Annotated in this window: 53 protein-coding genes (2 of these 53 cut by a window edge); 23 read left to right on the forward strand and 30 right to left on the reverse strand. The window is 59.0% G+C overall.

The window, feature by feature from the left end; genetic code table 11:
* The 5 genes from I6G90_RS10525 to I6G90_RS10545 form a co-directional block, all read left to right on the forward strand.
* Positions 1–490 carry the 3' portion of a nucleoside phosphorylase gene (locus I6G90_RS10525; RefSeq protein ID WP_197927395.1) on the forward strand. 236 nt of this gene lie to the left of the window's left edge, so only the last 490 of its 726 coding nucleotides appear in the window; its start codon lies beyond the left edge, outside the window; the stop codon is at positions 488–490.
* 105 nt (positions 491–595) lie between these two features.
* Entirely contained in the window at positions 596–1,267 is a 672-nt protein-coding gene (locus I6G90_RS10530) for a Crp/Fnr family transcriptional regulator (RefSeq protein ID WP_197927396.1), read from the forward strand.
* A 42-nt stretch (positions 1,268–1,309) separates the two neighbouring features.
* Complete coding sequence (gene yqfB / locus I6G90_RS10535; RefSeq protein ID WP_197927397.1) at positions 1,310–1,633, forward strand: N(4)-acetylcytidine aminohydrolase; 324 nt, start codon at positions 1,310–1,312, stop codon at positions 1,631–1,633.
* 67 nt (positions 1,634–1,700) lie between these two features.
* Positions 1,701–2,102: a DUF1622 domain-containing protein gene (locus tag I6G90_RS10540; RefSeq protein WP_042063867.1), complete on the forward strand. Its 402-nt coding sequence runs from the start codon at positions 1,701–1,703 to the stop codon at positions 2,100–2,102.
* A 195-nt stretch (positions 2,103–2,297) separates the two neighbouring features.
* Positions 2,298–3,929, forward strand: coding sequence for an alpha-glucosidase (locus I6G90_RS10545; protein WP_197927399.1), 1,632 nt, complete (start codon positions 2,298–2,300; stop codon positions 3,927–3,929).
* Here the strand turns inward: I6G90_RS10545 and I6G90_RS10550 are convergent, their stop codons facing one another.
* Positions 3,930–5,306, reverse strand: a complete 1,377-nt coding sequence (locus tag I6G90_RS10550) for an MDR family MFS transporter (RefSeq protein ID WP_197927400.1) — start codon at positions 5,304–5,306, stop codon at positions 3,930–3,932. It abuts the gene before it with no gap.
* Positions 5,307–5,490: 184 nt separating this feature from the next.
* Between I6G90_RS10550 and I6G90_RS10555 the strand changes: the two genes are divergently transcribed.
* On the forward strand, positions 5,491–6,087 hold the full coding sequence (locus tag I6G90_RS10555; RefSeq protein WP_197927401.1) for an HAD family hydrolase: 597 nt from the start codon (positions 5,491–5,493) through the stop codon (positions 6,085–6,087).
* A gap of 89 nt (positions 6,088–6,176) precedes the next feature.
* On the opposite strand, the gene I6G90_RS10560 is transcribed toward I6G90_RS10555, so the two are convergent.
* From I6G90_RS10560 to tapM, 19 genes are all read right to left on the reverse strand, one after another.
* Positions 6,177–6,404, reverse strand: a complete 228-nt coding sequence (locus I6G90_RS10560) for a hypothetical protein (protein WP_232254353.1) — start codon at positions 6,402–6,404, stop codon at positions 6,177–6,179.
* Positions 6,405–6,671: 267 nt separating this feature from the next.
* Positions 6,672–7,469: a DUF1338 domain-containing protein gene (locus I6G90_RS10565; RefSeq protein WP_197927403.1), complete on the reverse strand. Its 798-nt coding sequence runs from the start codon at positions 7,467–7,469 to the stop codon at positions 6,672–6,674.
* 191 nt (positions 7,470–7,660) lie between these two features.
* Entirely contained in the window at positions 7,661–9,130 is a 1,470-nt protein-coding gene (astD, locus tag I6G90_RS10570) for a succinylglutamate-semialdehyde dehydrogenase (protein ID WP_197927404.1), read from the reverse strand.
* 72 nt (positions 9,131–9,202) lie between these two features.
* The gene (gene astA, locus I6G90_RS10575) at positions 9,203–10,222 is read right to left on the reverse strand and encodes an arginine N-succinyltransferase (protein ID WP_042658626.1); all 1,020 of its coding nucleotides are present in this window, start codon (positions 10,220–10,222) and stop codon (positions 9,203–9,205) included.
* Positions 10,223–10,298: 76 nt separating this feature from the next.
* On the reverse strand, positions 10,299–11,516 hold the full coding sequence (locus I6G90_RS10580; protein WP_042063877.1) for an aspartate aminotransferase family protein: 1,218 nt from the start codon (positions 11,514–11,516) through the stop codon (positions 10,299–10,301).
* Positions 11,517–11,792: 276 nt separating this feature from the next.
* A complete protein-coding gene (locus I6G90_RS10585) occupies positions 11,793–12,374 on the reverse strand; it encodes an aminodeoxychorismate synthase component II (protein ID WP_042063878.1) in 582 nt (193 codons plus the stop codon).
* 21 nt (positions 12,375–12,395) lie between these two features.
* Positions 12,396–12,611 (reverse strand): hypothetical protein, encoded by a 216-nt coding sequence (locus tag I6G90_RS10590; protein WP_033137571.1) that lies wholly within the window; start codon positions 12,609–12,611, stop codon positions 12,396–12,398.
* 117 nt (positions 12,612–12,728) lie between these two features.
* Positions 12,729–13,733 (reverse strand): tryptophan--tRNA ligase, encoded by a 1,005-nt coding sequence (gene trpS, locus I6G90_RS10595; protein ID WP_042063880.1) that lies wholly within the window; start codon positions 13,731–13,733, stop codon positions 12,729–12,731.
* Positions 13,734–13,775: 42 nt separating this feature from the next.
* On the reverse strand, positions 13,776–14,444 hold the full coding sequence (locus I6G90_RS10600; RefSeq protein ID WP_042658622.1) for a phosphoglycolate phosphatase: 669 nt from the start codon (positions 14,442–14,444) through the stop codon (positions 13,776–13,778).
* The gene (gene rpe / locus I6G90_RS10605) at positions 14,431–15,105 is read right to left on the reverse strand and encodes a ribulose-phosphate 3-epimerase (protein ID WP_197927405.1); all 675 of its coding nucleotides are present in this window, start codon (positions 15,103–15,105) and stop codon (positions 14,431–14,433) included. Before rpe ends, I6G90_RS10600 begins: the two co-directional genes overlap by 14 nt.
* A gap of 190 nt (positions 15,106–15,295) precedes the next feature.
* Positions 15,296–16,168 (reverse strand): Dam family site-specific DNA-(adenine-N6)-methyltransferase, encoded by an 873-nt coding sequence (locus I6G90_RS10610; protein ID WP_033137567.1) that lies wholly within the window; start codon positions 16,166–16,168, stop codon positions 15,296–15,298.
* Between the two features lie 70 nt (positions 16,169–16,238).
* Positions 16,239–17,819, reverse strand: a complete 1,581-nt coding sequence (locus tag I6G90_RS10615; protein ID WP_197927406.1) for an SPOR domain-containing protein — start codon at positions 17,817–17,819, stop codon at positions 16,239–16,241.
* Positions 17,809–18,891 carry a 3-dehydroquinate synthase gene (aroB, locus tag I6G90_RS10620; protein ID WP_197927407.1) on the reverse strand — a complete coding sequence of 361 codons (1,083 nt, stop codon included), beginning with the start codon at positions 18,889–18,891 and terminating at the stop codon, positions 17,809–17,811. Before aroB ends, I6G90_RS10615 begins: the two co-directional genes overlap by 11 nt.
* A 14-nt stretch (positions 18,892–18,905) precedes the next feature.
* Complete coding sequence (gene aroK / locus I6G90_RS10625) at positions 18,906–19,424, reverse strand: shikimate kinase AroK (RefSeq protein WP_005335014.1); 519 nt, start codon at positions 19,422–19,424, stop codon at positions 18,906–18,908.
* Positions 19,425–19,615: 191 nt separating this feature from the next.
* Positions 19,616–21,841, reverse strand: coding sequence for a type IV pilus secretin PilQ family protein (gene pilQ / locus I6G90_RS10630; RefSeq protein WP_197927408.1), 2,226 nt, complete (start codon positions 21,839–21,841; stop codon positions 19,616–19,618).
* Between the two features lie 16 nt (positions 21,842–21,857).
* Positions 21,858–22,391, reverse strand: coding sequence for a pilus assembly protein PilP (locus tag I6G90_RS10635; RefSeq protein ID WP_042063889.1), 534 nt, complete (start codon positions 22,389–22,391; stop codon positions 21,858–21,860).
* Positions 22,388–22,987, reverse strand: coding sequence for a PilO family type IV pilus biogenesis protein TapO (tapO, locus tag I6G90_RS10640; protein ID WP_111805363.1), 600 nt, complete (start codon positions 22,985–22,987; stop codon positions 22,388–22,390). Before tapO ends, I6G90_RS10635 begins: the two co-directional genes overlap by 4 nt.
* Positions 22,984–23,562 carry a PilN family type IV pilus biogenesis protein TapN gene (tapN, locus tag I6G90_RS10645; RefSeq protein WP_197927410.1) on the reverse strand — a complete coding sequence of 193 codons (579 nt, stop codon included), beginning with the start codon at positions 23,560–23,562 and terminating at the stop codon, positions 22,984–22,986. Before tapN ends, tapO begins: the two co-directional genes overlap by 4 nt.
* The gene (tapM, locus tag I6G90_RS10650) at positions 23,550–24,611 is read right to left on the reverse strand and encodes a PilM family type IVa pilus assembly protein TapM (RefSeq protein ID WP_042063893.1); all 1,062 of its coding nucleotides are present in this window, start codon (positions 24,609–24,611) and stop codon (positions 23,550–23,552) included. The genes tapN and tapM overlap by 13 nt, the downstream gene beginning before the upstream one ends.
* 299 nt (positions 24,612–24,910) lie before the next feature.
* On the opposite strand from tapM, the gene I6G90_RS10655 reads away from it, so the two are divergent.
* Positions 24,911–27,382 carry a penicillin-binding protein 1A gene (locus I6G90_RS10655; protein WP_197927412.1) on the forward strand — a complete coding sequence of 824 codons (2,472 nt, stop codon included), beginning with the start codon at positions 24,911–24,913 and terminating at the stop codon, positions 27,380–27,382.
* 49 nt (positions 27,383–27,431) lie between these two features.
* On the opposite strand, the gene oxyR is transcribed toward I6G90_RS10655, so the two are convergent.
* The 4 genes from oxyR to I6G90_RS10675 form a co-directional block, all read right to left on the reverse strand.
* The gene (gene oxyR / locus I6G90_RS10660; RefSeq protein ID WP_043822299.1) at positions 27,432–28,331 is read right to left on the reverse strand and encodes a DNA-binding transcriptional regulator OxyR; all 900 of its coding nucleotides are present in this window, start codon (positions 28,329–28,331) and stop codon (positions 27,432–27,434) included.
* A gap of 155 nt (positions 28,332–28,486) precedes the next feature.
* Entirely contained in the window at positions 28,487–30,127 is a 1,641-nt protein-coding gene (locus I6G90_RS10665) for a methyl-accepting chemotaxis protein (protein WP_197927414.1), read from the reverse strand.
* 172 nt (positions 30,128–30,299) lie between these two features.
* Positions 30,300–30,944 carry a DsbA family protein gene (locus I6G90_RS10670; protein WP_197927416.1) on the reverse strand — a complete coding sequence of 215 codons (645 nt, stop codon included), beginning with the start codon at positions 30,942–30,944 and terminating at the stop codon, positions 30,300–30,302.
* 75 nt (positions 30,945–31,019) lie between these two features.
* The gene (locus I6G90_RS10675; RefSeq protein ID WP_197927418.1) at positions 31,020–31,880 is read right to left on the reverse strand and encodes a Vmh family MBL fold metallo-hydrolase; all 861 of its coding nucleotides are present in this window, start codon (positions 31,878–31,880) and stop codon (positions 31,020–31,022) included.
* Between the two features lie 126 nt (positions 31,881–32,006).
* On the opposite strand from I6G90_RS10675, the gene I6G90_RS10680 reads away from it, so the two are divergent.
* A complete protein-coding gene (locus I6G90_RS10680; protein WP_197927420.1) occupies positions 32,007–32,930 on the forward strand; it encodes a LysR family transcriptional regulator in 924 nt (307 codons plus the stop codon).
* A gap of 43 nt (positions 32,931–32,973) precedes the next feature.
* Here the strand turns inward: I6G90_RS10680 and I6G90_RS10685 are convergent, their stop codons facing one another.
* Positions 32,974–33,753 (reverse strand): BPSS1780 family membrane protein, encoded by a 780-nt coding sequence (locus tag I6G90_RS10685; protein ID WP_197927422.1) that lies wholly within the window; start codon positions 33,751–33,753, stop codon positions 32,974–32,976.
* 294 nt (positions 33,754–34,047) lie between these two features.
* On the opposite strand from I6G90_RS10685, the gene I6G90_RS10690 reads away from it, so the two are divergent.
* Positions 34,048–34,869, forward strand: a complete 822-nt coding sequence (locus I6G90_RS10690; protein ID WP_197927424.1) for a peptidoglycan DD-metalloendopeptidase family protein — start codon at positions 34,048–34,050, stop codon at positions 34,867–34,869.
* 73 nt (positions 34,870–34,942) lie between these two features.
* Here I6G90_RS10690 and I6G90_RS10695 read toward each other — a convergent pair whose 3' ends face one another.
* Positions 34,943–36,280 (reverse strand): MATE family efflux transporter, encoded by a 1,338-nt coding sequence (locus tag I6G90_RS10695; RefSeq protein ID WP_197927426.1) that lies wholly within the window; start codon positions 36,278–36,280, stop codon positions 34,943–34,945.
* A 154-nt stretch (positions 36,281–36,434) separates the two neighbouring features.
* Here I6G90_RS10695 and mscM point away from each other — a divergent pair, with 154 nt between their 5' ends.
* From mscM to frdD, 7 genes are all read left to right on the forward strand, one after another.
* Positions 36,435–39,716: a miniconductance mechanosensitive channel MscM gene (mscM, locus tag I6G90_RS10700; RefSeq protein WP_197927428.1), complete on the forward strand. Its 3,282-nt coding sequence runs from the start codon at positions 36,435–36,437 to the stop codon at positions 39,714–39,716.
* A gap of 24 nt (positions 39,717–39,740) precedes the next feature.
* A complete protein-coding gene (locus I6G90_RS10705) occupies positions 39,741–40,424 on the forward strand; it encodes a glycerophosphodiester phosphodiesterase (protein ID WP_197927430.1) in 684 nt (227 codons plus the stop codon).
* A gap of 151 nt (positions 40,425–40,575) precedes the next feature.
* Positions 40,576–42,453 carry a methyl-accepting chemotaxis protein gene (locus tag I6G90_RS10710; RefSeq protein ID WP_111805342.1) on the forward strand — a complete coding sequence of 626 codons (1,878 nt, stop codon included), beginning with the start codon at positions 40,576–40,578 and terminating at the stop codon, positions 42,451–42,453.
* A gap of 509 nt (positions 42,454–42,962) precedes the next feature.
* A complete protein-coding gene (gene frdA / locus I6G90_RS10715) occupies positions 42,963–44,747 on the forward strand; it encodes a fumarate reductase (quinol) flavoprotein subunit (RefSeq protein WP_042063911.1) in 1,785 nt (594 codons plus the stop codon).
* Positions 44,740–45,474 carry a succinate dehydrogenase/fumarate reductase iron-sulfur subunit gene (locus I6G90_RS10720; protein WP_042063912.1) on the forward strand — a complete coding sequence of 245 codons (735 nt, stop codon included), beginning with the start codon at positions 44,740–44,742 and terminating at the stop codon, positions 45,472–45,474. The genes frdA and I6G90_RS10720 overlap by 8 nt, the downstream gene beginning before the upstream one ends.
* A 16-nt stretch (positions 45,475–45,490) precedes the next feature.
* Positions 45,491–45,889, forward strand: a complete 399-nt coding sequence (locus I6G90_RS10725) for a fumarate reductase (RefSeq protein WP_042063913.1) — start codon at positions 45,491–45,493, stop codon at positions 45,887–45,889.
* Positions 45,890–45,899: 10 nt separating this feature from the next.
* On the forward strand, positions 45,900–46,256 hold the full coding sequence (frdD, locus tag I6G90_RS10730) for a fumarate reductase subunit FrdD (protein WP_042063914.1): 357 nt from the start codon (positions 45,900–45,902) through the stop codon (positions 46,254–46,256).
* A 138-nt stretch (positions 46,257–46,394) separates the two neighbouring features.
* On the opposite strand, the gene I6G90_RS10735 is transcribed toward frdD, so the two are convergent.
* From I6G90_RS10735 to I6G90_RS10745, 3 genes are all read right to left on the reverse strand, one after another.
* Positions 46,395–47,144 carry a substrate-binding periplasmic protein gene (locus I6G90_RS10735; RefSeq protein WP_197931192.1) on the reverse strand — a complete coding sequence of 250 codons (750 nt, stop codon included), beginning with the start codon at positions 47,142–47,144 and terminating at the stop codon, positions 46,395–46,397.
* 91 nt (positions 47,145–47,235) lie between these two features.
* Complete coding sequence (locus tag I6G90_RS10740) at positions 47,236–48,462, reverse strand: winged helix-turn-helix domain-containing protein (RefSeq protein ID WP_197927432.1); 1,227 nt, start codon at positions 48,460–48,462, stop codon at positions 47,236–47,238.
* Between the two features lie 105 nt (positions 48,463–48,567).
* On the reverse strand, positions 48,568–49,161 hold the full coding sequence (locus I6G90_RS10745; protein ID WP_197927434.1) for a TetR/AcrR family transcriptional regulator: 594 nt from the start codon (positions 49,159–49,161) through the stop codon (positions 48,568–48,570).
* A 107-nt stretch (positions 49,162–49,268) separates the two neighbouring features.
* Here I6G90_RS10745 and I6G90_RS10750 point away from each other — a divergent pair, with 107 nt between their 5' ends.
* The 3 genes from I6G90_RS10750 to I6G90_RS10760 all read left to right on the forward strand — a co-directional run bounded on the left by I6G90_RS10750 (position 49,269) and on the right by I6G90_RS10760 (position 53,173).
* Positions 49,269–50,183: an ABC transporter six-transmembrane domain-containing protein gene (locus I6G90_RS10750; protein ID WP_197927436.1), complete on the forward strand. Its 915-nt coding sequence runs from the start codon at positions 49,269–49,271 to the stop codon at positions 50,181–50,183.
* 37 nt (positions 50,184–50,220) lie between these two features.
* Positions 50,221–51,612 (forward strand): NAD(P)/FAD-dependent oxidoreductase, encoded by a 1,392-nt coding sequence (locus I6G90_RS10755; RefSeq protein WP_197927438.1) that lies wholly within the window; start codon positions 50,221–50,223, stop codon positions 51,610–51,612.
* A 205-nt stretch (positions 51,613–51,817) separates the two neighbouring features.
* On the forward strand, positions 51,818–53,173 hold the full coding sequence (locus I6G90_RS10760; RefSeq protein ID WP_197927440.1) for an NAD(P)/FAD-dependent oxidoreductase: 1,356 nt from the start codon (positions 51,818–51,820) through the stop codon (positions 53,171–53,173).
* Between the two features lie 62 nt (positions 53,174–53,235).
* On the opposite strand, the gene I6G90_RS10765 is transcribed toward I6G90_RS10760, so the two are convergent.
* On the reverse strand, positions 53,236–53,883 hold the full coding sequence (locus I6G90_RS10765) for a class I SAM-dependent methyltransferase (protein WP_197927442.1): 648 nt from the start codon (positions 53,881–53,883) through the stop codon (positions 53,236–53,238).
* Positions 53,884–54,027: 144 nt separating this feature from the next.
* On the opposite strand from I6G90_RS10765, the gene I6G90_RS10770 reads away from it, so the two are divergent.
* The 4 genes in view from I6G90_RS10770 to I6G90_RS10785 are tightly spaced (at most 42 nt apart) and all read left to right on the forward strand, a layout consistent with a single transcriptional unit that may run on beyond the window.
* The gene (locus tag I6G90_RS10770) at positions 54,028–54,687 is read left to right on the forward strand and encodes a thermostable hemolysin (protein WP_197927444.1); all 660 of its coding nucleotides are present in this window, start codon (positions 54,028–54,030) and stop codon (positions 54,685–54,687) included.
* Positions 54,684–56,180 carry an AMP-dependent synthetase/ligase gene (locus I6G90_RS10775; RefSeq protein ID WP_197927445.1) on the forward strand — a complete coding sequence of 499 codons (1,497 nt, stop codon included), beginning with the start codon at positions 54,684–54,686 and terminating at the stop codon, positions 56,178–56,180. The genes I6G90_RS10770 and I6G90_RS10775 overlap by 4 nt, the downstream gene beginning before the upstream one ends.
* Positions 56,177–56,830 (forward strand): TenA family transcriptional regulator, encoded by a 654-nt coding sequence (locus I6G90_RS10780; protein ID WP_139409896.1) that lies wholly within the window; start codon positions 56,177–56,179, stop codon positions 56,828–56,830. Before I6G90_RS10775 ends, I6G90_RS10780 begins: the two co-directional genes overlap by 4 nt.
* A gap of 42 nt (positions 56,831–56,872) precedes the next feature.
* Positions 56,873–57,671, forward strand: the 5' portion of a protein-coding gene (locus I6G90_RS10785) for an SDR family oxidoreductase (RefSeq protein ID WP_058054247.1). The gene runs 71 nt beyond the window's last position; the window shows 799 of its 870 coding nt (coding positions 1–799); the start codon lies at positions 56,873–56,875; the stop codon falls past the right edge of the window.

The following is a 57,671-nucleotide window of genomic DNA, read 5'->3' on the forward strand; positions in this document are numbered from 1 at the left end:
AGCAGGCGCCCGCTCGCTGGTACGGGTCGGCTCCGCCGGTGCCCTGCAACACGACATCGGGCTGGGCGATCTCATCGTGGTGGAAGGGGCGGTGCGCAATGAGGGGGCCTCACAGGCCTATCTGCCCGCCGAGTACCCCGCCTGCGCCGATATCTGGCTGCAAGCGGCTCTGCTCAACCATGTGGCCACAGGCAGCCAGCCTTACTGGCACGGGCTGGTGCGCTCCCACGACAGCTTCTATCGGGATGACGAGCAGGAGGTGTGCCGCTACTGGCATGCCCGTGGCGTGCTCGGCGCCGATATGGAGACCGCCTCCCTGCTGACCGTGGGTCGCCTGCGCAAGGTGCGGGTCGCCGCCGTGCTCTGCAACGTGGTGCTGTTCGAGCAGGATGTGCAGCAAGGGGTGGCGGATTACACCAGCGCCGAGCAGGTGATGATGGCTGGTGAGCAACACGCTATCGCAGCCGCCCTCCACGCGTTGGCACAATAAACCGCAAACCGTTAACTGCGGCACATCCGCTACCGTGCGGGCTGGTATCCAGCCCGCACTCTTGCTAGCCTCATGGCCCCCGTCATCCGGTGCGACAGGCAAGTCATGCAGCAACAGCCCTACCCTCTCGGCCGTTTTCACGCCGAACTCCAGCAGCTTGAACCCCGCTTTGCCGCGGCGCTCGAGGCCTGCACCCTGTTTCTGCGCCGCTACCTGCCGGGCGAATTGATCATGCGCCAGGGGGAGCTGAGCGAGCAGCTCTATCTGGTCGAACGTGGCCGGGTCTCCCTCAACAGCACGGTGCACTCGGGCCGCAGCTTCCAGCTCGGCGAAATAGCCTGCCATAGCCAGATTTTCGGCGAGATGGAGTTCTTCAGCGCCACCCCGGTGCAGTGGAACGTGGTGGCCGAGACCGAGCTCGATGCCCGGGTCATCTGTGCCCACAAGCTGGCCCAGCGACTGCTGGCCGAACCCGAGCTGACCCTGTTCTTTGCCGCCGCGCTTGCCAGCGACTATCTCGATACCCTGGAGATCACCACCAGCCGCCTGCTCCACCCCATCGCCTACAACATTGCCTATGAGCTGTGGCGCGAGCGCCAGCGCACCCCGATGCTGGGGTCACGCAAGCGGGCCCACGAGGCGGCACGCTTTGGCACCACCGAGCGGGTCTACCGCCGTGCCCTCAAGGAGCTGATCGAACAGGGCATTGTCTGCGAAGGGGCCGAGGGGCCCACCATCGCCGATCTCGCCAGGCTGCGCGCCTATCTCGACCTTTGATTTCTATTCACCTAATTTCGATTCCCCCTGTCAGGAGTCACCATGTCTGCCCATCCCTATCCCGAGTTCACCTTCTTCAGCCGCTTCGTCGCCGACATTCAGGCTGGCCGCAAGACCATCACCATCCGTGACGAGAGCGAGGCCAACTGGCAACCCGGCCAGCGGCTGGCCCTGTTCACCAATCCGGAGCACCAACCCTTTGGCACCATAGAGGTACTCTCGGTCAAGGTGGTCGCCTTTGATGAACTGAGCGATGAGCACGCCCGTCAGGAGAACATGAGCCTCCCCGAGCTCAAGCAGGTGATCCGCGATATCTACCCCGATCTGCCGCCGCTCTATGTGATTGAATTCAAACTGATTGCCTGAACCGGATTTGGCCTTTGCCGAGCAATATGTTAATAGTGTGCTCTTTTGAATCAGGGAGGTGACCCGAGTGTTTGAGATAGCGAGCCTGCGAGAGGGCATGATGCACGGGGTCGAGCTGTTCCAGCTGCTGCTGGAGATCATCTCCATCGCCTGTGTGGTGATAGGGCTTGGCAAGACCCTCTGGCTGGCGGCGCGGGTACGGGATCACCAGCCCGGCTTTCCGCGCATTCGCCTCTGCTTTGGCAGCTGGCTCATTCTGGCGCTGGAGTTCCAGCTCGCCGCCGACATCCTGGCCACCACGGTCGCACCGAGCAAGGAGGAGCTGATCCGCCTTGCCATCATCGCGGTGATCCGCACCTTCCTGAACTACTTCCTCGGCAAGGAGCTGGAGGCGCAGGCGGAACGCCAACAAGAGAAGGTTGAGCACCAGCAAGAGCCAAACGTCGAGCAGGCCGGGGCCACCCGATAACGGCTCATGCCTCAGGGCATATGAGTAAACCGCCATCCCGACCACGTCCGTGACTCGGGATGGCACCATTGTGACCCTCCCCTCACTTTTGGCAATCAGCCAATACTGGAACCCTTTTCAAGGTTTCCCCTGCCCTGTTGACTGCCCGCTCATCTGCGTAAGATAGAAAATCTCTTCCCCCTACCGGCCACGCTGATGAATACGCACCCCTGCCACACGCCCGCCATCAACCTCGATAGCTGCGTCATCTACCAGATCTACCCCATGAGTTTTCAGGACAGCGATGGCGACGGCATCGGGGATATCAACGGCATCCGTCAGCGCCTCGACTATCTGGCACAGCTTGGTGTCGATATGCTGTGGCTCACCCCCATCTATCGCTCCCCCAAGCGGGACAACGGCTACGATGTGGCGGACTACCGCGCCATCGACCCCGCCTTTGGCACTCTGGCCGAGATAGAACAGCTGATCAGCGAGGCCGCCGCCCGTGGTATCGGCCTTATGATGGATATCGTCGCCAACCATACCTCCACCGAGCATGAGTGGTTTGTGCAGGCGCTGGCGGGGGATCCTCACTATCAGGACTATTACGTGTTTCGCGACCAGGCCTTCGTTGACGCTCACCCTATCACCTCGATTTTTGGCGGTAGCGGCTGGGAATATGTGCCAGCGCTTGATCGCTACTACCTGCACAACTTCGATGCGAGTCAGGCCGATCTGGACTGGGACAACCCGGCTGTGCGGGCCGAGATGGCGGCGGTGATCAACTTCTGGCTGGGCAAAGGGATCAAGGGGTTTCGCTTCGATGTGATCGATATGGTGAGCAAGGAGTGGGGCCGACTTGCCATGAGCAATGGTCCACGCCTGCACGACTATATCCGCGAGCTCAATGCCGCAAGCTTTGGCGGCAAGGGGATCATCACGGTGGGGGAAACCTGGGGAGCCGATCTCGCCCATATGCAGCGCTATTCCCACCCCGATGGCAGCGAGTTCAGCATGGTGTTCAACTTCGAGCATCTGGGGCTGGGCAGTGACAAGTGGTCATCCCGCTTCGATCCCCTCGCCTTCAAACGGGCCATGGCCCACCACCAGCAGGGGCTGCATGGCCGGGGCTGGAACAGCCTGTTTCTGAATAACCACGACCTGCCCCGCGCCGTCTCCCGCTTTGGCGATGACAGACCCGAGTGGCGCGAAACCAGCGCCAAGCTGTGGGCCATGGTGCTGCACATGATGCAGGGCACCCCTTTTATCTATCAGGGGGAGGAGCTGGCCATGACCAACCGCCACTGGCAGGCCGACGAGCTGCGCGACGTGGAGGCGATCAACTACCGCGCCAGCCAGTCGGAGCTGGGTCCTGCCGAGCTGAGTCGGCGGCTCGATGCCATCGGCCGCGACAACGCCCGCACCCCGATGCAGTGGGACGCAGGTCCTCACGCAGGTTTCAGCACCACCGCGCCCTGGATTGCCCTCAACGCCAACCACTCTGATATCAGCGCCGCCGAGCAGCTGACCCGCCCCGACTCGCCGTTTCACTGCTATCGCCAGCTTATCGCCCTGCGCAAGGCTCACCCCGTCATTCGCCACGGCGACTTCGAGCTGCTGGATGGGGATGACCCCGAGCGCATCAGCTACCGCCGCCACTGGCAGGATCCGGCGAGCGGAGAGCGGCATACCCTGCTGCTGCTCGCCAATCTCACCGCCAACCCCTTGCCGATGCCGCACGTTGAACAGGTGGAACAAGGCGCCACCCTGCTGATAAGTAACTACCCCACTCAGCCTGAACCGCTGTTTGCCCCTTACCAATGCGCGGTATGGCTACAAGGCTGATCAGGCGCTGATAGTGGCCAGCTCGTGGCGCTTCAACGCCAGCAGGGTGAGCAGCAGTGCAAAGGTGGCGATGATCGCCATTCCGATATAGGTGGCACTGAAGCCGGGGGCCAGCAGTTGCGGGCTCAAGGCGCTGAGCTGACCGGCACTGCCAGCAGGCAGCTGGGCATTGAACAGCATGGAGCAGATGGCCACGCCGACGGCACCGCCAAGCTCCCGGCCGAAGTTGAACAGCGACATGCCGATGCCGCGATCTTCCCGTGGCAGGGCATTTTGCACCACCACCGAGAGGGCTGGCAGCACCAGACCAAGACCGATACCGGCAAACCCGAGGGCCAGCTTGACCCATGCATCAAAGTGGATCTGCCAGAGCGCCACCGCGGCCAGCGCAAACCCCACCGCCACAAAGCTCTTGTAGTGACCGGTACGACCAATCAGCTTGCCGCCGACAAAGGCCCCGGCGGTGATGCAGATCATGAAGATCACCATGCTCATCCCGCTCTCACTGGCGCTCAGCCCCTTCTGCCACTGCATCTGCAGCGGCAGATAGACCAGCACCGCAAACATCAGCAACTGGGAGAGCATTACCAGCAGTACGCTCACCAGATAGCCGGGCAGCCGCGCCAAATGGGCGGGCAGGATGGGATCATGAGCCCGTCGCTCAATCAGGATCAACAGCAGCAGCGAGACCGCCAGCGCACTCGCCAGCCAGACGGCGGGCAGGGCGGTCTCCGGCGAGAGCAGCAACAGGGTCAGGGTGGTGACGGTAATCAGCAGCGCCGCCCCCTTCCAGTCGAAGCGGCTGTGGCGACGAACGTTGAGCTGCTTGAGGTTGCGGTTGATGAGGAAGACAGCCAGCGCCCCGAGCGGCAGATTGATCCAGAAGATCCAGCGCCAGCTGAGCTGCTCGGTAAAATAGCCGCCAAGCAAGGGGCCGGCGATGCTGGAGACCGCATAGACCGCCGAGATGTAGCCCTGATACTTGCCCACCTCCCGCGGCGGAATGGTGTCGGCAATCACGGTAAACGCGAGGGCAATCAGGCCGCCGCCCCCCAGTCCTTGCAACACGCGGGCCGCCAGCAGGGTCGGCAGATCCTGGGAGAGAGCACAGGCCACCGAGCCCGCCAGAAACAGGCCGATGCCGATATTGAGCATCCGCACCCGGCCAAACAGATCGCTCAGTTTGCCGTAGAGGGGCAGCACGGCGGTGGCCGCCAGCAGGTAGGCGGTGACCACCCAGGTGAGGGCGGCACCGGCGTGCAGCTCGGCGCCAATCATGGGCAGCGGGGTGGTGACGATGCTCTTTTCCAGTGAACCGAGCGCGATCACCAGCGCCACACTGGAGAAAATGGTTTTGGGGGATATTTTCGAGGTCATAAGCGGACTCGCTGATCTGATATGCCAAAGTATCCGGCAATGAACGGATTATTGTCTCACAAATCAGCAAGAGATAGAAAAAACGGCGGCCACAATCAGCCCAACCATGAGGCAGATCCCACAAACTGCCGACTGGTTCTGTTAGCCTGCGCTATTTAGTCCGAATTCAGTCAGAGGAGTCCCCATGAACGAGCAGTACCGGTTTGATCACTACGATGCCCTGATTTTCGATATGGATGGCACTCTGGTGGATTCCATGCCCCTTCATCTGGATGCCTGGGAGCTTACCTGCGCCGAGTTCGGCATCCCCTTCGAGCGGGAGCAGCTCTATCAGTACGGCGGCATTCCCACCCGCAAGATCATCGCCATGCTGGCCAAGCAGCAGGGGCTGACGGTGGATGTCGAGGCTTTTACCCGCCGCAAGATTGCCCTCTATATGGCACATATCGACAAGGTCAGCGTCTTTCCCAAGATGTGGGAGCTGGTCAGGCACTATGACGGCAAGGTGAAGATGGGGATTGGCACCGGCTCACCGCGCAGTCAGGCGGACTCCATCCTGAAGAGCACCGGACTCGATGCCTATATCTCGGTGGTGGTCAGTGCCGATGATGTCACCAATCACAAGCCTCACCCGGATACATTTCTGAAAGTGGCCGAACAGCTGGGGGCCAATCCAGCTAACTGTCTAGTCTTTGAAGATACCCGTATCGGGCTTGAGGCAGGCAAGGCGGCAGGGATGGATACCGTGCTGGTCATCGAAGGTGATCTGCACCAGCGGTAAACGGCTCAGGGCAAGCAGGTAGACCGATCAGTTGGTGCCATGACCATGGCACCATTTTTTTACCTACGCGGGCATGGCGCTGGCAAGGTTCAGTGCCCGGTCAGCGCGGCGATCGCCGCCGGAATAGCAGCCACCGTCAGGCAAAGGGCGTTGGCCTGCGCCTCGTCATGTAGTGCCTGATGAGTGCGCAGCAGCTCAAGAGCTTGGGCAGGGGTATCTGCAAAGGTGGGGGCGGCGATGGCGGCAAATCCCTGTTCAACCAGTTGACGACGCTCATCGCTATAGCTGGGCGCATTGGCATCTAGATAGGTAAGCACCTGACCCTGCTTGAAAAAGTGATAGTTAGGCATCGATTGGCCCCGCAAAAATAAAGCGTCATTCTACTCCTTTTTGCTCCGCCACCAGCGTCAATCTGTGTCGTCTCAAGTGATCTCGTTCACATTTTTATCAACAAACCTTTACCGGCTGGGCGCCGTCCAAATCCCCTCCCCACGCAGCCTCAGACAACACTAGCCACCGTCAGTCGGCGCCAAACAAAACGCCTCCACAGAGGAGGCGTTGCGACTGAAACAGGGTGGTTCCCGTTACATGGCATTCGTCGATTCGAAGATCTTGTCGGCCGAGGCCTCGACAAAGCCCGGATAGAGCACGCCATCTGGCTGCGGGTAGCGCAGGGCAAACTCGTAGAAGCAGCTCGGGATGCTACGCACCCCATCGCTGAACGGCACCTCGGCTTTGTCGGCCATGGTGGAGGATTGCTCCAGCATCACCTGCGGGTCTCCCTTCACCTCGCCACCCACGCTGTTGAGGACAAAACCCGCCGCCTTCAGCGCCGCATTGACCTGATGGATGGTGTCGAAATCCTTCAGCTTGTTGATATTGACCGTGAAGTGGTTGGCACGATAGCCCCATGCCGCCATCCAGGCCGCGTACTCGCTCTCCGCCAGCAGGGTCTGGTAATCAGCATAAGAGACCTGCCAGGGGGCACCGGTGTAGAGAAATGCCGGGGTATCGGTCAGATGATCGGGCACCTGATCCGCCAGCTTGTGGATGATGGCCTGCGCGCCTGCGGAGAGCTCTTCGACCTTCAGCTCGCTGATAAACACCTTGGGGGCGTCCGGATCCTGATGCTCGAAGTGCTTGGCGTAGAGTTTCTTGGCCTTGAAGACGTACTCGCCCTTCTGCTCGTAACCGAGCGCCAGGAAGTGGGCGGCCAGCTTCTCCAGCCCCAGCTTGGGCAGGTTGTAGGTACGAAACGCCACGTGATCATTGACGATGGGCTCGCCGCCACCCAGCAGGGTGTGCACCTTGAGGGCGCTCGGGGTCACCTTGATGTAGTTGTCCCACAGATGGCTGAACAGGGTGTCGATATCCTTTTGCATCTCTCTTTCCTTTGATTGCGGGTACAGATCGGGGCACCGCTGGATGCCCCGTGTCGTTATTAGAAGCGCAGGCCGGGCGACAGCTGATCCGGCATGGCGGCTTTGCTGTCTTCGACGGAGGCAACCGGGGATATGACACAGTCGTCGGCGGCGTTGAGCCATCTCTGCTGCATAGGCATCCCCATTTTCTCTTAAAACGTCAAGCCGGGAGACAACTGTTCCGGCATGGCGGCTTTGCTGTCTTCGACGGAGGCAACCGGATACGCACAGTAATCAGCGGCGTAGTAGGCGCTCGCTCTGTGGTTGCCGGAGGCACCCACGCCACCAAAGGGCGCGGCACTGGAGGCACCGGTGATGGGCTTGTTCCAGTTGACGATGCCGGCGCGGATCCGCTTGAAGAAGTGCTGCCAATCCGCCTCGTTATCACCCAGCAGACCGGCCGAGAGACCGTAACGGGTGGCGTTACCCTGATCGATGGCGGCATCGAAATCGTCGTAACGAATGAGCTGCAACAGCGGGCCGAAGTACTCTTCATCCGGCAGCGAGCTGACTGCCGTCACGTCGATGATGCCCGGAGAGACAAAGCCAGTGCCAGCCTCCAGGTGCTTGAGAGTGAGCAGGCTTTCGCCGCCCAGCTGTTGCAGATTGGCTTGTGCCTCGACCATACCGAGCGCGGCCCGTTCGCTTATCATCGAGCCCATGAAAGGCTGCTCGGCGGCGTCATAGAGGCCGACCTTGATCTGGCTGACCACCTCGACCAGTCGCTTGACCAGGGCATCGCCGCGCTCGCCGCGTTCGACAAACAGACGGCGGGAGCAGGTGCAGCGCTGACCGGAGGTGATGAAGGCGGACTGGACGATGGCATGCCCCGCGCCGTCGATGTCGCTCACGTCTTTCACGATCAGCGGGTTGTTGCCGCCCATCTCCAGCGCCAGAATTTTGCCCGGCTGACCGGCAAACTGCTGATGAAGGAAATGGCCGGTGCGGGACGAACCGGTGAAGAAGAGGCCGTCTATATCTGGGTTTCCTGCCAGCGCCTTGCCGGTCTCGACCTCCCCTTGCACCAGATTGAGCACGCCCTTGGGCAGCCCGGCCTCCTGCCACACCTTGACCATGGCTTCGGCCACCATGGGGGTCAGCTCGGAGGGTTTGAACACCACGGCGTTACCCGCAATCAGCGCAGGTACGATATGGCCGTTGGGCAGATGGCCCGGGAAGTTGTAAGGGCCGAACACCGCCACCACGCCGTGAGGCTTGTGACGGACAAACGCCTTGGCACCCGGCATGGCATTTTCAACGGTGCCGGTACGCTCGTCATGCGCCCGGATGGAGATGGCAATCTTGCCCTGCATGGCCGCCACTTCGGTGCGGGTCTCCCACAGCGGCTTGCCGGTTTCACGGGCGATAGTCAGCGCCAGCGCCTCCTTCTGCTCGCCGAGCAGATCGGCATAACGGCGCACTATGGCCAGGCGATCCTCAAGGCTCATGTCCGCCCAATGGTAGAAGGCAACACGGGCGGCCTTGACGGCAGCATCCACCTGCGCCGCGCTGGCGGCAGCCCCCTGCCAGATCACCTCGTTCTTGGCCGGATCGGTTGACTCGAACGGCTTGCCTTCACCGGCAAGCCACTGACCGTCGATAAATTGCACTGACTGGCTCATCCATTCACTCCCTGTCGCTGGCAGGCAGCCTCGGCTGCCTGTCTGATAATCGGTTTGCTTGTCCTGTTTGCCTCAGTCGAGGTCAACCACCCGTACCATGTCGCCATCCTGCACCTTGAGTGCCGCCGCCATCTTGGGCGGAATGATGGCTTCGTGCTTGTCGAGATCGACCCGGATATTGCCGTAGCAGGCGCGGTAATGTTCGAAACGGCTGTTGCAGAGCAGGTGGGTCTTGCCACCGATGGGCTCGCCCACCAGCACCCGCAGCTTCTTGCTGCGGCGCACGCTGCGGATATTCTTCACGTCACACTCGACGGTGGGGCCCGCATCGAAGATATCGACATAGCCACGGTTCACGAAGCCCTCGTCCTGCAACATCTTGATGGCGGGACGGGTCTTCTCGTGGGTCTGGCCGATAACGGCCCGCGCCTCTTTGCTCAGCAAATTGACGTAGATGGGGTACTTGGGCATCAGCTCGGCGATAAAGCGCTTCTTGCCGATACCGGTCAGATAGTCGACGGTAGGGAAATCCATCGAGAAGAAGTGGGTTTGCAGCCACTCGTAGAAGGGGCTGTGACCATCGGCATCGGAGACGCCACGCATCTCGGCGAAGACGGTCTCGTCAAACAGCTCGGGGTGCTCGGCCATAAACAGAAAGCGGTGCTTGGAGAGCAGGCGGCCGTTGAGCCCCTCGCGGGCACATTCGCGCAAGAACAGGGTGCAGAGCTCGGAGTTGCCGGTGTAGTCGTTAGAGAGGGTGAGGGTTTCAACGACGTTGTAGATGCCGAGCTTGGGTGAAGAGTGCACCACCTTGCCGATGTGGTAGTTGTAAAACGGCTGGGAGAGGCCAACCGCGGCATCGATGGCACAGGTGCCCACCATCTCGCCGGTCTCCAGATCCTCGGCCACGAAGAAGTAGAGGCAGTCCCCCTTGCCAGCGGGCTTGTCGGAAAAAGTCTGGGTAGAGGCGTCAATCTTGCGCTGCAGCAGCTCATCGTTGACGGGCAACGAGGTCATGCCGGTGCCGGACTCGATGGCGCAGGTCTTGAGCCCGGCAAAATCTTTTTGCTCGATGGGACGGATAACCAACATAAATGACAACTCCCTTTCATTGACGACAGGTGGGGTCCCGGCTCCTGCCGGGAGAGCTCCCCACCTCAATTTGGAATCAGGCGTTAACCACCTGGGCAACCGCCTTCTCGAAGCGAGCCAACCCTTCCTTGATGTCCGCTTCCGGGATCACCAGTGAAGGGGCAAAACGAACCACGTTGGTACCGGCCACCAGTGCCATCAATCCCTGATCGATAGAGGCCAGCAGGAAGTCGCGCGAGCGCCCCTTGTAGTCGTCGTTCAGCACAGCCCCCAGCAGCAGACCCTTGCCACGCACTTCGCTGAAGCAGTGGTATTTGGCGTTGATCGCCTCGAGTCCGTCGCGGAACAGCTGTTCGCGCTGCTTGATGCCGCTCAGCACTTCGGGGGTATTGATCACGTCGATCACCGCCTCGGCGACCGCACAGGCCAGCGGGTTGCCGCCGTAGGTAGAGCCGTGAGTGCCCACTTTCAGGTAAGCCGCGATCTCGTCGGTGGTCAGCATGGCGCCGATGGGGAAACCGCCCCCCAGTGCCTTGGCGCTGGTGAGGATGTCCGGCGTAACGCCGAGCCCCATATAGGCGTAGAGATCACCGGTACGGCCGACCCCGGACTGCACTTCGTCATACACCAGCAGGGCATTGTGTTTGTCGCACAGCTCGCGCACCCCTTTGGCAAACTCGTCGGTAGGACGAATGATGCCGCCCTCGCCCTGCAGCGGCTCCATCACCACGGCACAAGTGTTGTCGGAAATCACAGCGGCCAGTGCCGCCAGATCGTTGTAGGGCACATGGGTGATATCACCGGGCTTGGGACCGAAGCCATCGGAGTAGGCAGCCTGGCCACCCACGCTGACGGTAAAGAAGGTGCGACCGTGGAAGCCCTGATTGAAAGCGATGATCTGGGTCTTCTGCTCGCCAAACTTCTCGATGGCGTAGCGGCGGGCCAGCTTGAGGGCCGCTTCGTTCGCTTCGGCGCCGGAGTTGCAGAAGTAGACCTTGTCGGCGAAGGTGGCGGCGACCAGTTTCCTGGCCAGGCGCAGGGCCGGCTCGTTAGTCATCACGTTGGAGAGGTGCCACAGCTTTTCGCCTTGGGTTTTCAGCGCCTCGACCAGCTTGGGATGACAGTGGCCCAGGCCGTTAACGGCGATGCCACCGGCGAAGTCGATATACTCGCGCCCTTCCTGATCCCAGACACGTGACCCTTCACCACGCACCGGGATGATCTTGGCGGGCGCATAGTTGGGAACCATCACTTCATCAAACACTTCACGTGTCACTGCCAACAACTCTGACATATAGCTCTCCTTCGATTCGGCGACAGAATAATCCACCACCCAAAAGTTAAATCCGTGTAAACGTGACGGGATTATCACAGAAATAAAGTAAAAAGTCTGTAACAATACGGCCTATGAGGAACAATGTTCGATTGACCTTGAGATTTTAGGCAACCGCATTGCATAACGACTCAGGGGGGCTTGGCAAGAGATAATTTGGGCAGGAGAGGGGGTGAATAAAGTGTCAGGGAAATTTTTTTTGCCTTCTCTCGAACTTGAGAAGGCGATCACAACTTTTTATGTACGCGCCAGAAAATTGGCCAGCAACTGATGGCCCTGCTCGCTCAAAATACTCTCCGGATGGAACTGAACCCCTTCGACAGGAAGTGTCTTGTGGCGCAGCCCCATGATCTCGTCAAACGCGCCATCGGCATGCTCGCTCCAGGCGGTGATCTCGAAGCATTCGGGCAGCGTGTCGCGCTCCACCACCAGCGAGTGGTAACGGGTCACCCGCAGCGGGTTGTTGAGCCCCTTGAATACCCCCTCATCCCGATGGCGGATGAGCGAGGTTTTGCCGTGCATCACCTGACGGGCACGCACTACGCGGGCACCGAAGGCTTGCGCCAGCGACTGATGACCGAGACAGACACCGAGAATGGGCAACTTGCCAGCGAAGTGGCGAATGGCGTCGAGGGAGATCCCCGCCTCATTGGGCGTGCAAGGTCCCGGGGATATAACCAAATAACGAGGAGATAGCTGCGCTATGGTATCCAGCGTCAGTTCATCATTACGCCTGACCACAACCTCTTGTCCTAGGGCACCGAAATATTGCACCAGGTTCCAGGTAAAAGAGTCGTAGTTATCGATCAACAACAGCATGAGATAACCAACAGCGGAGAATTAACGATCGAGATAACGACCCTGTTCCATTTCCCGTTCACGCTGACACTCGGCCAGATAGATGGCAGCAGCAACGGCAGGGGTTTTATGGTGCTTGTCGATGGCATTGGAGACCATCAACTGCAGGGTATTGAGGTTTTTCGCCTTGCGAAATTTACGTAGCCAGTGACCTTTGTCACTCAGCTCTTCAGCAGAAATAGTTGGTTGAACAGACATGCTTTCTCTTGGGGATATTACCCACGGTGAAATAAATAAATTAAACAAATAGCCGGTCAGAAAATAAAGAAAGCCAGGCAAATACCCAGCTCTCTTCTACTACACCTTCCCAGTATGTCAGGCTCGAGGAACGAAGCCGACTACATCATATACGCTGGTCAGGGTTTTTTCAGCTCTTTCGCGCGCCTTTTGTGCCCCTTCGGCCAGAATCGCGATCAGATGGGCCTCATCCTGACGCAACTCATGGAAACGCGCCTGGATCGGTTCCAGCAGCGCGACCACGGCTTCGGCGGTCTCGGTCTTGAGGTGACCATACATCTTGCCTTCGAAGTGCTGCTCCAGCTCGGGGATGGAGCGGCCGGTCACGCCGGACATCAGGGTCAGCAGGTTGGAAACACCCGGTTTGTTTTCCGGATCGAACCGCACCACTGCCGGCTCGTCGGAGTCGGTCACCGCACGCTTGATCTTCTTGACGATCTGCTTGGGATCTTCCAGCAGGCCGATGAAGTTGGCCTCGTTGTCATCCGATTTGGACATCTTCTTGGTCGGATCCTGCAGGCTCATTACCCGCGCCCCTTCGGTCGGAATGAAGGGCTCCGGCAGGGTGAACACCTCACCATAGAGGTTGTTGAAACGGGTGCAGATGTCGCGGGTCAGCTCCAGATGCTGCTTCTGGTCGTTACCAACCGGCACCTGATTGGCCTGATAGAGCAGGATATCAGCGGCCATCAGCACCGGATAACCGAACAGGCCAACGTTGACGTTGTTCTCGAAACGGGCGGACTTGTCCTTGAACTGGGTCATGCGCGACAGCTCACCCATCTGGGTGTAGCAGTTGAGGATCCAGCCCAGCTCGGCGTGCTGCGGCACGTGAGACTGGATGAAGACGGTACTCTTCTTGGGATCGATACCGACCGCCAGATAGAGGGCAGCGGCATCCAGACAAGCCTTGCGCAGGGCAACCGGATCCTGACGGGTGGTGATGGCGTGCAGGTCGACGATGCAGTAGAGGCAGTCGAACTCATCCTGCATGTTGACCCACTGACGCAGGGCCCCCATGTAGTTGCCGATGGTCAGTTGGCCGGAGGGTTGAGCCCCGCTCAATACGATTGGTTTGGTCATGAGAGTGTTAATCCTTGTTATTCAGCCAGTCCCGCGGCGCGATTAGCTCAGCAGCGCATCGAGCTGGGAAAAATGTTCGAACACCCAGTCAGGCCGGGAGTCGGCGATGGGGCGGCCATAGTTGTAACCGTAGGTGAGCCCCACCACCTTCATGCCAGCCGCCTTGGCCGCCAGCACGTCATTTTCGGAGTCGCCCACCATCAGGGTGCGAGCCGGGCTCACCCCCAACTCCTGGCAGGCGTGTAGCAGCGGCTCCGGGCTCGGCTTCTTGACCGGCACGCAGTTGCCACCGAGCCAGAGCGCGAAACAATCGCTGATGCCAAGGGCATCGAGGATGGGTGCCACGAAATCGCTCGGCTTGTTGGTAACGATCGCCTGCTTGTAACCCAGGGTTTGCAGGCGACGCAGACTCTGCGCCACCCCGTCATACATCGCCAGCCCTTGCAGCAGGCAGGCGTTGTAGTGCTGGAAAAAGATCGGTCGGGCCTTGGCAAACAGCTCGGGGTCGGCCTCGCGATAGGCGAGCGCCCGCTGGATCAGCTTGTCGGCCCCGTTGCCGACCCAGGTACGGATCACGGCTTCATCGGCCTGTGCCAGACCCAAATCGGTCAGCGTCAGATTGACCGCCAGCGCCAGCTGGGCGGCGCTGTCGATCAGGGTGCCGTCCAGATCGAACAGCACCAAATCAAATGCGCGCTCAGCGTGCGACATGAGCCAGCTCCGCACGCATTTTGTCGATCACCGCCTTGTAGTCAGGCTGGCTGAAAATGGCAGAGCCGGCGACAAACATGTCGGCGCCCGCTTCGGCGATTTCACGGATGTTGTCGACCTTGACCCCACCATCGATCTCGAGACGGATATCGCGGCCGCTCTCGTTGATCAGACGACGCACCTGACGCAGCTTGTCGAGGGTGCCGGGGATGAAGCTCTGGCCACCGAAGCCCGGGTTGACCGACATCAGCAGGATCACGTCCAGCTTGTCCATCACATACTCGAGGCAGGAGAGCGAGGTGGCCGGATTGAGCACCAGACCCGCCTGGCAGCCCATCTCCTTGATCAGGCCCAAAGAGCGGTCAACATGGTCGGACGCTTCCGGATGGAAGGTGATGAGGGAAGCACCGGCCTTGGCAAAATCGGGAATGATGCGATCCACCGGCTTGACCATCAGGTGCACGTCGATGGGGGCCTCGATACCGTAGTCGCGCAGCGCCTGACAGACCATGGGGCCAATAGTCAGGTTGGGGACATAGTGGTTGTCCATCACGTCGAAGTGAACCACGTCGGCACCGGCAGCCAGCACCTTGGCGACATCGTCACCCAGACGGGCAAAATCGGCAGAGAGGATCGAGGGGGCAATCAGAAAGTCTTTCATCAGCATCATCCATTGGCAGCCAGGGAGAAAAAGCGGCGCAATTTTAACGTAAAAGGCGGGCGAAAACGACTCGAATGCGGAGTAAATGGGGCAATCGCCTCCCCTCCCCCAGCCACCCGGGTTATGGAACATCGGCACGGGCGCGGGCTCGACCATAAAAAAATGGCGCCCCTGGGCGCCGTTTTGTCTGTTACGCCAGTGGCAGCAGCTCGCTGTCACTGGGGTAGTAGCCCTGCTCCGGCTCGATGCCGGGGGGATAGAGCGCCAGCAACTCGGCCACCTTGTTGCGGGTGCCGCCGTTGCGGCTGATGGTGCGCTTGACCAAAATCTCGTCGAGACGGGCGCCGCGATAGAGCTCGCGAGTCAGCTCGATATCGTGGTTGCTGATCAACACCGGCACCCCTTTGTGAGCGGCAGTGTGACGAGCCAATCGAGCCAGGATCGCCTGATCATCCAGGGTAAAACCACCGGAGGCATAGCTGGTAAAGCTGGCGGTCGTGGAGAGCGGCGCATAGGGAGGATCACAGTAGATGACCCAATCCTCTTCGGCCCGCTTGATGGCATCGGCGTAGCTCTCGCAGATAAAGGTCGCCTTCTGCGCCTTTTCGGCAAAGGCCCACAGCTCTTTTTCCGGGAAATAGGGCTTCTTGTAGGAACCGAACGGCACGTTGAAGCCGCCCTTCTTGTTGTAGCGGCACAGTCCGTTGAAACCATGACGGTTGAGAAACAGGAACAAGAGTGCCCGCTCGAAGGTGGTCTCGGTCTGATTGAACTGGGTGCGCAGCCGGTAATAGGCCGCCTTGTGGTTGTGCTCTGCCACAAACAGCTTGCGCGCCTCGGCAATGAAACTGTCCGGCGTCAGCTTGAGGTGGTTGTACAGGCAGATCAGATCCGGATTGATGTCGTTGAGCACATACGCGTCGTAGTCGGTGTTGAGAAACACTGACCCGGCCCCGACGAAGGGCTCCAGCAACACACGCCCGGCCGGCAGGCGCTCGGCAATCTCTTCAACCAGGGAGTATTTTCCCCCGGCCCATTTTAAAAAAGCGCGTGTTTTTTTCATGGAAATCCGGTGTGTAAGAAGGCAAGACCCAAAAAGGGGGACGATTCTACCCCCTTATCCGGTATCAAGGCTATTGCTTCAGCTCTTTTTGTACCTGTGCAAACGACTTGGGCCAGGGCTGACCTTTCAGCAAGGCTGGCGAGAGCTTGCGAATGGCACTCTTGGCCTGGGTCAGACCGGCATAATCCCCTTGCAGCACCACATACCAGGGGCTGCCACGGAATTTGGTCTGATAGACCCATACCTTGCCCGCCAGACCATGCTCGGCAATAAATTGATCCACCGCCTTGGTGTTGCTCGCCCCCATCAGCTGAACGCTGTAGTGGTTGCGCGGCTTCTTGTTCAAGGTGGCGACCGGTGTTAGGGCCACCTTGGGTGCAGGCGCGGCAACCGGCTCGTTGCTGGCGGTTTTGGTGGTAGCCGCAGGCGTTGGGGTTGTCACCGGGCTCTGTGCCTTGCTGGTGCTGGCTGGCGCTGTAGTTGCGACGGCGCCACTGGGGGCTGTGCCACTCGGGTTCTTGCCGGTCAGCTCGTCCACCACGTCAGTAGGCAGTGCGCCGCTCACCTTGGGTTCGGTCATCAGCTTTTGCACGACCTCGTCAGAGATCACCACCCGACGCCCTTCGTAATTGGTGGATTCGGTGGTCACTGTTTCGCTCTCCACCGATTTGGGCAGCACTTTTGCTTCCGGCTGCCAATCCTTCACCACCCCGTTGGGATTGCTGGCGGCATTGCTGTCTTGTGCGCCTTGTGCAGCGGCATCGGTATTCGAACCGCCTGCGGTGAGGGGATCGCCTCCCACTACCGGGATCGGCAATGCCGTGTTCTGCACCGGATCCTGCAGCGCAGGTTTGCTTTCATTGTCAAACAGCGCAGGCAGCAGGTAGCTCATCGCCAGCAGGCCGCCAGCGACCAGCGCGATAGCGGTGGCAATCTTCTTGACAGGCAACTCCGCCTGACGCTTCTTGGGCCTTCTGTCGGTCATGATATCCTCCAGTAACTGCATGATGGTGGACGGATGTCCGTTCGCCGTTTTCAGGATCTCCTCCACTTGCGGCTTGGGCAAGAGGGTCGCCGGGATCTTGAGCGCTTTGGCTTTCTCATACAAGAAGATGCGCTGCTCGGGCGGGCTCAGGGGCGGCACTTCCAGCTCCAGGGCTGGCATGGCGCGCCCTTTCAGCTGCGGTCGTTGGGTACGACACCAGACGTCACTGCCCGAGACGATAATGGCCAGCTGATGGGGCGCCGCCAAGGTATCGTTATGACGGATGATCGCCCACAACTCTCCCAACAACTCGGCTGGTAACTGGTCCGCCCGCTCGATCATCAGCAGCAGGGTGGCAGGCTTGCTCCCCTCCAGCATGCGAAAGAAGCTCTCCGCCAGCGCATCCTGTGGATTGAACAGCGGCCGCGCCACCACCTGTGGCAGCAACAGCTGGCGCACATCCACCATCTTCATGGCAGGCGTGCCGATGAGGCTCACCACCCGCACTTTTTCCGGCAACACGCCGAGCAGGGATTCGCACAGCGTACCGCGACCACAACCGGGTTTGCCGGAGAGAAAAACGAAAGGGTGATTGAATTCAATCAGATGCAGCAGCCGGTCAACCAGCTGCCGCTGGGAAGGAAGTTTTAGCAGTTTATTTGTCACGACCAGACTCGATCACCGCCAGAAACTCAGCATCGGACACATCCCCCACCACCTGCGCATGGCCGATGCCAACCGGCAACACCAGACGCAACTTGCCTTCCAGCACCTTCTTGTCACGGCGCATATGGCGAATAAAGGCGGAAAAATCCATCTCGGCAGGAGCATGAATGGGCAGATTGGCAGCCAGCAGCAGGGCGCGCACGCGCGCAACGTCCGCTTCGCTCATCTCGCCACGGGCCTGCGCAGTCCAGGCAGCCAGCATGGTGCCGGCGGATACCGCTTCACCGTGCAGCCAGTTACCATAACCCTGCTCGGCCTCGATGGCATGACCAAAGGTGTGGCCCAGATTGAGCAGCGCACGGACGCCGTGCTCGGTCTCATCCTGACCGACCACATCGGCTTTGATCTCGCAGCAGCGTTTGATGGCGTAGGCCAGCTCGGCGGGTTCCAGCTGTTGCAGACGCACCATGTTCTGCTCCAGCCAGCTGAAGAAATCAGCATCCCAAATGATGCCGTACTTGATCACCTCGGCCATCCCTGCGGCAAATTCGCGGGCAGGCAAGGTACTCAGACATTCGGTATCGATAACAACCTGTTTGGGCTGATAAAAAGCCCCAATCATGTTCTTGCCGAGGGGGTGGTTGACAGCGGTTTTACCGCCGACAGAGGAGTCAACCTGGGAGAGCAGGGTGGTCGGGATCTGGATAAAAGGAATGCCACGTTGATAGCTTGCTGCCGCAAAGCCCACCAGATCCCCAATCACGCCGCCCCCCAGAGCGATCAGTGTCGTATCGCGCCCATGGTTGGTCTCAAGCAGAGCAGACATGATCTGCTCAAAGGTCGCCAGGTTCTTGTATGCCTCGCCATCAGGCAGGATCAGGTGTTCAACCTGAAAACCCGACAGCAGGACCGTTACCCGTTCAAGATAGAGCGGAGCAACGACCGTGTTGGTCACGATCATCACCCGCTTGCCCTTGATGGTCGATACCAGCGCCTCGGGGCGCTGCAACAACCCGGCAGCTATCTCGATGGGATAGCTGCGTTCACCCAGTTCGACCTTCAACCGTTCCATGGACGTCCTCTAGATTACATACCGATCAGCTTTACAATTTGATTGGCAACGATTTTTGCGCTCTGGTCATCGGTATGCACAACAAAGTCTGCAACCTCTTCATACAGGGCATTGCGCTCTTGTGCCAGACGTTCCAGCACTTCGCGTGCCGGTTCTTCGGTCTGTAGCAGAGGGCGGCGTTTGTCTCGCTGTGTGCGCGCCAGCTGCTTTTCAATAGTGGTTTCGAGGTAGACCACGATGCCACGAGCAGACAACTTGTTGCGGGTTTCGCGACTCTTGATGGCACCGCCACCCGTCGCCAGCACGATACCCTGCTGCTCTGACAATTCGCCGATCACCTTCTCTTCGCGAATCCGGAAACCTTCTTCGCCTTCAACATCGAACACCCAGCCGATATCAGCACCACTGCGGCGCTCAATCTCATGATCTGAGTCGAAAAACTCCATGTGCAGTTGTTCTGCCAGATGTCTACCTATGGTGCTCTTGCCCGCACCCATGGGACCTATCAGGAAAATATTGCGTTTCTCAGCCATGTCTTTTCGTTAGTAATTACAAACTGTACGACCCCGATGAATACTGGATCGGGGTACCTATGAACCTTATCTTGCGATGGATCAGGAGGGGGATTATCTCAATAGATATCGGGACTGGCAACCGCAGCCCTTACGCCCCAGCCTCATTGGGGCGTAAGGTTATATGTGTTTTACCCTTACATGTAAAGCATTCAGAAGGCGTCGGTGACAATCTTGGGCGTCACAAAAATCAGCAATTCCCGCTTTTTGTTCTCGCTGGTGGTCTTGCGGAACAAGGCCCCCAATCCGGGAATATCACCAAGCAGCGGCACCTTGGTTACATCGCTCTTGATGGTCTGCTGATAGATACCGCCGAGCACCAGCGTCTCGCCATTGTTCACCAACACCTGGGTGGTGATGGACTGGGCGTTGATGGAAACCGCATCCCCAGTACCGGTCGGTACCGTTTCACCCTTGGTATCCTGGGTCACGGTCAGATCGAGAATAACCCGATTATCTGGCGTGATCTGCGGGGTAACCTTCAGACTCAACACCGCCTTCTTGAAGGTGACCGAGGTGGCCCCGCTGGAAGAGGACTCCACATAGGGGATCTCGGTACCCTGCTCGATCAGTGCCGGTTTCTGGTTCGCCGTGGTCACCCGTGGACTGGCGATAATCTCGGCCTTGCTCTCTTTTTCCAGCGCCGACAACTCGAGATCCAGCAGGGTACCATCGGCCAGACGGGCAACCTGGAAGGCCAAAGTACCGGCCGCATTGGTCACCGGCAGATTGACGTTCATCCGGTCATCCACTGTCGGCTTGGTGATTGTTGAACCACCATTGTTGTTACCAGAGCCGTCATTACCCTCGATAGAGCCGGATGTACTGTTGCCATGGCCATCGTTCTTGGTCACCCCCCAACGCACCCCGAGCGCTTCATCAAAACCGTCATCAATGGTCACCATCCGCGCCTCGATAACCACCTGCTTGACCGGAATATCGAGGATATCGAGCATCCGCTTGATGCTGCTGATGACATCGGCGGTATCTTTGACCACCAACACGTTGGTGCGCTCATCCACGCTCACAGCACCACGGGGTGACAGCAACTTGGTACTTTCTGAAGAGAGCAGGGCCGCTACTTCCGACGCCTTGGCATAGTTGATCTGCAGATATTCGGTATAGAGCTGTGCCAAATCAGCAACCTGATTGCGGCTCTCCAGCTGCTGTTTCTCGCGGGCTGCAATTTCCTCGGCCGGTGCCACCAGCAGAATGTTGTTGTCCAGTCGTTTGTCCAGCCCACGCACCTTCAAAATGATGTCGAGCGCCTGCTCCCATGGCACCCCATCCAGACGCAACGTAATATTGCCCGCCACCGAATCTGTGGTCACCAGGTTGAGATTGTTGAAGTCAGCGATCAGCTGCAGCACTGTACGTACAGGAATGTCCTGGAAGTTCAATGAGATGGGTTTACCCTGATACTGCTTGGATGCAGTGGCAGTCGTCCGCTTTTTCACCTCGATAATGAAGAGCTTGTCGGCCTGATCGTAACGGTAATCAAACTGACCATTGATCGACAGCTCAAACAGGGTATCGCTCCCCTGCCGGGAGACTTCAACCTGAGAGACCGGCGTTGCAAAATCCTGCACATTGATCAGATTAAGCAAGCCATCCGGCACCCGAGTACCATGGAACTTGGCCAGAACGGTCTGGCCGCGACTGCTCACATCGACGGCGGCCGAGCTGTTATCCAGCGTGACCAGAAATTCCCCCTGACCATCTTTGCCACGACGAAAATCCACACCGGTAACCGAATTGAAATAGGCGCCGCCCCCACTGCTCTGATAGTTGTTGAGCACCGGCTTGCTGGCTGGCTGTGCTGCTACAGGCGCTGTCACGGGCGCAACAGGCATCGACCGGGCAACGACCTGAGGATTGAGCAACGCCGAGGGGGAGGTGGTAGCCACCATCGCAGAGGGTGCTGACACCGGGGTAGCCGAGGTAGCGGGTGCAATCAGGGCGCTCTCACCATTGATGAGCCCGGAGGACGCCCCCTCACCCAATGACACCAGCAATTTGTTACCCTGTTGCTGTACCTGATAGGGAGCCAGCTGATCGAGCGCGATCTTGATATCCAGACCGGCACCCTTGCCTTCCACCTTGATATTATCCACCCCCTGGCGCTGGATAGGCAGCGGGTTGACCTTGAGCGCCCCCACCGCACCGGGAACATGCAACAGCAGTTGATTGGGTTGATAAGAGAGACGATCAGTAAAGCCGGTGACCGGCTCACTGAAACTGAGCTCCACCAGCAGTTGATCAGCAAGCAGAGGATTAACCTTGATCTCCTGCAGGGTTGCCACTGCCCACGCCTGACTGACGGCGCTGGCGCAAAACAGCAAAGCCACTTTGGTTACACGCTCGATTGTTGTTCTCATTGCTGTTCGTCCCTGATTATTGTTTTTCTTGCACATTGGCCATCGCCAACTGGGTTTCTCTTGTTACCCAGCACCCCTTCCCGTCCGGAATGGTTTCCAGCAAGTCCACTGCAGTGTCGGTAATCTTGATGACCCGCCCCTGATCAAGCCCCATATACTGATTGAGACCAACCCGCATCGATTTGCCATCCGGGGTACTGATCAGTGCCCATAACTGCCCCGCCTTTCCCAAAGAGCCATGCATCGACAGACTGGCCAGCGAATAATTTTCCAGTACCTCTTTCTCCCGGTCCATCAAGGTCTGAGCACAATCCGGCTGAACCTTGGCACTGCTGGTACTTCCGACCGCCGCCTCGGGCTGGGGAATCATAAAGGGGCTGCGCAACTCCCGCTGCTGGTAGTGCATGGGGGCAAAAGGCTTCAGCTCGGGCAAGGGCTCGATAGGTACGGGAGGCCTTGCCTTGGTCTCGGCGACATAGCTATCCATGTCCTCCTGGCCACCACAAGCCGCCAGCAAGAGGGCAGGTAACAACCAGCAGATGCGTCTCATTGTTTCGACTCCACTGTTTTACCGTTGTACTTGTAGGTCTTGGCCAGCATCGACATCGAAATCAGATCTCCTGCATCCTTGCTCTGACCCAAGGTAAAGGAGTCAAGGATGACGATACGGGGCAAGGCAGCCATATCAGCGGTAAACTTGCCAATTTCATGGTAAGTACCCACGACTTCGATACGCATCGGAAGTTCGGTCGAAAACTCGTGCTTGAGCTCGGGTTCCCAGTTTATCCGGTTCAATTTCAGGCCGTTGTCGGTTGCAATAAAGCTGATATCGTCCAGCAGACCGGCGACTTCATGGGTATTGGGCAACTGCTTGAGCTGGGTATCAACCAGTTGCTCAAGCTGGACCATTTGCGCCTTGTATGCCCCCAAGTTGGCTGCCAGCATCGCCTTGCTTTCAAACTGGGCTTTCAGCTCGGTCTCCTTCCCCACTTCCTGGGTCAAATTGGTCAGGGAATTGGCAATCACATAGTAATAGATGGCACCACCGGTCAACACACAGCAGAGAAGGATGAAGATCCCTTTTGCCCATTTTGGCCAGCTAGCTATGTCATTGATATCCAGCTCGTTGAGTTGCTGAAGGTTCATTTTTGCTCCTTGGCCACATTTCCGGTAGCCGCAGCATTATTGGCAATCAGGAACATCATGGAAAACTGGCTCAATGACACGGGCGCAACATCAGCTGCAAAAATAGTGCTTATCTTTGACTGGCCCAACCAACCGGAACCATCAATCCGCCGCATCATACTGGCCACCCGGCCATAGGCTTCGGTCTTGCCGTTTACATCAATAATATTGTTCTGCATCGCGAGGGTATTGAGGTACACCCCGTTGGGCACCAGTGAAGGCAGCTGGTTGAAGAGGCGAACGGGCACATTGCGGCGCATCTGTAATTGTTCGATAAGCTGCATCCGATCGATCAGCTCCTTGCGACGCTCCTTGAGCAGACGGATCTCCCCCAGTTGGGCATCCAGAATGGTCATCTCCTGAACCAGTCGCTGATTGCGTTGCTGCTGGGCGACGATTTGACGATCGACAAGCCAGTTGGCAAAAAATCCCAGTGCAACCGTGACCAGCACAAAAATCCCCAGCAAGGCCCCGAATTGTTTCTTTTGGCGCTGGGTTCGTGCTTCACGCCAGGGCAGAAGGTTTATATTTGACATGGTGTGAAACTCCTCAGAGCCAACCCGAATGCCGTCATATATTTAGCGCCATGTACCAGCTCGGCCTCCCCTTTCGGTTTGCCAAACAAGGCAAACAGATCCGGGTGCAACACCTCGCAATTGACCTCTTCTTTTACCTGTACCAACAGACCCGGCAGCAGACTGCCTCCCCCTGTCAGCACCAGTTTTGCAATGTCTCGATAACCGGATGAACTACAAAATAGCTGGATATTGCGCCGCACCTGCTGCAACAGCGAGTTGATGTGAGGCATCAGCACATCCAGCTCGTGGTCAACAGGCAAGGTACCTTTGGTTTTGGCCTGTTCCGCCTCATCCAGCGTCATGCCGTAAAAAGAGGAGAGCGCCTGGCTGTACTGATCGCCACCGAAGTTCTGCAAACGGGAGTAGACCACCTCCCCCTTGACCAGCGCGGCAAAGGTCATGGCGCTGGCACCGATGTCGATCACCCCGATCGGCCGTTCACTCTCTTGCAGCTCGGGCAGACAAGCCACTACGGCACGCCCCAGCGCATGGGCGCCCACATCAACCACCTTGACGGCAATACCGGCTTCGGCAAGGGCGCTTACCCGACCGTTGACACTCTCGGTACGGGCGGCACTGAGCAGGACATCCTGACGATCTTCGCTATTGCCGGTGCCCAGCACCTCGAAATCGAGGCTCACTTCATCGAGGGGGAAGGGAATGATCTGCTCGGCCTCCAGCTGCACCTGATTCTCCAGCTCCTTGTCGCTGAGGCGGGCATCAATCTGGATCACCTTGGTGATCACGTTGGAACCGGTCACTGCGGTAGCAGCATAGTCACTATGACTTGGAATAAGGCGCTTGAGGGTCTTGAGAGATTGGCTGACGCGCTCGATATCCTGTAATTGATAATCGACCAGCGTCCCTTTCGGGGTAGGGATATCGGCAACAGACTCCAGATGCAGCTTGCCGGGACGGCCACTGAGGGTAACGGCCTTGATGGTCTGGCTGCCGAAATCAATACCCACCAGAGGGAGGAGGGAACCCTTATTAAATAGCCCAAACATATACACATCCATGCGTTATTTGGTGTTATTCCTGAACTGAGTGTAGGACACCCAATCAGAGGAGTGCTTTACTCATCCTAAATGCTCTAACTATCAATGTCATAAAGTTTATACCGAAAAGTGACCCATCTCGCTTTCTTCATGACAAGTGACCCTCCTTGGTTATTGCTCCCCGTAGTGCTAACCTCTCGCATCCTTTGAGGCAGGTGGCTCGCCACAGGAAAACCTCGAATTCCCGATGGCAAAAGGGCTATACTCTGCGCCCGTTGGCTAATTTTAAGACGATTGGTAGTTCTTCCATGCTGAAATGGCTCGTTCGCCTGTTTATTGTCATGATGCTGGGTGCTGTGCTGGGCGTTGCCAGCCTCATCGGTATCTACTTCTATATCAAACCCCAACTGCCCGATGTCACCGCATTGCGTGACGTCAAGCTGGCAACCCCGATGCGGGTTTACAGCCGGGATGGGGAATTGATCGCCCAATATGGCGAAATTCGTCGCATTCCGTTGCGTCTGGACGAAATTCCGCAACCCATGATCGATGCCGTGCTGGCGACCGAAGATGCCCGTTTCTATGAGCACCCGGGCATTGACCCGATTGGTATCATTCGCGCCGCATCGGTGTGGGCTGTCTCCGGCCATGCCCGTCAGGGGGCCAGTACCATCACCCAGCAGGTTGCCCGTAACTTCTTCCTGAGCAATGAGAAGACCATCATCCGCAAGGTCAAGGAGGTCTTCCTGGCCTGGCGGATCGAGCAAAATCTCTCAAAAGACGAGATCCTCGAACTGTACCTCAACAAGATCCCCCTCGGTTATCGCTCCTTCGGGGTCGGTGCTGCGGCGCAGGTCTACTTTGGTAAAGAGGTCAAGGATCTGGGACTGGACGAGATCGCCATCATTGCCGGTCTGCCGAAAGCCCCGTCCATGCTCAACCCCATCCGCTCCCCCGAGCGTGCCTTTGCGCGCCGCAACGTCGTGCTGGGTCGGATGCTGGAAACCGGCAAGATCACCCAGGCCCAGTTTGACGAAGCCTCCAAAATGCCGATCAAGGCCCGTTACCACGGCGCCGAAGTGACCCTGCATGCCCCCTATCTGGGAGAAATGGTGCGCCAGAAGATGGTCGAGCAGTTTGGTGAAGATGCCTACACCATGGGCCTGCATGTCTACACCACCGTCTCTGCCGAACGTCAGCGGGCGGCCAGACAGGCGCTGCTGGATGGCGTCTTTGCCTATGACATGCGCCACGGCTATCGCGGCCCGACGGCGCAGTTGTGGAAAGCGGGTGAAAGCAGCTGGGATTACGAACAGATCGTCGCTCACCTTGGCAAACAGCCCACTTATGATCCGCTGATGGCGGCGGTCGTGACCAAGCTCGGTGACCGCAGCGCAACGCTGGTGCTGAAAAATGGCAAGGAAGCGGAACTGGGCTGGAACGGTATCAAATGGGCTCGCTCATTTATTACCGACGACCGTCAGAGCTACGCCCCGAAATCGGCGCGTGATGTGCTGAAAGTCGGTGCCCAGATCTGGGTACGGGAAGAGGGCGAAGAGCTGCTGCTGGCCCAGATCCCGGATGTGAACGCCGCGCTGGTTGCCATGAACCCGAAAAATGGCGCGCTGGAAGCACTTGTAGGTGGTTTCAGCTTCGAGCTCTCCAAATTCAACCGGGTCGATCAGGCGCGTCGCCAGATTGGTTCCAATATCAAGCCTTTCCTCTATGCCACCGCGCTGGAGCATGGCTATACCCTGGCGTCGCTCATCAACGATGCGCCGATCAACCAGTGGGATCCGTCAAAAGGGCCCATGTGGCAGCCCAAGAACTCCCCGGCTGTCTATGATGGCCCCACCCCGCTGCGTCTGGGTCTGGCCAAGTCCAAGAACGTGATGTCGGTTCGACTGATGCGCGCCATCGGTCTGGATACCTATATCGACGGTCTGACCCGCTTTGGCTTCCCGCGCGACTTTATCTCTCCCCATGAGTCGCTGGCGCTCGGTGCTGCCGAATTCACCCCCCTCGAGGTGGTGCGTGGTTATTCGGTACTGGCCAACGGCGGCTTCCTGGTAACCCCTTACTTCATCGACAAAGTGACCGATAGCCTGGAGAACACCCTCTATCAGGCCAATCCTGCCATCGCTTGCACCAGTTGCGAACAGCCGGCCGCGACCGAGCAGAGCACACTGCCGGAGCCAACTGTTGATGGAGCAGCGCAAGATGGCATGCAGACCCCTCTCGCGCCGACCATAGCCCCACATACTATCAGTGCCCAGAGCGCGTTCCTGATCACCGACACCTTGAGCACCGCAATCTGGGGTGGCAACGGCTGGCGCGGTACTGGCTGGCGTGCAGCACGCGACCTGAAACGTCACGACATCTCCGGTAAAACCGGTACCACCAACGAATCGCGGGATGCCTGGTTCTCCGGCTACACCCCGGATATCGTCGCCACCTCCTGGATCGGTTTTGACAACCATCAGCGTGGCCTTGGCCGTGCCGAGTTTGGCGGTGGTGCCGCGCAGCCTATCTGGATCGACTTTATGAAAGTCGCCCTGAAAAAACTGCCCGAGAACAAGATGCCGGTTCCCGAAGGGATCATGACGGTGAAGATTGACAGCGAAACCGGTCTGCTGGCGACCGGTGGCGGCACCGACGAATACTTCAAGGAAGGTACCGAGCCGACCCGCTACGCAGCACCGAGCTCGGATGGCAATCAGGTCTACGGCGGTGACAACCCCGCAGTGGAAGGGCCTGTCTCTACCGACGATATCTTCTAAGCCGCTCGCGTGGCAGAAGCAAAACCGGCAGCCAGGGCTGCCGGTTTTTTTATTGGGCCAACTGCTTGGTCATCAGCGTGGCTATCGAGGCGGCCAGCTCGTTGAAACAGGGGCGACGCACCGAGTAGTGGCGATAGAGCAGCGAGATGGTGCGTCCCGGCACCGGGTCGACCACTGGCCGATAGCTCACCCCACCCTCATCATGATCGGCAGGTACGGCCAGCTTTGGCACCAGCGTCATGCCGCTACCGGCGGCCACCATGTTGCGCAGGGTCTCCAGACTGGTGCCCTTGAACCGCTGATCCTCACCTATCCCGCCGGCAAAACAGAATCCCATCGCCTGATCCCGCAAGCAGTGGCCATCGGCCAGCATCAGCAACTTCTTGCCCTTGAGATTGCCAAGCGGCACCTGCCTGGCCTGGGCTTCGGGGTGATGGCAAGGCACCGCCAGCCACATCGGCTCGTGGTAGAGCTGGATTGAACCAAACCCCTCCATCCCCGGCATCTCGGCCAGAATGACGCAATCCAGCTCCCCCTCTTCCAGCCGTTTGAGCAGACTTTGGGTCTGCTCCTCGTAGAGGTAGAACTCCAGCTGGGGAAAACGCTCACGCAGGGTCTGGATAATGCGGGGCAACAGATAGGGGCCCACGGTCGGAATAAAACCGATATGGATCTCTCCGGACATCGGTTCGGAGAAGTGCTGACCGATGCTCTTGAGCTCGCGTACCTCCTTGAGCACCCGACGCGCCTGATGGGCCATGGCATCGCCAGCAGGGGTAAACAGTACCTTGCGCGAGGTACGTTCGATCAGAATGACCCCGAGTTCATCCTCAAGCTTGCGCAGCTGACCGCTCAGGGTGGGTTGACTGACAAAGCAACGTTCGGCGGCTTTGCGAAAATGTTTTTCCTCATCCAGCGCCACCAGATATTCGAGATCGCGAAGATTCATACAGCGAGAGTCCTGCCTGGAAAATGGGTCATCAGCATGCACAATATCGTCCAGCGGGACAAGTCATCCGCTCGCAGTGTGCCTCTCTGGCTGCACCGTAAAATAGAAAGCCCGATCACCTCGCGGCAATCGGGCTTGTTTGACTCGCCGATGGATTACACCCTGAAGCGGCGCACCATATCCTGCAGCTGGGTAGCCAGATGGTTCAGCTCGTTGCACGCCTGAGCCATCTGGGTGGCACCGGCAGCCACCTCTTCGGAAGCATGGCTGATATTGACCACGTTGCGGTTGAGCTCTTCGCTCACCGCCCCCTGCTCTTCGGTGGCTGTCGCAATCTGGATGTTCATGTGGGAGATGCTGCTGACCGAGCCACTGATCTGGGAGATGGACTCGCCAGCTTCCCGCGCGGTAGACACCGTGGTGTTCATCAGCTCCTGACTCTGTTGCATGGTACTGCCCGCCTGTTCGGCACGCTGCTGCAACTCGGCAATGATGGTGTTGATCTGGGAGGTGGAGTCCTGAGTGCGCTTGGCCAGCGTACGCACCTCATCGGCTACCACCGCAAAGCCCCGACCCTGTTCACCGGCCCGGGCCGCTTCGATGGCGGCGTTGAGCGCCAGCAGGTTGGTCTGCTCGGCAATGCCGCGGATCACCTCCAGCACCATACCGATATTGCGGCTGTCATCACCCAACTGGCGGATCACCGCTGCGGTGCTCTCGATGGCACCGGCAACCCGTTCAATCCGCTGAATGGAATCATTCACCGTCTTGGCACCAATCTCTGCCGTTTCGCTGGCCGAAGTGGCGGCACTGGCGGCATCACTGGTATTGCGAGAGACCTCCTGAACCGTAGCCTGCATCTCGTTCATCGCCGTCGCCAGCTGGTTCAGCTCATGTTGCTGGGCACTCATGTTGGTGGCTGATTGACGTGCCACCGAGCTCATCTCTTCAGTGGCAGAACTCAATTGCACCACAGAGCCAGAGACTTCACTCACCAGGGTGCGCAGATTGGTCTGCATCTCGCCAAACCCTTTGGCGAGGGTCCCCAGCTCATCGTTATTGAACTGCTGCATGTCGATGCGGGAGGTGAGATCGCCGGAGGAGACCCGGCGAGTCTGCTCCAGCAACGCCATCACCGGGTTGCGGATCTGGCCGGTCAACAGCCAGGCAATCACCACCACAAAGCCCAGCGTCACCAAGCTGACGATAATGCTCATGGTTCTGGAATTGCTATACATGGCTTTAATGTCTTTCACCATCTCATCGGCAATCTCATTATTGATTTCCCGCAGGCGATAAGACTTGGCCCCCACCTCTTCCAGTGCGGCGCGGGTCTCGTTCTTGCGCAAACTTTTGACGCGATCCAGATCGCCAGTAGCAAAGGCACTTAACAACTGGTCATGCACCGCAAAATACTTGGCCCCCGCCGCAACCACCTGCTCATAAACCTGTTTCTCTTCACCAGTAGTGAAAGGTAAAGCACCGTATTTCTGGGCTGCCTGCTCAAACTCCTGCTTGGCCTTGTTGAAGGTTAGAGCTCGTTCACTCACCTCCTGATCATCCTTGTTAAGGCCACCAATTACCTGGGCCAGCTCTGAACGGCGCGCATCCAGCACGGCGACATGCATCTGACTCGCCAGACGAGTAGAAGGCAACAAATTGCCGGTAATGGTCTCGGTATCACTATGGAGCTTTGCTAACTGACTGATGGAGAACCAGGCCAAGCCAAGAACCAGCAAGGCCAGAATGGCAAATCCGGCGCTCAGTTTCTGGCCGATAGACATGTTTTTGAACATATGAGGGCTTCCTTGAAATGAGTCTGCACTCCCGCAACATCCGCCGGGAATGGTCACATAGAGCATAGTCTGCAAGCAGAAAGTCGAAGGCTTTCATATCGCTTCTGCATACAGGAATATCGGCCCATTCACTCCACTTCTAAAGAGACCTTGTCCGTTCACATTCTAATAACTATTCCATCAACTCAAGAAGATGCTGACGCAACCCGGCAGGATCGCCCAAAAAGTCAGCCACTCGCACAGCACTCACCCTACCGTTGTGCATCAACCCAAGGGTGGGATAACCCTGACCGCCCAGCCGTTTCATCCAGCCCTGGCTGGCTGCCAGATGTTGCAGCAAGGGGGCCTGCAGATAAGCTTGCTGGAATGCCTCGGCTGCAATCCCCTGCTCTGCCGCCAGCGTGGCGAGAAATGCCGGCTCACCAATCCAGATCCCGTCCCGATAGTGGGATTGCTGGATCCGGTGCAACATGACCAGCCCATCGCCCCCCAACGCCGTGACGGCCAAAACCGCACGGATCGGCGGCTCGGAGTCCAGCAGACAGCCTTCCCGCAGCAGCAGTTCGTTAAAGTAGCGTTCGCCAAAATGCTGGCCGGTCAGCGCTTCGATCCGCTGATCATGGGGGCGCACATAATCACGCAATGCCTCGCCCATCGGCTGACGGCGACTACCCATCCAGAGACCGCCCGCATGCAGCTCGATCTTGAGTCCGGCAATGGTGGCTGCCGCCTGCAACAGGGGGGCGGCACCGTAGCACCAGCCACAGAGCGGGTCATAGACATAATGGAGGGTGGTTTGTTGTTCGCTCATCTTCATTCTCACTTCAATCTTGGATAAAAAACCGGGCCCTTAGGCCCGGTAAAAAAACACAGGGAAAGCAGGCTCAGTGGCTTACCACTTCATCTCGCCGGTATTGACCTTGGCACCGATGGCCAGACCATCGTCAACCGGCAGTGCCGGATAGGCCTTCTTCAGAGCTTCAATCAGCTCACCGGAATTTTTCGCCTTGGCCAGCTCCTGTTCGAAACGCTCTACATAGTCACGGGTAAAGGTCACAGCGGCAGTGCCTTCTGGCGCAGAGCCCAGGAAGTGGCCCGGCACCACACGCTCGGGTTTCAGGGCCAGCAGGTTATCCAGCGCCTTGACCCAGTTGCTGCGAGCCGCCTTGGTCTGGCTGTCGGCCATCCAGACATGCACCCCGTGGTAAACCGGCACACCACCAAAAGCAGTCTTGATGGAAGGAGCCCAGAGGTAGGCATTCGGGGTATTCATCTCTTTGATTTCAATCTTCTCGCCATCCAGCGTCAGGTGGCTGGCTGTCATCACTTGCGGCACGGTCAGGCTCTTCGGTGCCCCCTTGCCGAGGATCGGGCTCCAGTAGCTCAGTTTGGCATCCTTGGTCTGGTTGATATGGTCAACCACGTGCTGATCGGCCAGCACTTTGACATCCGGGAACGCCGCCATGACAGGCTCCAGACCGAAGTAGAAGTCGGGGTCACCGGCACTGATATAGACAGTGGTCAGCTTCTTGCCACTCTTCTTGATCATATCGACCAGCGCCTGACCATTTTGCACATCGAATTGGGCATCGATCAGGATGGCCTCTTTGTCACCGGTCACCAGTGAGGAGGAGACCGGGAAGATCGCCTTCTCGCCAGGGTTGTAGACGGTCACGCTCAGGGGGGCGGCCAGTACGGCGCCACTCAACAGGGTGGTAGCCAGAGTCAGGTTGCGGATCAGGGTGTTGTTCATCATCTATTCCTCATTAAGTATTCGGGGGTTCATTTGATGGACACAGTGTATTGGATCGCCTAAGTTGCAAATACAGCGTAAAAAGCGCATCACTGTTGCATATATCGAACATATAGAGAGCCATAGATGGATCGACTGACCGCATTGCGGGTCTTCGTCAGCGTTGTCGAGCAGGGGAGTCTGAGCGGCGCCGGAGAGAAACTGGATATGTCGCGCGCCATGGTGTCGCGCTATCTGGCCGAGCTGGAGAGCTGGATGGGCGCCCGCCTGCTGCACCGCACCACCCGCCGTCTGAGCCTGACCGGGCCGGGAGAAGAGGCACTGAACCGGGCCCGCGCCATGCTGGCGCTCGGCGAGGAGATGGAGCAGATCGCCGTGAAGAGCGATGACGCCCCCAAGGGGCAACTGCGGATCACCAGCAGCTACTCCCTGTCAGAAGCGCTGCTGGTCGGGGCCGCCAACGACTATCTGGCACAATACCCGGGAACGGCCATCGATATCCTGTTACTCGACAGAACCGTCAATCTGGTGGAGGAGCGGATCGATCTGGCGGTGCGCATCACCAACGACCTCGACCCCAATCTGGTGGCACGCCGTCTTGGCACCTGCCACTCGGTGGTCTGTGCCAGCCCGGCCTATCTGGCCAGCCACCCGATGCCGCACAAGGTGCAGGATCTGGCGCTGCACAACTGCCTCACCTACACCTACTTCGGCAAAAGCCTGTGGGAGTTCAATGGGCCGGATGGCCCCGAGTCGGTGCCGGTCAGCGGCAACCTGAGCGCCAACATCTCCAACCTGCTGCTGGAGGCGACGCTCGGCGGCACCGGGATCAGCCTGCAGCCGCTCTACTCGGCCCAGCCCTATCTGGAGCGGGGAGAGTTGGTGCCCCTGCTGACCGACTGGCAACCGAAGCGACTCGGGATCTACGGGGTCTATGCCACCCGCAAACAGATGTCACCGCTGCTGCGCAGCTTCCTCGACTTTCTGCTGGCCCGCATGGCGGCCGATCCCGTCTGGCAGGAGGTGAGTCCTCCTCACAGCCGAAAATGAAGAAGGGGCCGCTGCGGGCCCCTTCTTCATCTTCATCCGTTGATCAGGCTTCAAAACCGAATGGTTCTGAGTGCGGTGCTTCCTGCTGCGCACTCTCGTCGAGGAAAATATCCCGATAAGCCACATAGATGGAGTAGTTGAGCGCCGGGATCACCACCAGCAGACCCACCAGCAGCAGCGCCGCGCCAAACAGCAGCAACATGGCTGAGAGCAGCCCCCACCAGAAGAAGGGCCACATATTGCGCCAGCAGCCGAAGAAGCTCAGGCGCACCGCCTGGATGATGCCGATATCGTGGTAGTAGATCAGCGCAGGAGCAAAGGTGACCCCCATCAGCACGGGAACAATGAGCAGCATCCCCACCAGTAACACCAGCAGCAGTTGCTGCAACTGACTCGCAGAGACCACCATGCTCTCGGGATCCTGAGTCAGCAGCGGGAGCAGCCCCCACATGGAGAGCAGACCGAGACAGACGAGGCCCACCAGGCTGAACAGCAGCAACACCAGCAGACCGCCGAGCATCAGCGGGGTCAACTTGTGGCGAAAACCGGCAAAAAGATCGGCAAACTGCAGCGGCTCGCCCCGATAGCCCCGTGCGGCGACCGCCACCCAACCCGCGCCCCACACCATGTAAAGCAACTGGGAGATGAGGCCACCCGCCGGCAGTTGCTCCAGCAGCATGCCCACCATAAACCAGACCAGCACCATGGCCACGCTGATCCCCATCCCCTTGTTGAAGATATCGAACCCGCTGCGAACCCAGACCCAGCCACGACCTGTCGTGTGCCGGGCTGGTGTGGTGCGCAAAGGGGGTAATCCGTTCATATCGTCTCCTCGGAGTGTCGGTGGCATCAGTGCCGGAAGCCGATTCTAGAGCCAGGACGGGGGCGACTCAATGGCGACGCGGCCCCGTCACGACATAAAACCTGACGCAGCGATGCACAAAAGGGGCGTCAGCCACGCCCCGCCTCTGGCTGCCCCGACCATAACAAGGCACAATCTGCCCCCTTCCCCGGCCGCCACTGTCGTGGCCACCCTCTAGTGGTTGTGGTCAACTAGTGCCAGACAGGGGGCTGTTGTCCCGCCATCCCGGGCGTTTTAACATCGCGTGGTATCGTCATGAGAGTTGTTTGTTGTCTGTTGTTGTTACTGGCCAGCCAGTCAGCCCTGGCCGAAGGGTTTATCAGTCGCCTGCTGAACCATCCGGTGCCGGGTGGCGTTGCGGTGATCCCTCTTGGCGCATCCGCCACTGCGCCCACGGCCCGCTATCACGACAAACCTGTGCTGGTAGTGCATGAAGACAAGCAGTGGATCGCTATCGTCGGCATCTCTCTCAAAAACCCGCTTGGGGCCCAGCAACTGACTACCGGTGATGGCCGTACTCTCGGCTTCACCGTCACCCCCAAGCACTACCGCGAGCAGCACATCAAGCTCAAGAACAGCCGTCAGGTCAATCCGCTCGCCGAGGATATGACCCGCATCAACCGCGAGCTGGCGGAGCAGACCCGCGCCTACCAGACCTTCAGCCCCAACCAGCCGAGCAACCTGATGTTCGACAAGCCGGTCAACGGCCCCCTCTCCAGCCCGTTTGGCCTGCGTCGCTTCTTCAATGGCGAGGAGCGCAATCCCCACTCCGGCCTCGACTTCGCCGTGGGCGCCGGCACCCCGATCAAATCCCCCGCCGCCGGCAAGGTGATCCTGATCGGCAACTACTTCTTCAACGGCAACACCGTCTTTGTCGACCACGGTCAGGGGCTCATTAGCATGTTCTGCCACATGTCGAAGATCGATGTGAAGCTCGGCCAGAGTCTGCCGCGCGGTGGCATCGTCGGGCGAGTCGGTTCGACCGGCCGCGCTACCGGCCCCCATATGCACTGGAACGTCAGCCTCAACGACACCCGGGTCGATCCCGCCATCTTTATCGGTGCCTTCAAGCCCTGAATCTGTCCCGCCCGTTAACAAGACAGGCAGCCCATGGCTGCCTGTCTGCTATCTGCACGTCGTTCCTGATTGTCTATCCGGCCAGTGCGTGGGCGCCAGACTCCCGACGCATCGCCCGCCACATCACCAGCACCAGCAAGGAGCTGCATGTCGGCAACGCCAGCCAGACGCCGGGCACACCCCACAGGGTCGAGAATCCCCACAAGAAACCGCCGATCAACACCAGCTTGCCGCCGGTGAGCAGGGAGGCGATACGGGCCCGATTGATGGCCTGGAAATAAGTGGCCCCCACCAGCAGCAAGCCCTCCATCGGCAGCCCCCAGAAGTAGAGCCAGATCCCGAGACTTGCCACCGGCAGCAGGGTGGCGTTGTCCCCGGCAAACAGATAGACCGCCGCCTCCGGCCACAGATAGAGCGGGATCATGGCGCACAGGGCGATCCCCAGCGTCACCCCGAGCGCCAGGTTGCGCACCCGCAGCACCCGCTGCCAGTGACCGGCACCCGCGTTGAAGCTGGCGATGGGCTGGATACCCATGGCGATCCCCTCGAACACCAAGTAGAAGAAAGCCTCGGTGTAGCTGATCACCCCGTAGGCGGCCACATGCAGCGACGTGCCCACCGCCAGCAGCGCCTTGTTGTGCAGCGCCAGCACCACCGAGAGGTAGAGGTACATCAGAAAACTCGATACCCCGAGGCGCACCGTCTCGCCCATCAACCGCAGATCGGGGCGCAGGGTGTCCCAGCTGATCCGCAGTTGGCTGCGCGGTGTGAAGAAGTGCCACAGGCAAGCGAGGCCCGTCACCGCCTGGGAGAGCATGGTGGCCGTCGCCACCCCGGCCAGCCCGAACGGGAACACCACCATCAGCAGATAGTCGAGCAGCACATTGAGCAGCCCCCCGACCACCATGATGATGGTGACAAAGCCGGGGCGGCCATCGTTGCGCAGCAGCGAGCTGAACGCCATCGACAGCACAGCAAAGACGCCGAGCCAGGCGTAAGCCTGCAGGTAGGCGAGCCCGGCAGTGAAGATCTCCCCCTCCGCCCCCATCCAGGCCAGCATCGGCTCGCCATAGCGGATCCCGATAACGCTGAGCAGCAGCGATGTCAGCAGCACCATCACCAGCGCATTGCCGACGATATGGCGAGCTTTGGCCGGGTTGCCCTGGCCCAGATAGAAGGAGACCAGCGATGAAGCCCCCATGCCGATCAGCGCCCCCACCGCATAGAGCACGGCGCAGATGGGGTAGGCCAGCATCAGACCGGCCATGCCATCCTGACCCAGCACATGGCCAACGAAGATGCCATCGATGGTGACATAGATGCCGGTGATCAGCATGGCGGCCACGGTCGGGGTTACGTAACGCCAGAAAAGGCGAGATAGCGGGGCTGTGCCCAGATCAACAGCTGACATATTCAACCCGGTGGAGAGAGAGCGGCCGGATCATAGCGAAACGGCAGCATGACTTCCTGTTATTTGTGTTATGAATCATTAATATGGACTGCTTTACCCGCCTCCCTGCCCTGTTTTAGGCTAGGGCCACCTCTTCTGAACGGAAACGAGCCTCATGTTGCAACGCCTGCTCACCCTCTTGCTGCTCTCCCTTATCTTGTTGCCGCCAGCCGTGCGCGCCGACGATGCCATTGACCAAATCGAAGCGTTGCTACAGAGCGTGCCAAAGAGCGACACCCCGGAAAACCAGAAGCTGCGGGAGAGTTACCAGCAGGCGCTGCAATTTGCCAGAGAGGCCGAGCGCTACCGGGAGCAGAGCAAGGCCTATCAGCAGATCCTCATCGATTACCCCAAGGAGTCAGCGCGCCTCAAGGAGAGCCTGCACAACTATCAGCCCGCCGATCGCCCGCCGCTGACGAGCCTCAAGGAGGAGGCGCTGCGTCAGGCCATTGGCCTCAGCAGCAACCGCCAGCTCAACCTGCGCAAGGAGCGGCAGGGGGTGATGGACAGCCTCAACCAGCTGGAAAGCACCGGGCAGGAGTACCACCTACGGGTGGATGATCTGCGCAAACAGCTGCAACTGACCCGCAGCCAGCTGGAGCGGCTGAGCTTCAGCAGCGAATCGGATCGCCAGCAGGAGGCCCAACTGCTGCTGACCAGAATGAAGGAGCAGAGTCTCTCCGACCGGATCCAGATGCTGGAGCTGGAGCAGCTCTCGGCCCAGCAGCGCAACGATCTCGGCAAGCTGAAGCTGCAGGAGCTCAATCTGGCCATCGCCGATGAGGATGAGTGGCAAGCCAGCCTGCTGACCCAGCAGAACCAGCTGCGGCGGGAGAAGACCGAGCAGGCACTGGAGGAGAGCGAGCGGCTGCGCAAACAGCTCACCACCGACATGCCGCTGCTGCTGGAACAGCAACAACAGAATCAGGCGCTCTCGATCCAGCTCGGCACGCTGGAGGATCAGATTGAGCGGGTGCAGGACGAGCAGCGCAGTGTCGACAAGAATCTGTTTGAACTGAATGAGCTGGTCAACTCGGTGCGCGAACAGCTGGAGTGGCTGCAGATCAGCAACGCCTACGGCGAGAACCTGCGCAGCAAACTCTCCGATCTGCCCCCCCTGTTCCCCCTCGACAAGCTGGAGTCCGCCATCGTCAACGCCCGCATGGCCAAGTACCAGTACGAGAGCGAGCAGGATGGCCTCAAGGATACCCGTCTGTTGCGCGACAAGCTGCTGGCCGAAGAAGAGGTGACACTGGATCGCCCGCAATTGTCGGTGCTCGACAACCTGCTCAAGGCCCGTCGCCAGCTGCTGACCCGGCTCAACGACGCCTCCGATACCCTGATCCAGGAGCAGACCCGACTCAAGCTGCTCTACAGCCGCCAGAACAGCAAGATCGACGAGATCCGCGAAATAAGCGCCAGCCACCTGTTCTGGATGCCGGATGTGCGTCCCTTTACCCCACAGGTGATGCTCGGCATTCCCGCCGCGCTGACGCTGGCCTTCAACCCGGACAACTGGTTGCAACTGCCCTATGCCATCGCAGAGAACAACCCGCTGAGCCTCACTCTGGCCGGTATTGGTCTGCTGGTGCTGGCCTGGAGCTGGTTCAAACTGGCCCGTCATCTGAACCAGTATTGCGACCATATTGCACCGCGGATCGGCAAGGTGACCCAGGACAAATTCAGCCTCACCAGCCGCTTGCTGCTGCGCTCCCTGCTCGCCTCGCTCCCCTTGCCCGCCATGGTGCTGATGGTGCGCGGCCTGCTCGAAGGGGCCTGGCAATATCCGTTTGCTGTGGCGATAGCACGTGGCCTTGGCGAGATCTGGTTTCTGTTGCTGGCGCTGGTGATGGCCCGCCATCTGACCCTGGAAAAAGGGATCCTGATCCACCACTTCCGCTGGCCAAAAGAGCGGGTGCAGCAGGTTTGGAACCAGTTCCGCACCCTGCTGCTGGTGCTGATCCCGAGCTTCTTCGTACAAGGGATGGCGAACAGCTATCAGGAGCACGCCTTTTACGACTCCCTCGGCCGGATGGCCTTCATGATCGGCGCCCTCTGGCTGCTCCTTTTCTTCGCCCGCCTCAACCGGGAGCGGCTGCCGCTCACCTGGGGCCAGAGCGACATGACCAAGCCCCACCTGCTGCACCACTTCATCTGGAACAGCCTGATGCTGGCACCACTGCTGGCGGTGATCGGCGCCCTGTTTGGCTACTTCTATACCTCGCGTATCCTGCTGCGCCAGCTGGAGCTGAGCCTGCTGATGGGGCTGGGTTGCCTGCTGGTCTACTATCTGGCCAGACGCTGGATGCTGATCCAGCGACGCCGCCTCGCCTTCGAGCGCGCCAAGAGCAAACGGGCCGAGATCCTGGCCCAGCGTGGTCGTGACGACAATCAGGAAGAGCTGAGTTCGGAGATCCCCGATGTGGTGGAAGAGACCGAGCTGGATCTCGATACCATCAGCGCCCAGTCGCTGGGACTGGTACGTACCCTGCTGATGCTGGGCTTCACCATGCTGGTGGTGGTGCAATGGTCGGATCTCAACTCAGCGTTCAGCTTCCTCAGCAATATCGAGGTGTGGCAGGTGAGCAGCAAGATTGGCGGCATCGAGCAGCTCTCGGCCATCACCTTGCAGGATCTGATGCTGACCGCCTTCGTCTTTATCCTGACCGTGGTGACAGCCCGCAACCTGCCGGGGCTGATGGAGCTGACCCTGCTGCAACATCTGAGCCTCTCCCCGGGAACCGGCTTTGCCCTTACCACCACCAGCAAGTATCTGGTGATCCTGATCGGCGCCCTCACCGGCTTCTCCATGCTTGGCATCGACTGGTCGAAGACCCAGTGGCTGGTCGCCGCCCTCTCGGTGGGGCTGGGTTTCGGCCTGCAGGAGATCTTCGCCAACTTTGTCTCCGGCCTCATCATCCTGTTTGAAAAGCCGATCCGGCTCGGTGACACTGTCACCATCCGCGATCTCACCGGCACCGTCACCAAGATCAAAACCCGGGCGACCACCATAGTGGATTGGGATCGCAAGGAGATCATCGTGCCCAACAAGGCCTTCATCACCGAGCAGTTCATCAACTGGTCGCTCTCCGATGCCATCACCCGGGTCAAACTGCGGATCCGTATCGGCCTGACCCGGGATCCGAAACTGGTACAGCGCATTCTGGAAGAGTCCATCCAGGCATCGACCCTGGTGCTGGAGACGCCGACGCCCGAGGTGTTCCTGATCGAATTTACCGACTCGGCACTGATCTACGAGATCCGCCTCTACGTCAACAACATGGATCACCGGATGCCCATCACCCACGAGGTTCACTCGCTGGTGCTGGAGAAGATGCAGCAACAGGGGCTTACCCTGCCCCATCAACAGATCGACATTCACCTGAGCCGCGGCTGACCCGCGAGGTAGAAGGAGCAGAACATGCAGATTATTGCCCACCGTGGCGCCAGCGGTCTGGCACCGGAGAACACCCTCAAGGCGATGGCCAAAGCGCTGGAGCTGGGAGCGCCCGCCATCGAGATCGACGTACAGGCGGCCGATGGCGAGTTGTGGGTCTTTCACGACCGGCGGCTGGAGCGCTGCACCAACGGTAAGGGAGTATTAACCGAGCAATCGCGTTCCTATCTGGAGCAGCTCGATGCCGGTGAGGGAGAGGTGATCCCGACCCTGTGGCAGGTGATGGAGATCATCGCCGGACGCTGCGAGCTGCATATCGAGCTCAAGGGCGCCCATACCGCCGACGCGGTGGCAACCCTGACCCGACGGGCAGAAGCCGAGCTTGGTTTTACCCCCGAGCAGTGGGTGGTCTCCTCCTTCCATCACCCGGAGCTGGCCCGCTTTGCCACCTTGCGGTCCGATATCCGGCTCGGCGCCCTGACCGCCAACCTGCCGCTCAACCTGGCGCAGTTTGCCGACGAGCTGGGAGCCTGGTCACTCAACTGCGACGTGGATTTTGTGGATCAATCGCTGGTTGCAGATGCCCATCGCCGCGGGCTCAAGGTACTGGTTTATACCGTTGATTACCCTGAGGATTATGAAAAGATCGCCAGCATGGGGGTCGATGGAATCTTTACCAATCGACCGGATCGCTTTCTGGCGCAGTGAGTGGGCGATACGCGTATGGATAACCACTGATTTAGGCACTAACTTTAAATAGCTGACCGGGATACAAAGAGTTCAACTTCAGCCGATAAGAACAGGCTCATAACAATAACTAGTTTCCAACACTCAGACTGACGCTCACAAGGATGTAATTATGAACTTATCCATTAAAAACAAGCTGGTCCTGGCTATAGGTATCATCATTCTGGTGATCACCGGCCTGCAGGTCTGGTACAACACCTCGCAACTGCGCAGCGAAACCCAGCGACTGGTCTGGAACATCATCGACGAGAGCTCGATGGCCAACGTCAAGGGGATCTCCCGTTGGGTCGACTCCCGCATCAGCATGGTCAGCACCACCAAGGAAGCATTCACCAAAGAAGATGAGCCCATCAGTCATCTGGCCCAGTCCATGAATGCCGGTGGCTTCGACCTGGTCTATGCCGGCACCGCAGACGGCAAGATGATCCAGAGTAAACCCACCAACCTGCCTGCCGGTTATGATCCCCGTCAACGTCCCTGGTACAAGGATGCGATGGCAGCAGGCAAGCTGGTCATCACCGCGCCCTATGCCGATATCTCCACCGGCCAGCTGATCGTCACCATCGCCGAGCCGTTCCAGCGTGGCAACACCCAGGGGGTCATCGCCGGAGACGTCTCTATCAGCGCCCTTATCTCGGACATTCTGGCGGTTACCACCGAGGGCACTTACGCCATGCTGGTCGACAGCAACGGCACCATCATTGCGCACCCCGATGCCTCCATGAGCCTGAAACCCGCAACCGCGCTGGCCCCTGAGTTGACCGCATCCTACATCAACCAGATCGCCCATGACGGCATGATCAATGAGCTAATGATCAGCGGCAAGAAAGAGGTCTTTGACTTCAACGCGATCCCCAATACCAACTGGTATTACGGCATGATGGTGGATGACGAAACCGCCTACCAGTCGGTACGCAGCATGGTCACCTCCTCCCTCATTCAGGGGCTCATCACCATACTGATCGTGGCTGGCTTCTCCTATGTCGCCATCAACGGCTCGCTGGCCCCCCTGAAAACCCTGGGCGAGGCGATAGCCGATCTCTCCCGTGGCAACGGCGATTTGACCCGCCGCATCAAGATCGAACGTGAAGATGAGGTGGGCGCGGTTGCCAAGCACGTCAATACCTTCATCGACCGCATCCATGTGATGGTGCAGGATATTTCCAACTCCTCCGGCCAACTCAACCAGCAGGCCAAGTCCTCCCACAGCATGGCGGAGAAGGCCAATCAGGGGCTGGCACGCCAGCAAAACGAGATCTCCCAGATCGCCACTGCGGTGCACGAGATGTCCGCCACCGCGATCGAGGTTGCCAGCAACGCCGAGCAGACCGCCGAAGCGGCCCGCAGCTCTTCCAGCAGTTGTGAGCATGGCAAACAGGTGATCGCCCGTAACCAGCGCTCCATCACCGATCTGGCCACCCAGGTGGAGCAGGCCTCCAACATCATTCAGGAACTGGAGAAGAACGCCCAGGAGATCAACACCATCCTCTCCACCATTCAGGGCATCGCCGAGCAGACCAACCTGCTGGCGCTCAACGCCGCCATCGAAGCGGCCCGTGCCGGTGAACAGGGCCGTGGTTTCGCGGTGGTGGCCGATGAAGTGCGCGTCTTGTCACAGCGCACCCACAGCTCGACTGTCGAGATCCGCAGCATGATCGAAACCCTGCAGCGCAATACCCAGGGTGCGGTCAGCACCATGCACGAAGGCCAGCAGTTGGCCCAGAACAGCGTGGATGACGCCAACAACGCCACCCATGCGCTGGAACAGATCACCACCTCGATCAACCAGATCTCCGACATGGCGACCCAGATCTCCAGCGCAGCCGAAGAGCAGCGGGCCGTCACCGACGAGGTAAGCCGCAACATTCAGGCGGTCAAAGATGTCTCGGACGAACTGGCAGTGGATGCAGACAGTTCGCGCCATCTCTCTGAACAACTTAAAAATATTTCGGGTGAACTGAGCAATCAGGTCGGCATGTTCCGCATTTGAGCATGAGTAAAAGGGGCCGCACAGGCCCCTTTTATTTTTCTAAATAGCGCTTAATTTTCAGTAATTAATCTCACAATACCCGCCAAATCCCCGGCCCTGAAATCCTTGTGATTCATCTGGATTTATCCAATCCCCTCCGTAGCGGTCGCCACAATTCGGATTATTTATTTTTATCCAAATAAATAAATGCCAATAATTCTCATTAAAAAATTACAATAAAAAACTTAAAATTTTTTTCGTGAGTACCTAAAAAGAGAGGTGATTCGCATTTTATTGAAAGAAAACTACGTACAATCCAGAAGTTAAAGTATGCGTAGCAAGGTGTTCAACTGCTCAGTAACACCAAAAAATGGCGATAATAACGACATTTTCATCCAGGGATTTGGGTGTTTTATAGAAAAATAACCAATAAAAATGGAATAAAACCTAGCAGTTTGACTTGCATCAAGCCTGAATTTTTTTCATAGAGCAAAATCGTGCCCAGCAAATCTATCCCTAAGGAGGCAGATGTGGATATTATCAAGACCGATGTTGCCATCATCGGTGCCGGTGGTGGTGGCCTGCGTGCCGCAATCGCCATTGCAGAAGCCCACCCGGAGCTGGAAATCGCCCTGATTTCCAAGGTCTATCCGATGCGCAGCCATACCGTGGCCGCCGAAGGTGGCGCCGCAGGCGTCGTGCGTGATGACGACTCCCTCGAAAACCACTTCAATGACACCGTCTCCGGTGGTGACTGGTTGTGTGAGCAGGACGTAGTCGAATACTTCGTCAACAACGCCACCAACGAAATGATCCAGCTGGAGCACTGGGGTTGCCCCTGGAGCCGCAAGCCGGATGGCAAGGCCAACGTCCGCCGTTTCGGCGGGATGAAGATCCCGCGCACCTGGTTCGCCGCAGATAAATCCGGTTTCCACATTCTGCACACCCTGTTCCAGACCTCCATCAAGTATCCGACCATCAAGCGCTACGATGAGCACTTCTGTCTGGATCTGATCGTGGAAGATGGTCGCGTTCAGGGCGTCCTGACCTTTGATATCCAGAACGGTATCACCCGCTTTATCCAGGCCAAATCCGTGGTGCTGGCGACTGGCGGTGCCGGTCGCGTTTACCGCTACAACACCAACGGTGGCATCGTCACCGGTGACGGCATGGCGCTGGCCTACCGTCACGGCGTACCGCTGCGTGATATGGAGTTCGTCCAGTATCACCCGACCGGTCTGCCGGGCACCGGCATCCTGATGACCGAAGGTTGTCGTGGTGAGGGTGGCATCCTGCTGAACAAGGATGGCTACCGCTACCTGCAGGACTACGGCTTGGGCCCGGAAACCCCGGTTGGCCAGCCGAAGAACAAACACATGGAGCTGGGTCCCCGTGACCGTCTCTCCCAGGCATTCTGGCAAGAGCAGCAGAAAGGCCGCGTGATCCAGGGCCCGATGGGCGACGTTGTTCACCTCGACCTGCGCCACCTCGGCGAGAAGTACCTGAAAGAGCGTCTGCCGTTCATCTGCGAACTGGCCAAGGCCTACGTGGGTGTGGATCCGGTCAAGGAGCCGATCCCGGTACGTCCGACTGCCCACTACACCATGGGTGGTATCGAAACTGACGGCAAGTGCGCAACCCGCATGCCAGGCCTCTACGCCGCTGGCGAATGTGCCTCCGTTGGCCTGCACGGTGCCAACCGTCTGGGTTCCAACTCCCTGTCCGAGATCGTGGTATTCGGCAAGGTTGCTGGTGAACAGGCAGCCGAATTCGCTGCAACCCAGCAGCACGGCAACACCGAAGCGCTGGTCGCCAAGGCCGAGCAGTTGATCAAGCAGCACCTCTCGCTGATGGATATCGACGGGACCGAAAACCCGGCCGACATCCGCAACGAACTGGGCATGTCCATGGAAGCTGGCGTTGGTATCTACCGTACCGAAGAGCTGATGCAGGGCACCATCGACAAGATCAACGAGCTCAAAGCCCGTTACAAGAAGATCAAGATCAACGACAAGTCCTCTGTCTTCAACACCGATCTGCTGTACGCCATCGAACTGGGCTACATGCTGGACGTGGCCGAAGCCATGGCTCACTCCGCCATCAACCGTAAAGAGTCTCGTGGTTCCCACCAGCGTCTGGACGGTTATGAGGAGCGTGATGACGTGAACTTCCTCAAGCACACTCTCTCCTTCTATGCACCGGAAGGGGCCCCGACCATCGATTACTCCGATGTGAAGATCACTAAATCCCAACCGGCAAAACGTGTGTACGGTTCCGAGGGTGAGAAACAAGACGAGGCTAAGAAGAATGGCTGAGATGATCGAAATTGAAATCCTGCGCTACCGTCCGGAGCAGGATAACGAGCCCTGGATGCAAACCTTCCAGGTGCCTTACCTCAAAGAGATGTCCCTGCTGGATGCGCTGCAGTACATCAAGGATCACCTGGACTCTACCCTGAGCTTCCGCTGGTCCTGCCGGATGGCGATCTGCGGCTCCTGCGGCATGATGGTCAATGGCGTACCCAAGCTGGGTTGCAAAACCTTCCTGCGTGACTATCTGCCAGGCAAGATGACCATTGAACCGCTCAACAACTTCCCGATTGAGCGTGACCTGGTCGTCGACATGTCCGATTTCATCGAGAAGCTGGAGAGCATCAAGCCCTACATCATCCCGAGCGAACCGCGCAGCCTGTGCGATGGCGAGTACACCCAGACTCCGGCTGACATGGCGAAGTATCACCAGTTCTCCATGTGCATCAACTGTGGTCTCTGCTACGCAGCCTGCCCGCAGTATGGCATCAACAAGAAGTTCACCGGTCCGGCGGCACTGGCTCTGGCCTATCGCTACAACGCCGACAACCGCGACAGCGCGTCCAAAGAGCGGATGAAGATCATCAGCCAGGACGAAGGTGTCTGGGGTTGTACCTTCGTGGGCTATTGCTCCGAAGTGTGCCCGAAAGGCGTGGATCCGGCCGCAGCCATCCAGCTTGGCAAGGTCGAGAGCGCCAAGGACTACATGATCGCCATGTTCAAGCCAGATTGAGATCAGGAATGAGACCATGAACAACACCAATAGCAAACGTAAGCCTTACGTCCGCGAAATGAAGAAAGACTGGTGGCTGAAGAATGCCTTCTACACCGGTTACATGATCCGTGAAGGCACCAGTATCTTCGTCTCCATCTACGCCGTTGTGCTGATGTGGGGTCTGATGCGTCTGGTTCAGGGTCAGGAAGCGTTCAACGGCTGGCTGGAATCCCTGCAAAGCCCGATCGCCATCCTGTTCCATGTCATCGCACTGGCGGCGTGCCTGTTCCATGCCAAAACCTGGTTCGCCCTGGCACCGAAAGCCATGCGTATCTTCCGTGGTGAAGACCTGGTACCGGAGAAGCCGATCGTTCTCGCCCAGTATGTGGCGCTGGCGGTGGTGTCCCTGCTTGTCCTGATCATCGTGGCCTGAGGAGAAATCAATGAGACGTTCTGACGAACCAATTTACTGGGGTCTGTTTGGTGCGGGTGGCATGGTCGTTGCCATGCTGCTGCCGGTCATTGTCCTCATCACCGGTCTGCTGGTACCCATGGGTATCATGGACGTGGAAGCCATGAGCTATGACCGCGTGCACGCGTTCGCCAGCTCCTGGTGGGGTGCCTGCATCCTGCTGGTGATCATCGCCCTGCCAATCTGGCACGGCATGCACCGTATCTACCACGGTCTGCACGATCTGGGGATCCACACCACCAAGCTGCACCACTATGTGTTCTATGGCTTTGCCTTCCTGGTATCTGCCATTACCGTCGGCCTGCTGATGGTGCTGGTACTCCAGTAATCACATCTGACTGATTGACCAAACCGGGCCTCGTGCCCGGTTTTTTATTGTCCCTGATTAACCAAAAGGGCCAGCCGGTTTGCACCGGCTGGCCCTCTGTTCATCTGCTCCCCCCTGAATGACAGCAACCCTTCGCTATTACTCCATCGGTGGCAAGAAGCGGCGCATCACCTCATCCCCATGACCTCCTTCCTGAAACGCCACCAGCGCCTGATTGAGGGTGTTCACCAGCTCATGGGCGCGGGGGGAACCCTTGCTCACCAACAGATAGAATCCCTTGCGGCTGGGCAGGGCGAGGTTGAGCAACCCGCTCTCGCTGTGGTAGATGCCGAGGCTGATACCACTCACCAGCGGTTCGATTTCACTCGGCAAAAAGTCACAGCGATCCCGCCCCATCATGTCCAGCGCCTGCTGCAACTGCTTGACCCGGCGTGGCTCTTGCGCCAGCCCATAGGGGGTGTAGTTGTAGCCAATCACCCCGCACACCCGGGAGCGGTTGACCGTCTGCAAGTCCGGCGTCTCGGGAAAGCGCCGCTTGAGATAGAAGAAACCGAGGTGGGTGTAATAGAGCGGCACGCTGTAGAAGGCAAACTCGGCCCGCTCCGGCTTGTAGCTGGCATCCCAGGTCAGCTCGCACAGACCGTTCTGGCGATAATCCGCCAACTCCTGCTGGACCCGCGCCCAGGGCAGATAGCGGATCTGGTGCGATAGCCCGCTCTGTTGCAATGCATCGAGCACCAGCGTCGTCGCCGAACCGGTCAGGCGACTGGTATCCGGCACCCCGTCCTTGCGCTCCCAATAGGTAAAGGGGGCCCACTCGTTGCCCTCTCCCAGACAGATCTTCACTGGCGGCTCTTGCCCCCATAGCGCGGGGGACAAGATGGCCATCGCCAATCCCGCCCACCATGTTGCCGCTCGTTTCATCTCCCGCTCCCGAACTGTTTATCCCTCTTGCAGCTTAGCCCAGAAGGGATAGACCTCACTTTACAGGGGCGCTTTCATGCCACAACGCCAGCAAATTGGCCGGAATGGCACCATAACGAAGCTGCGGCGTCTGGTGCCAGTCAGCCAGCTTTTGCAGGGCTTTCGCCAGATCATGCGCCAGCGTGCGGGTCACTCTTACCCCTGCTTCCAGGTAGAGGCTCTTGATCTCGAAGATCCCCTGCTGGCGATGGGCCTTGGCATCCATTCTGCCCACCAGCTTGCCGCGATGGAGCAAGGGCAACACGAAGTAGCCGTACTGACGCTTGTGGGCCGGGGTATAGCACTCGATGCGATAGTCGAAGTTGAACAGTTCACTGGCCCGTTTGCGATCCCACACCAGCGGGTCGAACGGCGACAAGGCGGTGGTATGGGTCGCCTTGAGGGTGCCCGCCTGTGCCCTTGCCAGCTCATCGGCCAGAGATGCATGCACGAAGGCACCGTGCTGCCACCCCTCCACCCGTACCGGCAGCAGCTCCCCCTCGTCCGCCAGCTGATGGAGCAGGGCATCGTATTTGCCGCGCCGCAGCCGGTAGTAGTCCGCGACCCAGCCGGTTTTGACCAGCCCCAGCGCCCGGCAGCTGGCGCGCACCATGTCCCGCTGCGCCTGCTCGACGCTTGGCAAGTCCCGCTGGTCGTTCCACTCGGGGATGACCCGTTCGGCGAGATCATAGACCCGCTGAAAGTTGCGCCGCTCCCGCACCATTAGCTGACCGGTGGTGAAAAGTACCTCCAGATGGCGCTTCTCCGGCTTCCAGTCCCACCAGCCGTTCCCCTTGCCGGTTGTGCGTTCAAAGTCAGCCGCCCGCACCGGACCATGCTGACGAATGCGCTCGATCAGCTGGCCAATCTCCTGCTGATGGGTGGCGAGCCAGTTGGCTGAAAACTTCCAGCCCATGGCGGCGGGATCGAGCATCCGGTGGCGCAGCAATCGGTAATCCTCCCGGGGCACAAAGCAGGCCTCGTGAGCCCAATATTCGAAGATCTCGCCGTCGACCAGCAACTGCTCCAACCAGTGCGGTTCGTACTGGCCAAGCCGACTGAACAGCACCAGATAGGGGCTGCGCGCCACCACCGAGATGGTATCGATCTGCAGCAACGCCATGCGGCGAATGGTGGCCAGCAGATCGGCCGGGGTCGCCTTGCTGCGACGGGGAGCGAGCAGCCCCTGCGCCGCCAGTTGCAGATGACGGGCATCTTGCAGTGACAAATGGGTAATCGACATCAACAACCGCTCCATGGTATCTGACCATTGCGCCCGGCGGATGGCCAACAAAACCGGGGGAAGCTCCACGCTAGTGCGCCTCCCCGCCCTTGTGTGCCTGCGCCGCTATGAGTGGGTCGGGGGCAAGACCAGCTGATTGACCACCAGCATGATCTCTTGATAAGTGGCTTCGACCGTCTCGGGGGTCGGCTCCAGAATAAGGTCATCGGCATAACCATTGATGAGCGAGGTGATCTGGCGCGCCAGTCGCCGGGCATCGCTCGCCACAAACTCGCCGCTGTCGATCCCCTTTTGCAGGATCAGCTCCAGCACCTCGCGCCACGCCAGAATGATTTTGCGGTAGCTCTCGGCAAATACCGGGTCGCGCAGTGACTCGTTCCAGGCATCCAGATAGATGGCCCAGGAGGCATCCTGACTGGTCGGCAGGTTGTCCCGCACAAAGAGCGGCAACGCTTCGCGGGCAGGCAGCGGCAATAGCCACTCCCGCTGCTCGGCGATCTCCTGATAGGTGAAACGCTCTACGGCGCAGAGGCAGAGCTCTTTCCAATCCTTGAAGTAGTGGTAGACGTGGCTGCGCGCCAGACCGGTACGTTCGGCAATATCACGGGTTGACGATGCCGCCATCCCCTTCTCTCGAAACAGGGCCAGTACGGCCCCGATGATCATCTCTTTACGCTGTTCTGCTGATGGGCGTGCCATCTGACCTCCTGCGATATCCATCGATCTGCTTGACTTTGAGCAGTCGCTCAAACAAACTTTGAGCGCTCGCTCAAACTTAGCGTTTCCGACATCTTAGGAGATAACCCATGACAACACCAACCACTTCGGCAGCCAGCTGCGACGAGCAGGCCATGCCGTTGCCACACTCGGCCGGTCGTTCGCTGGGGGCAATTGCACGGGCCAATCCCCTCAAGCTGGCGGGCACCTTCTCGCTGGTGGCCCTCGAAAACATCCTGCTGGTGGTCTATCCCCTGTTCGCCGGTTTTGCCATCGACGCCATCGTCAAGGGCCAGTGGTGGCAGGCTTCAAGCTACGCCCTGATCGTGCTGCTGTTCTGGCTCATCGGCGCCCTGCGCCGGGCGGTCGACACCCGCACCTTTACCCATATCTATGCGGCACTGGCGGTGCCGGTGATCCTGACCCAGCGCCAGCAGCAGGAGGGGCAATCCACCATAGTGGCGCGGGTCACTCTGGCGCGGGAGTTTGTCGACTTCTTCGAGAAACATATCCCGATCCTGGCCACCAGCCTGATCTCCATCGTCGGTGCGGCCGTGATGCTGATGGTGATCGAGTTCTGGGTCGGCATCGCCTGCATGGGGGTATTACTTCTGTTCGGCCTGCTGCTGCCCGGCTTTTCGCGCAAAAACCAGCTGCTGCACGAGCGGCTCAACGATCGGCTGGAACACGAGGTCAAGCTGGTCACTCATGCCCCGTCAGCCAGCCTCTCCCGCCACTACCGCGCGCTGGCCTGGCTCCGCATCCGGATTTCGGATCGGGAAGCACTCGCCTTTCTGGCGGTCGGTATCAGCGCCGCTCTGCTGTTCCTACTGGCCATCACCATGCTGATGGCCCAGCCCCAGGTCTCGGCAGGCCATGTCTATGCTGTGATGACCTACCTCTGGAACTTTGTCACCAGCCTGGATGAGGGGCCCGGTCTTGCCGATCAGCTGGCCCGGCTGCGAGACATAGGCCGACGGGTCAATACCGCCCAACCCGATTGAATGATTTGACATTTTGTATCTGTAACCGGAGTAGAAGATGAATCCGACCACCCTTTGCCAACGAGCGTTGACCATGTGCATCAGCTGTTTTTTCCTCGCCGCCTGCGGCCCCAAGATGAGCGACTTTGAGCCCAACACCAGCTACTGGTTCAAGGAGAAACCGGCAGAGGAGAGTGCCCCGCTGGCGCAAGACATGAAGGTGGATATAGCCATCGTCGGCGGCGGCTACAGCGGCCTCTCCAGCGCCTGGCATCTGGCCAAAGCCAATCCGTCGCTCAAGATCGCCATCTTCGAAGCCAAGCAGGTGGGCAGTGGTGCCTCGGGCCGCAACGGCGGCATGGTGTTGCCGGGATCCGAGGTGATGGATCTCTACGAGGAGGGAGAAGCGAGCAAGCGCCACTACGACCTCACCGTCGCCAGCATGCGCAAGCTGCAGGCGCTGGTCGCATCAACCGGCGTCGAGGCTGACCTCAAGCTCGATGGCTATGTGGAGGCGATCCTCGATGAGGAGGATATCGCCGAGTACCGCGACTATGTGAAAACCGCCAATCGCCTCGGCATCCCGCTCCAGTACTGGAACGCCGATACCACAGAGGCAAAACTCGGCACCGATCGCTACGTGGGGGCGGTCTACGACACCAATGGCGGTCAGGTACACGCCATGAAGCTGGTCAATGCCCTGCGCAAGGCGGTGGAGCAGGCGGGCGTCACCATCTACGAGCAGAGCCCGGTAATGGGGATCAAGGAGGGCAAGCAGATCGAACTGAATGTGGCCGACAAGTACAAGGTGACCGCCGACAGCATAGTGCTGGCGACCAACGGCTATACCTCCAAGCTTGGCTACTTCAGCGGCCGGGTCTTTCCGGTGCACGCCCAGAGCGCCGTCACCGAGCCGCTTACCCGGGATCAGCTCAACGCCATTCAGTGGCAGAGCAAGGTGCCCTACTACGACACCCGCAATATCCTGTTCCATCTGGTGTTGACCCCGGATAACCGCATCGTCATCGGCGGCGGCAATGCCGAGTACGTCTTCAACGACGGCCTCAATTACAAGGGCGACCTCGACCGGGTCAGCGCCATGATGATGACCGAGCTGGTGACACTCTATCCGGCCCTCAAGGGGATCAAGTTTGAACAGGTGTGGGACGGGGTACTCGGCATGACCGGCGACAGCACCGAAGCGGTGGGGGTGATGGGGGATCACAAGAACATCTACTACGCCCTCGGCTACAACGGCCACGGCATCAACCTCTCCTTCCTGTTTGGTGACATCGTGGCCAGCCTCTATCAAGGCAAGGATCACCCCTGGTTCAACCACGCCGAGCAGACCCTGCCGATGTGGCTGCCGCCGGAGCCATTCAAGTCAATTGGCGTCAAGTCCACTCTGATGTTCTATCACTGGCAGGATCGCGGCTATCTGGAGCCATAACGCGCTATGTATCTGCCAACCTGCGGTTTGGCCCGCAGCACTGACATCCATTTTCCATGGCTGCCCGACACACTGCGGGGTGATAGAGCGGGCAGCATGGGTTGGCAGCAGCAACCGACGTTTGACAAGAGACGCCAGCATTGCTGGCTGACACTGAATTAGCTAAATCTCGCGCGAATTTTTTTACTATCAATGGAGAGTCAACATGCGTGCATTTCCGGTATTAAAAGGCACTATTTTTTCGCTGATCGCGTTGAGCGGCACACTCGCTACCAACGCCTTCGCCAACGAGGAAAATATCGCCAGGTTCTACGATGACAATCAGAGTTACTGGGCTCAGTTCTTGCCCAACGTAAACGCTAGCCTCAATAAAGATATTGATGTGGATGTCGCCGTCATCGGCGGTGGATATACGGGATTATCTGCCGCATACCATATCAAGAAGTCCAATCCGGCCAGCACTGTGGTTATTTTGGAAGCAAAGCGGGTCGGCAATGGCGCATCTGGCCGTAATGGCGCTCTGGTGTTGGCGCAAACCTATAGCGAAGGCGGCTTTGTGATGGGTGATCACAAAGCAAATCATAAAGAGATTTATGACATCACCGTCAATAGCATGCACCGGATTAAACGGTTGGCCGAATCGACCGGCATTGACCCGGGGTACGTACTAAATGGCCAATCGTTGGGGATTTTTAACCCTGAAAATATGGATGATGCCAAAGAGTATGTGGCTCAGGCCAAAAAACTGGGCATGCCGATTGAATTGTGGGGCAAAGAGAAAGCCGTGAATATGCTCGGCTCACCAGCGCTGGTCGGTGCGGTATATGATCCCAATGGCGGCATGGTCAACCCGGGCAAGCTGGTCGCCGCGCTCAAGAAACTGGCGGAAGATGCCGGGGTCGTCATCTATGAAAACAGCCCGGTGCTGGAATATGAAGAAGATGGCAAGCTGATTTCATTGCCAGTCAAGGTCAATGACAAACGCTATGAAGTTACCGCAAAAAATATTGTCGTGGCAGCCAATGCCTATGCCGGGAAGACGCTTGGCTTCAAGCCTGATGATATTGAACCCTCTCACACTCAAGTGGCAGTCACGGCCCCACTGACGGATGCGCAATACAACAGTATTGGCTGGAAAAACAACATCTCATGGTATGACGACCAATATGCCGGAACGGACAGTGATGCCACCTACCACATGGTCATGACCGCTGACCATCGCATTGTTATTGGTGGTGGTAGCGTCGAATACAATGAGGGGGATGACCTGCAGTACCCCGGTGATTTGAAAAAGATTGAAGCTCAAATCTCCAAGCGTATTGGTGAGCTCTATCCATCAATAAAAGGGATAAAAATTGAAAAAACCTGGGACGGGATCATTGCAGAAACCACAACCAAGAATGAAATGATCGGCGTCACCGGTACGAATCAGAATATTTATTATGCCCTTGGATATAACGGCGGACAGGGCGTTAACGTTGCCTTCTTGTTTGGCGAGCTGGTCTCCAAGCTCTACAACAAACAAGATGACAAATTGTTGAGCATCATGCTGGATAAATAACTGATAACGTTAAATGCAGGGCATTTAACTACTTCCTAAAACCATCCATCAGCAGGCACGCCTCAGGGCGTGCCTTTTTGCAATACCGCCACATCGGCGTGGGGGAAGCTGAGCTCGGCCTGCCAGCTGGCGGCCAACACCTGAAACGATGCCTCGGCAAAGAAGACGATGTGGGTCGGGTCGTGGCGATAGCGCCAGTTTTTGAACCGCTCGTCACCGAGCACCCGCTGGGTCTGCAGCACCAGCACGCCGCCGGGTTTGAGGCAAGCCCACAACTGCTCCAGCACGGCGCGTGGCTCGGCAATATGTTCGATCACCTCGGTACTGGTGATGAAGTCGTACTGGTGCGTCAGCAACTCGGGAAAATCGGCATAGAACTTGTCATACCCCGCCATCTGGTAACCCGCCTCGCCCCCCATCGCCACCAGCGCCGGGCCCGGGCCACAACCAAAATCGAGGCCACTGGCAGGGGTTGGCACCCGGCTCAACACCTCGCCAAAGGCCCGCATCAGAAAAGTGCGATAACGGGGATCATCCACCCGGTTGTCGTGACCGTCATAGACCGCCTTCTCCGCCGCCTCATCCAGATGATCCGCCTCGTCCAGCCAGACCAGCTCGCACACGAGGCAGCGATGATAGCGCTTGCCTGCCACCGGCAGGGGATAACTGCGATGGCTGGCGCACAGGGGACAGCAGACTGTGGATGACATGGCGTTTCCTCTTGGGTGCTTCCTGTTGGATAACAGCGGCGCAGATTGCCTGCCCGTCGCGTCGCTGACAACTTTTTTTGCTGCTTAAGGGTTTCTTAAGTTTGGGCTTTTACTCTCAAACCATCGCAAGAGAAGGAGTCACCCATGACCATCGAGATCCAAGCCCCCTACAGGTTGATCCTGGCCGAGTCCCAGCAGCAGGTCATGGCGCTGCAAACCTATATCCAGGCCGCCTATACCCTCGAGTTCAACGCCCGTATCCCCCATTTTCTCCCCTGCCTGCTGGGGCTCTATCGGGCGGACGGGACGCTGGTCGGTGCCTGTGGTCTCAATCATGCCAGTGAGGGACCTCTCTATCTGGAACAGTATCTGGAGCAACCCATCGAGGTCGCCATCAACACCCGCCTCGGGGTCTATCCGGCACGCAACCGCATTATCGAAGTGGGCAATCTGGCCTGCAGCGAACCGGGCAATGCCCGCCTGATGTTTGCGGCCCTGTGTCGTCTGCTGTGTGAAAACGCCCTCGACTACGTGGTCTTTACCGGCACCGCCAAGCTGCGCAACAGCTTTGCCCGTCTGCAACTCAATCCGGTGGAGCTGGCCCCTGCACAAGCCCATCAGGTGGGTGCCGACGCCGATGCCTGGGGTGAGTACTACCGTTGCCAACCCAAAGTGATGGTCGGTGACATCAATCAGGGGCGCGAGGTGCTGGCCCAGAGCAGCCTGCTGCTCAATCTGCTGGCGCCCATGCCAGTGCTTTTTACCGATGCAACCCTGACCTGTGAGAAAAGGTGCGCCCAATGAGCCTGTTCGACGCCATCGCCAAACATGCCCGCGATAATCCGCAATCGCCTGCGCTGCTGAGCAGCCAGCAGCGCCTCGATTATCAGACCCTGTGGCAGCAGATCCAGCGTCTGGCCAGCCAGCTGCAACAGCTCGACATCAGCCGTCTGGCGCTGCAACTGGACAACGGCCTGCCCTGGGCGCTGCTGGATCTGGCCTGTACCAAAGCAGGGATCGTAGTCATCCCGGTGCCCCACTTCTTCAGTCAGGCCCAGCAGGCCTGGTTGCTGGAGAGCAGCGGTGCCGATGCGCTGGTCGGCCCACATCATCAGGGGTGGCATGCCGCCGAGCCGCTCTCGCTGATCACCGGCGAGCTGCCATTGTGGCGCCATACCCCGACCAATCGACCGGCGCTGCCCAAGGGCACCGCCAAGATCACCTACACCTCCGGCACCACGGGCCAACCCAAGGGGGTCTGCCTGTCCCCGAGCCAGATGATGGCGGTAAGCCATGCGCTGGCCGAGCGGGTCGCGCCAGCCAAGGTGGAAAAACACCTGACCCTGCTGCCGCTGGCGACCCTGCTTGAGAACATCACCGGCCTCTATGTGCCGCTGCTGACCGGTGCCTGCAGCCGCATTCCATCCCTCAGTGAGCTCGGCTTCAACGGCTCCAGCTCGCTCAATGCGGCCATGCTGGGGGAGGCGCTGCTGCGCTGGCCGACCCACAGTCTGGTGCTGGTGCCCGAGCTGCTGCGCCTGCTGCTGGCACTCTGCACCAGCACACCGACGCTGGCCCAACAGCTCAAGAACCTGCGCTTTATTGCCGTCGGTGGCGGCAAGGTGGCCCCCGACCTGATCAAACATGCCCGCCAGCTCGGCCTGCCAGTGTATGAGGGGTATGGCCTCTCGGAGTGTGGCTCCGTGGTGGCGCTCAACAGTCCGGATGCTGACAAGCCTGGCAGCGTGGGCCGCCCCCTGCCCCACTGTCAGGTCACCATCGCCAGCGATGGCGAAATTATGGTGAGCGGCAGCGCCATGCTGGGCTATCTCGGCAACAACGAACCGACTCCCGAGCAGATTGCCGCTGGCGAACCTTCTGCCATGCAGATCGCCACTGGCGATCTGGGTCATCTGGATGATGAGGGCTACCTCCATATCACCGGGCGCAAGAAGAATGTCCAGATCACCGCTTTTGGCCGCAACTTCTCACCGGAGTGGGTGGAAGCCGAGGCCCAGCTCTGCCCCGCCATCGCCCGCATCGTGGTCTTTGGCGACGGTCAGCCCGCCAACGTGGCGCTGATCCAGCCCCTGCCGGGAAAAGAGGCGGATCTGCCACGCCAGATCGCCGGTCTGAACCAGCGGCTGCCCGATTATGCCCGGCTGCACCACTGGTTGCCGGTGGCACTGGATCAACATCCCGGGCTGCTGACCGCCAACGGGCGTCCCCGTCGCAACGAGATTTACCAACACTTTTCCCAACAAATTAGCCAATGCCTTACCGGAGAATCGTCATGAGCTTCTATCAGACTCTGCAACAAGCCACTGCCAGTGAGCGTGAGCATCTGTTCAACGCCCCCATCATCGAAGCCTGCCGCCGTGGCGACATCAGCCGTGACACCTATCTCGCCTTTCTGGCACAGGCTTACTACCACGTGCGCCACACAGTTCCGCTCCTGATGGCGACCGGCGGCAAGCTGGGTCAGGAGTACGAGTGGGTGCGCGGCGCCCTTGCCGAGTACATCGACGAGGAGTATGGCCATCAGGAGTGGATCCTCAACGACATCCGCGCCTGTGGCGGCGATGCCGAGGCGGTGCGCCACGGCCAGCCCGGGCTGCCCATCGAGCTGATGGTGGCCTTCCTCTACGACCAGATCCAGCGCGGCAACCCCATGGGCTTCTTCGGCATGGTGCAGGTACTGGAAGGCACCAGCGTGGCCATCGCCCTCACCGTCGCCGACCAGCTGAAAAAGGGCCTCGGCCTGCCACCGCAAGCGATGAGCTACCTGAGCTCCCACGGCACCCTGGATCAGGAACACCTCAAGTTCTTTGAATCCCTGATGGATCGGGTCGAAAGTCCGGCGGATCAGGCGGCTATTATCCACTCGACCAAGGTGGTCTACCGCCTCTATGGCGAGATGCTCTACAACCTCACCGCCACTCCGTAAGTCGGCAGCGGATCAGCAGACAGCAAAAAGGGAACCCACACCATGAATCTTGAAGGGAAACTCGTGCTGCTCACCGGCGCCAGCGGTGGCATAGGTGAAGAGCTGGCGCAGGAGCTGGCGGCCCAGGGGGCCCACCTGTTGCTGCACGGTCGCCGCGGTCCGGCGCTGGATCGGCTGTGCAAGTCACTGCCGCATCCCGAGCGCCATCAGGTGGTGCTCGCCGACCTCGGCTCTGCGCAGGAGCGGGCCAAGCTGTTGCAACACCCGGCGCTGGAGAACGGGCTCGACATCCTGATCAATAACGCCGGCTGCAACCAGTTTGCCTGGTTGGAAGATCAGAGCTTCGAACAGGTGGAGCGCCAGCTGCTGCTCAATATCGAGGCACCGATCCAGCTCACCCGGGTACTGCTGCCCAGATTGCGCAAGCCGGGGATCATCATGAACATGGGGTCGAGCCTGGGCAGCATCGGCTACCCCGGTTACAGCGTCTACTGCGCCAGCAAATTTGCCATGCGCGGCTTTAGCGAGGCGCTGGGACGGGAGCTCGAGGGCAGCGGCATCAAGGTGCTGCACTTCGCCCCGCGCGCCACCCGCACCAAGCTCAACTCCGAAGCCGCCTACGAGATGAATGCGGCGCTCGGCACCCAGACCGACAGCCCGCAAGAGGTGGCCGAAGAGGCCGTCATCGCCCTGTGCAACGAAACCCGCCGCAGCTGGCTCGGTTGGCCGGAAAAACTGTTCGTGCGGCTCAATGCCCTGCTGCCGGGCATTGTCGACAAGGCGCTGGCCAGACAGCTGCCAATTATCAAACGTTATGCCCGTCATCTTCAGCCAAGGACGA

It is taken from the genome of Aeromonas allosaccharophila, from assembly GCF_016026615.1.
Lineage (GTDB): Bacteria > Pseudomonadota > Gammaproteobacteria > Enterobacterales > Aeromonadaceae > Aeromonas > Aeromonas allosaccharophila.

Coding starts and splice junctions, on each gene's coding strand:
- I6G90_RS10530 (WP_197927396.1), top strand. CDS start 596: ATGCAGCAACAGCCCTACCCTCTCGGCCGTTTTCACGCCGAACTCCAG.
- yqfB (WP_197927397.1), top strand. CDS start 1,310: ATGTCTGCCCATCCCTATCCCGAGTTCACCTTCTTCAGCCGCTTCGTC.
- I6G90_RS10545 (WP_197927399.1), top strand. CDS start 2,298: ATGAATACGCACCCCTGCCACACGCCCGCCATCAACCTCGATAGCTGC.
- I6G90_RS10550 (WP_197927400.1), bottom strand. CDS start 5,306: ATGACCTCGAAAATATCCCCCAAAACCATTTTCTCCAGTGTGGCGCTG.
- I6G90_RS10555 (WP_197927401.1), top strand. CDS start 5,491: ATGAACGAGCAGTACCGGTTTGATCACTACGATGCCCTGATTTTCGAT.
- I6G90_RS10565 (WP_197927403.1), bottom strand. CDS start 7,469: ATGCAAAAGGATATCGACACCCTGTTCAGCCATCTGTGGGACAACTAC.
- astD (WP_197927404.1), bottom strand. CDS start 9,130: ATGAGCCAGTCAGTGCAATTTATCGACGGTCAGTGGCTTGCCGGTGAA.
- astA (WP_042658626.1), bottom strand. CDS start 10,222: ATGTTGGTTATCCGTCCCATCGAGCAAAAAGATTTTGCCGGGCTCAAG.
- I6G90_RS10580 (WP_042063877.1), bottom strand. CDS start 11,516: ATGTCAGAGTTGTTGGCAGTGACACGTGAAGTGTTTGATGAAGTGATG.
- I6G90_RS10585 (WP_042063878.1), bottom strand. CDS start 12,374: ATGCTGTTGTTGATCGATAACTACGACTCTTTTACCTGGAACCTGGTG.
- I6G90_RS10590 (WP_033137571.1), bottom strand. CDS start 12,611: ATGTCTGTTCAACCAACTATTTCTGCTGAAGAGCTGAGTGACAAAGGT.
- trpS (WP_042063880.1), bottom strand. CDS start 13,733: ATGACCAAACCAATCGTATTGAGCGGGGCTCAACCCTCCGGCCAACTG.
- I6G90_RS10600 (WP_042658622.1), bottom strand. CDS start 14,444: ATGTCGCACGCTGAGCGCGCATTTGATTTGGTGCTGTTCGATCTGGAC.
- rpe (WP_197927405.1), bottom strand. CDS start 15,105: ATGAAAGACTTTCTGATTGCCCCCTCGATCCTCTCTGCCGATTTTGCC.
- I6G90_RS10610 (WP_033137567.1), bottom strand. CDS start 16,168: ATGAAAAAAACACGCGCTTTTTTAAAATGGGCCGGGGGAAAATACTCC.
- aroB (WP_197927407.1), bottom strand. CDS start 18,891: ATGGAACGGTTGAAGGTCGAACTGGGTGAACGCAGCTATCCCATCGAG.
- aroK (WP_005335014.1), bottom strand. CDS start 19,424: ATGGCTGAGAAACGCAATATTTTCCTGATAGGTCCCATGGGTGCGGGC.
- pilQ (WP_197927408.1), bottom strand. CDS start 21,841: ATGAGAACAACAATCGAGCGTGTAACCAAAGTGGCTTTGCTGTTTTGC.
- I6G90_RS10635 (WP_042063889.1), bottom strand. CDS start 22,391: ATGAGACGCATCTGCTGGTTGTTACCTGCCCTCTTGCTGGCGGCTTGT.
- tapO (WP_111805363.1), bottom strand. CDS start 22,987: ATGAACCTTCAGCAACTCAACGAGCTGGATATCAATGACATAGCTAGC.
- tapN (WP_197927410.1), bottom strand. CDS start 23,562: ATGTCAAATATAAACCTTCTGCCCTGGCGTGAAGCACGAACCCAGCGC.
- tapM (WP_042063893.1), bottom strand. CDS start 24,611: ATGTTTGGGCTATTTAATAAGGGTTCCCTCCTCCCTCTGGTGGGTATT.
- I6G90_RS10655 (WP_197927412.1), top strand. CDS start 24,911: ATGCTGAAATGGCTCGTTCGCCTGTTTATTGTCATGATGCTGGGTGCT.
- oxyR (WP_043822299.1), bottom strand. CDS start 28,331: ATGAATCTTCGCGATCTCGAATATCTGGTGGCGCTGGATGAGGAAAAA.
- I6G90_RS10665 (WP_197927414.1), bottom strand. CDS start 30,127: ATGTTCAAAAACATGTCTATCGGCCAGAAACTGAGCGCCGGATTTGCC.
- I6G90_RS10670 (WP_197927416.1), bottom strand. CDS start 30,944: ATGAAGATGAGCGAACAACAAACCACCCTCCATTATGTCTATGACCCG.
- I6G90_RS10675 (WP_197927418.1), bottom strand. CDS start 31,880: ATGAACAACACCCTGATCCGCAACCTGACTCTGGCTACCACCCTGTTG.
- I6G90_RS10680 (WP_197927420.1), top strand. CDS start 32,007: ATGGATCGACTGACCGCATTGCGGGTCTTCGTCAGCGTTGTCGAGCAG.
- I6G90_RS10685 (WP_197927422.1), bottom strand. CDS start 33,753: ATGAACGGATTACCCCCTTTGCGCACCACACCAGCCCGGCACACGACA.
- I6G90_RS10690 (WP_197927424.1), top strand. CDS start 34,048: ATGAGAGTTGTTTGTTGTCTGTTGTTGTTACTGGCCAGCCAGTCAGCC.
- I6G90_RS10695 (WP_197927426.1), bottom strand. CDS start 36,280: ATGTCAGCTGTTGATCTGGGCACAGCCCCGCTATCTCGCCTTTTCTGG.
- mscM (WP_197927428.1), top strand. CDS start 36,435: ATGTTGCAACGCCTGCTCACCCTCTTGCTGCTCTCCCTTATCTTGTTG.
- I6G90_RS10705 (WP_197927430.1), top strand. CDS start 39,741: ATGCAGATTATTGCCCACCGTGGCGCCAGCGGTCTGGCACCGGAGAAC.
- I6G90_RS10710 (WP_111805342.1), top strand. CDS start 40,576: ATGAACTTATCCATTAAAAACAAGCTGGTCCTGGCTATAGGTATCATC.
- I6G90_RS10720 (WP_042063912.1), top strand. CDS start 44,740: ATGGCTGAGATGATCGAAATTGAAATCCTGCGCTACCGTCCGGAGCAG.
- I6G90_RS10725 (WP_042063913.1), top strand. CDS start 45,491: ATGAACAACACCAATAGCAAACGTAAGCCTTACGTCCGCGAAATGAAG.
- frdD (WP_042063914.1), top strand. CDS start 45,900: ATGAGACGTTCTGACGAACCAATTTACTGGGGTCTGTTTGGTGCGGGT.
- I6G90_RS10735 (WP_197931192.1), bottom strand. CDS start 47,144: ATGGCCATCTTGTCCCCCGCGCTATGGGGGCAAGAGCCGCCAGTGAAG.
- I6G90_RS10740 (WP_197927432.1), bottom strand. CDS start 48,462: ATGTCGATTACCCATTTGTCACTGCAAGATGCCCGTCATCTGCAACTG.
- I6G90_RS10745 (WP_197927434.1), bottom strand. CDS start 49,161: ATGGCACGCCCATCAGCAGAACAGCGTAAAGAGATGATCATCGGGGCC.
- I6G90_RS10750 (WP_197927436.1), top strand. CDS start 49,269: ATGACAACACCAACCACTTCGGCAGCCAGCTGCGACGAGCAGGCCATG.
- I6G90_RS10755 (WP_197927438.1), top strand. CDS start 50,221: ATGAATCCGACCACCCTTTGCCAACGAGCGTTGACCATGTGCATCAGC.
- I6G90_RS10760 (WP_197927440.1), top strand. CDS start 51,818: ATGCGTGCATTTCCGGTATTAAAAGGCACTATTTTTTCGCTGATCGCG.
- I6G90_RS10765 (WP_197927442.1), bottom strand. CDS start 53,883: ATGTCATCCACAGTCTGCTGTCCCCTGTGCGCCAGCCATCGCAGTTAT.
- I6G90_RS10770 (WP_197927444.1), top strand. CDS start 54,028: ATGACCATCGAGATCCAAGCCCCCTACAGGTTGATCCTGGCCGAGTCC.
- I6G90_RS10775 (WP_197927445.1), top strand. CDS start 54,684: ATGAGCCTGTTCGACGCCATCGCCAAACATGCCCGCGATAATCCGCAA.
- I6G90_RS10780 (WP_139409896.1), top strand. CDS start 56,177: ATGAGCTTCTATCAGACTCTGCAACAAGCCACTGCCAGTGAGCGTGAG.